A 57,671-nucleotide genomic window follows, 5' to 3' on the forward strand; every position below is an offset into this window, starting at 1 on the left:
CCGCCGTTAGCGTTGTCTTACCGTGATCTACGTGACCAATCGTACCAATATTCACATGCGGCTTGGTACGTTCAAATGTCTCTTTTGCCATGGTTTAAATATTTATGTATGGTTTTATTTACTTTAGAACGTTCGCCCTGAAGAGCCGATAGTCGGAATTGAACCGACGACCCCTTCCTTACCATGGAAGTGCTCTACCCCTGAGCTATATCGGCTGATTTCAGTGAGCGGGCGACCAGAGTCGAACTGGCAACATTCACCTTGGAAGGGTGACGCTCTACCAATTGAGCTACGCCCGCAGTTGTTGTGGGGGGAGGAGGATTCGAACCTCCGAAGTCTCACGACAACAGATTTACAGTCTGCCCCAGTTGGCCACTTTGGTATCCCCCCTCACTATCCAATTAAAAATAATTAGTTAGAGAGAGCCAGTGACCGGATTTGAACCGATGACCGGCGGTTTACAAAACCGCTGCTCTACCACTGAGCTACACTGGCGATGTCCATAATTTCAAAAAACTCTTAGAGCAGAAGCAGACAAGCAAAACTTATCCCTCCGCCCGATTCTCAAATTAGCTTGAAGGCATAATTTTCCCGCAAGCGAAAGACCTGAAGTATAAGAACATCTCCAGCATTAGTCAACAAAATTGATCACTTTTTTTACTTAATTGTTCTTCTTTTTCTGGAATCTTTTATAAAAAACCCGAGCCACAACCAGAATGGCGATCATAATTAATACAATCCAGCCATATACGTTTAAATAATGCCCAATAATCTGCCAGTTCTCATGAACAATCCAACCGAATATTAACAATATGAAATTCCACAATAATGAACTTATAAACGAATTTATGATCGTAGCATAAACTTTTGTCTTGGTCATACCGCTTGTCAGTGAAATTGCAGAGCGAGTACCGGCTAAAAATCGGTTAGCGAGAATGACTCCCTGCCCCCACTTGTTCATCCATCGGTTAATTTTATCGAAATACTTTACATCTATAAATCTCATCAACCAAAATCGGTTTCTCTCCTGCTCAATCCTGTCTCCAAAATATAATCCAATGGCATACATACTCATAAAGCCAAAAACAGAGGCAACAGTCGTTAGCATCAGCACAGGTACAAAATTTATAATCTGCTCAGCGGCAAGATATCCGCCAAACGCCACAAGAACATCACCCGGAATTGGGGGTACAATATTTTCAAGATAGGCTACAAGTGTAAAGATCACATAAATATAGAGAGGTGACAGGGTTTGTATCCACTCAACAGCTTGTTGAACGTACGCCTCCATCACTACCCTCTTTTTAAAAGTACAACTGCGTGAACAGCGATTCCTTCTTCACGACCTACAAAACCCATTTTCTCATTTGTGGTGGCTTTCACAGAAATCTGCTCCACATCGCAATTTAAAGTTTCGCCAATATGGCTTTGTATCTTGGGAATGAATTTACTGAGCTTAGGCTTCTCTGCCACAACTGTTGAGTCTATGTTAGTTATACTAAAGCCTTTTTCTTGAACCAGTTTGTAACTATCCTTTAACAGTTGTGTACTGTCGGCGTTTTTAAAAGCAGGATCAGTATCCGGGAAATGACGACCAATATCTCCCAAAGATGCCGCACCAAGAATCGCATCTGTTATGGCGTGCAGTAATACATCGGCATCAGAGTGTCCCTTCAGGCCTTTTTCGAATGGTATTTCTATACCCCCGAGGATCAGTTTTCGATTTTCCTCAAACGGGTGCACATCGTACCCCAGGCCGACCCGAAAACTCACTGTACTCCCTCCCCGATGAAATAGCGGGCCATATCTAAATCATTCGGATGGGTAATCTTGAAATTTTTACCGGATCCTTCTACAAGCACCACTTTTCCACCAATCTTCTCTACCAGAGATGAATCATCCGATCCCAAAAAATCGTGCTCAGCTGCGTATTGATAAGCCTCCCTGAGCAAGGCTGCCCAAAAAATTTGCGGGGTTTGTGCCTGCCATAATTTCTGGCGATTTGGAGTCGATTCAATTTCAAGATTAGGACGAGCTATCTTGATGGTGTCCCGGGCAGGAATTGCCAAAACGGCACCACCTGAACGAGAAGCTTCTTCGATACAGTTTTCAATATCTTCCTTGCTGACAAAAGGGCGAACAGCGTCGTGAACGGCAATGAGTCCGGTTTTATCAGAAATTTGCTCTAATGCATTTCTGATAGAATCCTGCCTTTCTTGCCCCCCCTCCACAACAGTGCAGTTTAAACCAGGAAAAACACGGGAAATAAGTTCCCGTGTTTCATCAATATACTGATCTGATGTTGAAACAATAACCTCACCTAAGCCAGAAACCTCTTTGAATTTCAGTAGAGTATATTCCAGAATTGATTTACCGGCAATTTTTATGTACGGTTTCGGGATTTCGGCACCGAGCCTTTCTCCTTTTCCGGCAGCCGGAATAATAAGTGCAAGTTGTTGTTTTGCCACAGTTTTATTGTATCAGCATTGCATCCCCGAATGAGAAAAACCGATAATCCTCAGCAACAGCTTCTTTGTAGGCTTTTTTAATGAATTCGAAACCGCCAAACGCTGCGGCCAGCATCAGTAAGGTCGATTCGGGTCTGTGAAAGTTTGTAATAATTCCTTCAGTAATTTTAAACTCGTAATCGGGATAAATGAATTTATCAGTCCAACCTGTTCCGGGCTTAGACATGCCACTTGCCATAACACTCGTCTCAATCACTCTTACAGCAGAGGTTCCACAAGCATACACTTTATTTTTCTTACTGGAAAGTGCCTCGTTAATTCTGTCTGAAGTTTCTTTGGAGATATAGTAGTTTTCAGAATCCATACGATGCTTAGTCAGGTCCTCCACTTCAACAGGCCGAAATGTTCCCCAACCTATATGAAGAGTTACAGGCAGAAACTCTACGCCCTTCTTCTCAAGCTTTTCAACCAATTCCGGTGTAAAGTGCATACCTGCCGTTGGTGCCGCAACAGCTCCCCGCTCCTTAGCAAAGATTGTTTGATACCTTTCTTTATCACTCTCTTTTGGCTCTCTGTCTATATAGGGAGGAAGCGGCATATCACCAATCTCATCCAATCGGTCATAAAGATCTTCGTTGGGACCTTCATAGAGAAAACGAATCGTTCTCCCGCGTGAAGTTGTGTTGTCAATTACTTCGGCCATTAAATCTTCACCAAAGTAGAGTTTGTTGCCAATGCGTATTTTACGAGCCGGCTCAACCAATACATCCCAGAGCATATTCTCGGGCATAAGCTCTCTCAAAAGAAATACTTCAATATCTGCATCGGTTTTTTCTTTTTTCCCTTTTAACTTGGCAGGAAAAACTTTTGTGTTATTGTAGACAATAACATCCCCCTTGTTGAAATATTTATGAATATCTTTAAATGTTTCATGCTTTATAGATTCATCCTCTCGATTCAAGACCATGAGCCTTGATTCATCTCTTGGATCTTTTGGTTCTTCTGGCACATTAAAATCATCGATTTCAAATTTGAAATCTGTCAATTTCATTTTCAAAACAGTAGGGATTATGTATTTGAGTTTTCAACTTTAAGGAAGCCAAAAAATATAGCGGTTTTTTAATCTTCTTACAAGGGTAATATATTTGTTCCCGGGAATTGTGGTACAATTTTAGCCGTTTTTAAAATGGACAACAAAACAAACAATATCTATTTACTTACTTCGTACAATTATGTATAATTATTTATAATGATAGATCGTTTGATAAGAAAGTTATAACTATGAAGAAAATTTTAAGCGCACTTACGATTATTTTCTTAATAACCGCAGTTACGGCAAATGCCCAATTGCGTGAGGATCTTTCCTATCAACCGGAAACCTATACAACTACTCTCTCAAGCTCACAACACACGGGTGGTCCCGGTAATTGGATGAACATGCTGAATATGACGATGAGTCATTCTTATTCCATGTCTTTCAGCAGCATTGGCGGACAGATGCAAAATATTAATGCTTACACAAATCACATGTTTTTTGATGTAAGTGACCGTTTAAATGCACAGCTTGATATTTCTCTTCTCCACTCTCCGTTTGGTAACAGTTTTATGACGAACAACAGTAATAGTCTTGGCGCACAAATTATTGTCGATCAAGCTCGAATCGATTACCAACTAACTGACAACGCCAGTATCTCTTTTCAATTCTCACAACGTCCCGGATACTATGGTAACGGAGCTTATTCTCCATTCAATAGAATGATGAGACCTTGGTATTAAGCTGATAGATGGGCAACGTTTCAAAGGAAGAATCAACGAATCACCTCTTTCTGAATTCGGTTATTGGTTTTCTTGGTGTTCTGCTGGTAATATTACTTGTTGCCCTGTTTTCTCGTATTTTGTTTCCGAGAATTGCAACCGATCGCGTCCAAAAAGATCCGGCTCTCATTAGTGAAGTTATTCAACTTGAAGTTTTAAACGGTTGCGGAATTAATGGGATAGCAACACGGTTTACAGATAGACTGAGAGAGTACGGTTTTGACGTAGTTGAAACTGGAAATTACGATCATTTTGATGTTTCTAATACCTTTGTCATCTCACGAAACGGGCAGATGGAAAATGCATATCGTGTTGCAGATGCTTTGGGTATTTCACGACAACAGGTACTCAGGGAACAAGCCTCTGAATTTTACCTTGATGTAACTCTGATCATCGGATTAGACTATGAATCCTTAAATATTAATTAACCGCCTATGACAAATAAAATGGATATTGCCGAATCACAATTTCACACTGATTCACCAAGCAAAACAGCAGATTCTCAACTTTTACTAGATACCATAACAGAGGGTTTACTTGAAAAGAAAGCGAGAGATATTAAAATTCTGGACGTTAGTTCCCTTACAACATTAACAGATTATTTTGTTGTCTGCCACGGGAACTCCGAGACACAAATCCGCGCCTTAGCAAATAGCGTCATTGAAAATGTAAAGGAAAAACTGGGAGAAAATGTTTGGAAAAAAGAAGGACTTGACGCCAGACGATGGATTATTCTGGACTATGTAAATGTTGTCGTTCACATTTTTAGTGAGGAAAAAAGAGAGTATTATGGTATTGAACGGATGTGGAACGATGCAGAGATTACCGAAGTAGAAGATTCTGAGTAGCTCAGGACTTTAGTTTTCAGACTGAGGTCGCACCTCATTTTTCCATATTAACTTTAAACTAAATGTTTACCGTTTGTCTTGGTTAGCCAAATATTCAACTGGCATTTCGCTTACCGTACTTGTAATTCTACTTGTTGCATATCGTTTTTTTGAGGCTTCCAACATCTCCGGTTCTTCCGACACTCGAGCAGACGTAGAACAAAAAATCGCGCAATCTCTCGACCAGGGAGTCACTTTTTTTTACGAGCTTTCTGAGGAATTTCAGTATAAGTCCGATCAAATCTACCGGGATGTCAACAATGCGATTCAAACAGAAACAGAGAAACTGGCTCTTCACACACGTTTGCAGCAATATGATGTTTGGGGAATAATTGTTCTCAATAACAACGAAAGATGGATTTGGACTGGCTTTGACGTAAGTACACCTTCTGATTTCAACAATTTTGACAGCCGGTCCGATACAACCGCTATAGTTAATTTTAGTAACGTAGTTGCGTTTCTTAATCAACGGACAATCAATTTTAATGAAGAAGAGTACACAGTTGTAACAGCTGATAAGTTATACCAAATATCAGACCTTCCATTTTCTGATAACCGCACTTCGCAGCTTTCAGGCGAATCTATCCTTGATAATCGATATCCAATATACTTTAACCTATTCGGAACCACCCCACCTGGTGCTACGCAAAGAGTACTACGCACTCAATTTAGTGACTCCGTGGGCACTATCTACGCAGATCCAAACCAGGGTTACAACATTCAAGATACCGATCATTCATCTATACAGGCATACAGGTTCAGTTTTCATCTTGCCATATTTTTTCTGTTTTTCTTCACCTTATTCTTGTGGGCGTATAGGAATAAAAACGGCGCCAAGTATGCACTCGCATTTATAATTGTGGCGCTGTCTTGGCTATTCATTATTTATGGAGGTTTTATAAGCCATTGGTCCTCTATAATATTTTCGATCACCTCCGGGATTGAATTACGATCCATTGAGGAACTCACATACTATGCTGTGAACAGCTTGTTTATTTTTCTCCTGTTCATCGCCCTTCACAACCTGCTGAGATTAACCCAACTTCCTGAATGGAGCAATAAATTAACCAGGTCGTTTTTATTGTCAATTCTTTTTGGTGTGATCCAGGTATTGCTCATTGTATTCTTTATTGAATCAACTCAAACACTTTTAACCAATAGCGAAATTCCCCTTCTTGACCTGGAGCTGGCTCCCAATGCACAGTCCTTTTTTTTCTACATCTTCTCTGCACTATTTTTTACGGGAATATCAGGTATTATAGTCACGTCAGGATATCACCTGGAATTAATTGAAAGCGGAAAAACTGGCTTAATATATGTTATCACGTCCTTCAGCTTTTTCTGCACCTTCTTTTTACTGGATCTTATTCTTACTGATTTTTCAATAATAGACTGGGTGCTAGTACTGGCCATTATTCTATTGTTCCTTCATCTAATTTGTATCCATTTCCTGCATACCTATCCCGGATTGGTGAAAGAAATGTCAGGTTTCCGTAAACTTTTGATCGGTGTATTTTTTGCTTCCTCTGTGATCTATGTTATCATCTGGAATGCTACAAATACAAGGTTAGATCAAACGCTTTTAACCCAAACTTCCAATTTTATCGAAGAGGAAAGCGTTCAAACGGAAGATGTATTATATGATCTTCTTTCCGAGATCGAGTATAATCTGTCCTCCATTTCAGAAGAGGATCTAAATCAACGTGTGGCAAACATTCAGATACAATTTCAGGAAGTAATCCAACAATCCATCCGCCCTGATTGGCAAAATTATTCATTTTATGTTAAGCTGATTACTCAACAAGACCGGGAGATAGCCAACTATTCCACTTCCGTAGAAACCCCAGCGTGGTCGACCTATTTTTCCAGCAGAGCCATAATGCTGCGAACTTATGAGGGAGAGCAGATTCGCTGGCACAACAACCGACCCGTTATCTGGAACAATCTCCCTATGAACTTATCAGACCGAATAGTCTCTCTTTCTCGTGGATGGATTCCACTATACGACAGTGAAAATCCGCGTGAAATCATTGCTTGGATAGCTGCCGACGTTTACCTGGAACGAGCCGATTATAATAAACCAATGCGTGCAGTTCTGTCTGAGACTCCATCCGACGCCTGGAAACACAGTTTTTACCTGGCAGAGTTTACCGAATCTCGTCTTACGAGAAATACTATGCTTGGATTATATAATCATCAACCGCAATATAATAGGCTCCCTGAAAGAGAACGTGAAATTGCCGAAAGTGATTCTATCAATTTTCTAACCAATTCCACATTGAATGGAACCTTCAGAGAAGTGCTTATTAACACTGATGAAAATATAATTGTAAAAGCCAGCACACCTTTTCCCGGAATGGAGCAACATCTGTTTTCCTATTTTAGACTGCAAATCGTGCTGGTATTTTTCGGGCTGTTCTGTTTTTCCATTTTGTCACTCTCTGGTTTTCAGCATTTTAGTCCATTTGGCCAAAGCAGGAGGTTCAGATCTCGGCTGATTGACGGACTTGCCTTCGCCACCATCATTTTTTTGATTGTTCTGACTTTTACTACTCAATACGCCGTTGGAATTCAGAATGAAGAAAAACTGGAGCGAGAATTGATCCAAAATTTGAATAATCTCTCTGAATCATTAAAGAACTTCCCGGTGTCTGATTCCAATGATGCACCGCCAATAACCCTGACAAATCTCACATCCACATTCAATGCAGATGTAATTTTATACCGCGGTACCAAAGTGGCTGAGTCTACAACTCCACAGGTTTTTCAACAAAATTTAATTCCGTCAATCCTCCCATATCCGGTTTACGATTTTATCTACAATCAGCAGCGAAGTCATTACATAACTACCACAAAAATCGGGAATGAAGAACTGCTCGTTGGCTACCAGTCTTTGCTGAATCAAAACGGGCAGCCCACAGGTGTAATTGCAATTCCTACATTCCTGCAATCTCCAATTTACAATGAACAGTTGCTCGAAACCACAAGCTATCTCTTTGTGGTATATCTTTTCATTTTTGCACTCTTCATTGCAGGATCAGTTGTCCTTTCCGGGCGATTAACAAAACCCCTGTCCATCATTCAAGCCGGTTTGAAGAAGATTTCGCGAGGAGATATGCGCACTAAAGTACCGGTCACCAGCCGGGATGAGATCGGCTCACTAGCTAACGCCTATAATAATATGGTTGAGAGGCTGGAAGAAGCCCAAAGGGAACTTGTTAAAGCTGAGCGAGAATCGGCCTGGAAAGAGATGGCCCAGCAGGTAGCTCACGAAATTAAGAATCCACTCACTCCGATGAAATTAAACCTTCAACACCTGCAACGACAGTTGGAAAGAAACCCTGAGAAAGCTTTTGATCTGAAACCCGTGATTGAGAAGACGGCCAACAACATCATCGGACAAATTGAGTCATTAAATAAAATTGCCTCCGATTTCTCAAAATTTGCACAACCCATTCAGGAGCCTAAAGAACGGGTCGACTTAAGCGAACTGCTTAAATCTATCTCGGATCTGTATAACAATGAATCGTCTGTTAAAGTAAACCTTCAACTGCCTGATAAAAATATTGAAATTCAAGCCGTAAAAGATGAATTGCGCCGGGTTCTTGTCAACCTGATGAAAAATTCAGTTGAAGCTTGCAATGAAGATCAAGCGATTGTAGAGATTTCATTGGAAAGAAATTCAAAAGATGTATTAATGAAAATTACTGACAACGGTAGTGGAATTGATGCAGAGGATCGGGAGAAAGTTTTTGTGCCAAAATTTTCGACGAAATCCAGTGGAACGGGACTCGGCCTTGCCATCTCCAAAAAAATTGTAGAAGCTCACGGGGGAGATATCTGGTTTGAGTCTAAAAAAGGGCAAGGCACTACCTTTTTTGTAAAACTGCCCATCAATTAATTAAAGAGGTTCCGGGAATTTCTCCGAGCTAAATTAGCCCTCACCTTTCTGCCTAAAAATTCGTACCATCCATGCCTTCAAATGGAAATGCCCGATCAGTCATACCGCCAGCTAATCCGGAAAGAAGTTTCAAGTTTAATGAACATCGGATTCCCGGTTATTATTGCTCAACTCCTGCAAATGAGTATGAGCTTTGTAGACACTATTATGGCCGGCCGGCTTTCCCCGGAAGACCTTGCTGCCGTTGCTGTTGGAACAAGTATTCTTATTCCTTTTGTTGTATTTTGTCTTGGCAGTATGATGGGGGTTACACCAATTGTGGCACAAAATGTAGGCGGACGAAAGCTATCTGTTATCGGTAAAAATGCACGTCAGGTTTTATGGCTCAGTCAAATTCTTGCAATACCCAGCTTTTTCCTTCTTCGTAATCTTGATATTCTGTTTGTATGGATTGGGGTAACTGAAGATGTAATCCCAATTGCTTCCGGGTATTTAAAAGCGATCTCCTGGGGAATCTTTCCGCTCTATGCTTATGGAAGTCTTCGAAATTTCAATGAGGGATTGAGTGTTACCAGGCCGGCCATGTTTGTAGCTTTGCTGGGAACATTAGTAAACATACCGGCTAACTATGTTTTGATGTTTGGAAAGCTCGGATTTCCTCAATTAGGCGCTGTGGGTACCGGGTATGCATCATCCATCGTATACGCCGTAATGTTCATCGCAATGTTTGCATTCACGTACAGTCACAAGCCCTATAAACGGTTCGATATTTTTTCAAAGTTTCGATTGCCGGAAAGGAAATATTTGTCTGAACTACTTCGAATCGGTGTTCCCATCGGCATCAGTTCAACTATGGAAGTTTCTATGTTTGCGGCTGTAAGTTTGATGATCAGTACACTAAGTGCCGTAGCCGTGGCCGGTCACCAGGTTGCAATCAATTTTGCGGCAATGATGTTTATGATCCCTTTTGGATTGTCTGTTGCCATCACCGCGCGTGTTGGCAACTCCATCGGCAAAAAACGACCGGGTGAAGCACGATTCCGCGGTTATGTTGGCGTAGGCGTTTGCTCTTTTGTGATGGTCTTCACGGCTATCTTTATCTTTCTTTTTCCTAATACTATCGCCTCCATCTACACCAACGAACCTGCAGTAAAATCTGTAGCCGTGGAACTGCTTTTTTTTGCAGCTGTTTTTCAGCTTTCTGATGGATTACAAGTAGCCGGTTTCGGCGCCTTGCGTGGACTCAAGGACACTAAAGTTCCAATGTTTGTAAATCTTTTCGCCTACTGGGTGATTGGTATTTCCGTGGCTTACTACCTTGGATTTGTTTCCGGGTATGGCGCCCCGGGTTTATGGATTGGTTTGATTACAGGACTTACCGTTGCCGGCATTTTGCATAATCTGCGATTTTATGCTCGAACTAGATCGATGGGGGCTTAATTACACTCCGGGCTGATCCGCTATGGATTATTTTTCGCATAAAGTGATACGTCAGAGTCATTTAACAAGTACATACACAAACTCAAGTGTTACTTAAGCCTTATTTCAAAATAAGCTGACGGGTATAAATCTGAACGAAGCAATCCCGTTTCATATTGATAGAATTAGTACATAGATTCATTCGTACGTCTTAATCCAATTGCATGAAAAAATCCACCTATATCCATCAAATAGAAACGGCTGTTCCTGAATACTCTTTCAAACAAAATGAACTCAGGGAGATAATGAAAGACATTGTAGGAACAACAGAACGGGAGAAACGGATCATTCATCATCTCTATGCCAAATCCGGAATAGATACCCGTTACTCCGTGATTGACGATTTCAGCAACAGAAATTCACCCGCTCTTTTTTTCAACGGACAGGGAACCACACCCGGCACTAAAAGCAGGAACGACCTGTACATCAAACAAGGACGAAAACTCTTTGTTGAAGTGGCTCAAAAACTATTGGAAAACTCTGAATTTGAGACAAAGGATATTACCCACCTGGTTACTGTTTCCTGCACTGGCTTTTATGCCCCCGGCCCCGATTTTGATATCATCGATTCACTTGGGCTAAATTCGTCTATTGAGCGCTATCACCTTGGTTTTATGGGGTGTTATGCATCAATTCCTGCTCTAAAAATGGCCCGGCAGTTTTGTGAATCAGACAAAGATGCAACGGTTCTTGTCGTTTCTGTAGAACTTTGTTCGATCCACTTCCAGGCTAATCCAAAAATGGATAACCTGCTTTCGTCCACCGTTTTTTCTGATGGCGGAGCCGGAGCGATTGTCAGTTCCAGAGCTCCGAAAAAATCTCATTTTAGAATTGATGGATTTGCTTCATCCATCAACAAAAAAGGAGCTGATGATATGGCCTGGTCGATTGGAGATAATGGTTTTAATATGATTTTATCGAGTTACATTCCTGATCTCCTCAAAGAGGGAATGGACGATTTCCTTCTCGATCTGATGAACCAGTTTCAAATCAAGCACGATGACATTGAACGTTGGGCGATACATCCGGGCGGTAAAGCCATTCTCGACAAACTTGAAGCCTCAACTTCCGTTCCCGATGGAACATTGAGAGCATCAAGAGATGTACTTTCCAATTTCGGAAATATGAGCAGTGCAACAATCCTGTTTGTTCTCAAAGAGTTGATGGATCAACCCTCCGAAAGTGATCAAGAGAAAACACTTGCCATGGCTTTTGGCCCCGGTTTAACTCTTGAATCGGCTCTTCTTTCCAAAAAGATTCCCTGACCTATGCCTCTTTTTCTAAAAGAACGGCAAGAGCATCTTACAGAAAAAATGGACCAGCCGGATTGTGATCAGGCTCTATTGTTTAATACATATCAACAATTCAGCACCATTAATCGCTTGATATCCGGTTGGCAGCGCATCTATAAAAAACTAATTCGTCCCGTCTTAAAGGATTCATCCTATCCCTATTCACTTTTAGACATCGGGTGCGGAGGCGGGGATATCATCAACCTGATTGATAGATTAGCAAAAAAAGATGGGATCAAACTTCAAATCACAGGAATTGAACCTGATGAGCGGGCAATCCGATTTCTATCTGAGCAAAAATGGCCTGAAAATATCTCATTCAAAAAATCAACTTCGGCTGATTTAGTTCAGGAAGGGCGCTTATTTGACATTGTTCTGTCAAACCATCTTATGCACCATCTGAAAAAACCTGAACTAAGCATCATTTGCAATGATGCTGAAAAACTCGCTACTCAAAAAATAATATTCAGTGACATTGAGCGAAGTGATATAGGATATATTTCCTTTAAAGTTGCAGCAACGCCTCTTTTTCGGAAAAGCTTTATTGTAGAAGACGGGCTGACATCCATCAAACGAAGCTTCAGGAAAGATGAACTTCAACAGGCTTTACCACGTGGATGGAAAGTTCAGCGGCAGTTTCCTTTCCGATTACTGGCAATTAACGAGGCATCTTGAATTATGATGAAATTCGACACAGAAATTGTCATAGTTGGCGGCGGTCCGGTTGGATTATATCTTGCAGGGCGCTTGATACAACATGGAATCACTTGCAAAGTTCTTGAAAAAAGAACAAATATCGATCAACATTCCAAATCCTTAGGAATACACCCGGTATCACTTGAACTGTTTGAGAAAGCCGGAATTGTTGAATCCTTTTTAAATCAGGGCCTGAAAATTCAAAAAGGAGTAGCATTTTGGAACTCCGATAAGCTTGGTGAAATCTCATTTGAAAATTGTCCCACACCCTTCAACTACATTTTAGCGATCCCTCAATGGAAAACTGAAACCATACTGGAATATTGGGTTCAAAAATTAGATGAGAAAGCGATTATACGTGGAGCTGAAGTCAATGAAATCACACAAACTAACGATAATGTTCAAGTACGTTACAAACAAAATGAAGGTAATAGCTTTTTGAGATCCCGTTATTTGTTAGGGTGCGATGGAAAAAACAGTCTCGTCCGAAAATCTTGCAATATTGAATTTAAAGGTGAGGCTTATCCCGATTGCTATATTATGGGTGATTTTGAGGATAATACCGATTTTGGTTCAGATGCTGCCGTCTATCTTCATAAAGACGGATTGATTGAATCATTCCCGCTTCCAAATGATCAGCGACGATGGGTCGTGAAAACTGATGGTTACATCGACGATCCTAAACCGTCTCAACTAAAATTTCTTATCAAAGAAAGAATTCAACATCATCTCGAAGAGGCTCAAAATTTTATGATTAGCAGTTTTGGGGTTCAGCAGTATTCGGCGAAATCTTATCACTCAAAAAACATATTATTAGCAGGAGACTCGGCCCATGTTGTAAGTCCCATTGGCGGACAGGGAATGAACCTCGGGTGGTTGGATGCCGAAGAAGCCGTTAATGTTATAATCGAAGCATTAAAAAATGGGTCTTCAAAAAGTAAACTATTTCAAGAGTACTCAAATAGAAGAAGAACTATCACCAAGCAAGTTGCAAAACGTGCAGAAATGAATATGCATCTGGGCAGAAAAGAGACATCGAACCTGTTTTATAAATCCATTCTGAGAATCGTTCTTAACACCTGGTTGAACCGGCTTTTAGCAAAGGTTTTTACAATGAGAGGATTAGGGAAATGGTGGGTTTGAGCTTTGAAACAATGTTATATAAGTCACTTTATTTATGTTTCTTATCCTTCCTCAGCTAAAGCAAACGGTAATTTATTGGCTCTTTAGCCACATCAACTCTAATTGTTAATTGCTAAAAACCTCTCGGACTCAATCAAAAACAATTGTTTTATCCTTAAAGATAAACACCCGATTTTCGAGAACTAATTTGAGTGATTTTGCCAATACATTTTTCTCAATATCACGGCCGGCCTGGGCCATTCCTTCAGCTGTGAATGTGTGATTAACCGGAATAACATCCTGAACGATAATGGGACCTTCATCAAGATTCTCAGTTACGAAATGTGAAGTACTCCCAATAATCTTCACCCCACGATCAAACGCCTGTTGATAAGGCGAAGCACCAATAAACGCCGGTAAGAAAGAGTGATGTATATTGATGATTCGGTGTGGATAATGTTTGACAAACTGTGGCGTAAAAATCCTCATATATTTTGCCAGTACGAGATAATCCGGCTCATATTGATCGAGGCAAGCTAAGATTTTCTGTTCATGCTCTTCACGCGAACGGTTTTCGGAAGAGATGTGATGATAGGGTATCTCGAATGATTCTGTAAGTTTCCGCAAATGATCGTGATTACTGATCACAGCTTTAATATCACAAGGGAGCTCATCATCAGCATTTCGAAGCAGCAGATCGCCAAGACAATGAGGTTCTTTTGTTGCCAGGATTACAATCGGTTTTTTCCTCAGGGCCGACAATCGAATATTGGCTTCACCAGGTAAAACCTCTGAAAGCTTTTCTCTGAATTGCTCTTCCGGATGACTCCCCTCCAACACAGTTCTCATAAAAAAATACCCTGAATTGGAATCAACATACTCATGGTTGCTAATGATGTTTAAGCCCAAATCATAAATCACTTTTGTGATATTATAAACAAGCCCTTTTGCATCCGGACAATCTATAAGAACAAGCTGTTTCGACATAAGATTGGTTTTAGATATGTGAGAAGGTCACTTTCTTTTTTGAAACCCGATAAATATGAATGCACAAAGAAATAGAATCAACCCGTAATAATTATGAGAGACAGCCTCCCAGGGAGAGATTACAAACGTAGCACTCAAGAGCAGAGCCTGATTTCCATAGGGGATAAAACTTTGTGCCGAACATGCAAAAATATCCAACAAGCTTGCACTCCTTTTGGGTGATATGTTATGCTTAAGTGCAATTGAGCGACTGATCTCACCTGTTACAACAATGGCGACGACATTATTTGCAATACAGATATCGGTGATAAATGCCAATGCTCCTATTGACAGTTGCTGCGCTCGGTTTCCGTTTCTTGAAGCCTTCTCGGCCATTCGATTAATTTTTCCGGCAATCCACTGGAGACCCCCTTGCTGCTTGATGAATTCTGCGAGTGAACCGACAAACATTGCCAGGATAAAAATTCCAAACATGCTGGCAAATCCGTTTGAGATATCGACTCCGAGTGAAGAGAATTCATAGCCGGTCATAATCACTCCCTGCAAAGCAGCAAGAACAATCCCGAGAATCAAAACCAGAAATACATTCATACCACTAACTGCCAGAACTAATATGGCTAAATATGGAACTGTTGCCAGCCACTGAACCTGCTCACTATCTACCGTAGCTGCATCTGTCGAAATGAGCAGAAAAACAATCACAGTAACGATTGCGGCCGGTAGTGCTACTTTGATATTTTCACGAAATTTATCCCTCATCTCCACACCTTGAGTTCGGGTTGCTGCGATTGTTGTGTCGGAGATAATAGATAAATTGTCTCCAAACATGGCGCCTCCAAAGAGTGCTCCAGCTATAAAGGTTGGATCCGTTCCTGTTTGATTGGCAAAACCGACAGCTACAGGGGCTAACGCACCAATCGTACCTACAGAGGTTCCCATAGAGAGTGATATTAATGCAGCTATTATAAATAACCCTGGCAGAACATAACCCGCAGGAATAATTTGAAGACCGGCATTCACGACCGCCTCCACCCCACCGGTTGCCTCCGCCACACTCGAAAAAGCACCGGCCAACAAAAAGATCATACACATTGTAATGATATTGTCGTTCCCGGCTCCTTTTACCAGAACAGCAATCGATTCTTTTAATGATTTTCGATGAAGAATTATAGCTAAGATAAGGGCTGGGATAATAGCCACATGTCCGGGGAGTTGCTGAAACGGATGATCAATTCCCTGAATTTGAAGAATAACCCCCGAACCCAGAAAAAGACCAATAAACATTAAAAATGGGAGAAGAGAGAGTTTGGCAGTACGAGTATTCAAGTGTTTAAATCCGTTTCGGGGTTAAATTGAATCGAAAGTAATGATGTTTGGTAATAAAGTCATTTGTTAAGAAAAGCTTTTCAATAGAACCTGATACAGTCCGAGGATTGCGAGGTCCTGACAGAGTTCGGATTTCTAAAGATGTAGCGCCATCAACTCTGACAGCCTCAACTGCTTGAAGCGTTCGTGCTCTGTCAGGTTGATTCATAAAAAAAAGCCCGACCTGTAATGGATCGGGCTTCCCTTAATTAAATATTATCGAATCAATAATTTAGCTCTTCTGCTTATCCTCTTCTACGTAATCTCGGAGAACTTTGTGCAGAATTCCACCATTTCGGTAGTATTCAACTTCAACCGGTGTATCAATACGGCAGTCAGTCATGAACTCAACAGTCGAGCCATCATCTTTGGTCGCAGTTACTTTTATGTCATCGCCAGCCTGAACGTCATCATCCACATGAATGTCGAATGTTTCAGTACCGTCAAGTCCGAGACTATCTGCGCTGTCCCCCTCTTTAAATTGAAGTGGAAGAACACCCATTTGGATCAGGTTGGAACGGTGAATACGCTCATAAGAAACAGCAATCACACATTTCACACCTAAAAGATCTGTTCCTTTTGCGGCCCAGTCACGAGATGAACCTGTACCGTACTGAGTACCGGCTAAGGCAACCAACGGCGTATCTGATTCTTTATACTTCAATGATGCATCAAAAATCGTTGTGATCTTTCCAGTGGGGTGATATTTCGTGAATCCACCCTCTTTTCCTGGAGCAAGCTGATTTTTGAATCGCACGTTGGCAAACGTTCCGCGAGTCATTACACGGTCATTACCACGACGTGATCCGTAAGAATTGAAATCTTTCTTTTTAACACCATTGGCCTTCAGATATTCGCCAGCGGGGGAATCTTCTTTTATATTCCCGGCCGGTGAAATATGGTCCGTTGTGATAGAATCACCTACTTTAACCAATACTTTTGCACCTTTGATTGGTTTAATTGGCTCAGGATCATCTCCCATTCCAATAAAGAAAGGTGGTTCCTGGATATATGTTGATTCATCACTCCACTCAAAAAGATCACCGCCTTTCACCGGAATTTTCTCCCAGGTTTCTGATTCAAAAATGTCACTATACATTTTCTCGAAGAGTTCCGGACGTATCGCATTGTCAAGATGCTCGGCGATCTCTTCAGTTGTGGGCCAGATCTCTTTCAGGTACACATCTTTACCATCTTTGTCTTTGCCTATCGGCTCATTTGCAAGATCAATGTCTACGGATCCCGCAAGTGCATAGGCAACAACCAATGGTGGTGAAGCCAGGTAATTTGCCTTCACATATGGGTGAATTCGTCCCTCAAAATTTCGATTTCCTGAGAGAACTCCCGCCACAATCAGATCGCCTTCTTTCACAGCTTTTTCAACGGGTTCAGGAAGCGGGCCTGAGTTTCCGATACAGGTCGTGCAGCCATAACCGACCAGGTTGAAGCCAAGATTGTCCATATATTCAGTCAGGCCGGCTTCTTTCAGATATTCGGTTACAACACGTGAACCGGGAGCAAGCGATGTTTTCACATATTCGGGCACTTTCAGTCCTCGTTCGTAAGCTTTCTTGGCAACGATGCCTGCTCCAAGCATCACACTTGGATTTGAGGTATTTGTACAGCTTGTAATTGCCGCAATCACCACATCACCGTGTTTCATCTCAATTTCCCGGCCGTTCTTGTAGATCCCTTTGTTCGCCAGTTTTTCCTGTGCGAGGCTGAAACCCATGGTTGGGTCATCACTGGTGAGTGAGTTTTTAAAGGTTTTCTTCATGTTGCTCAGAATAATTCGATCATGCGGAAGTTTTGGCCCCGCAAGTGATGTCTCAACAGTGCTCAAATCCAGCTCAAGCGTTGAAGAAAATTCTGGCTCAACAATATCATCCGTTCTGAAAAGACCCTGTGCTTTGGTGTAGTTCTCAACCAGGTCCACAAGCTCTTCGGATCGACCCGTTCGTTTCATATATCGCAACGACTCTTCATCAATCGGGAAAAAGCCCATCGTAGCTCCGTATTCAGGTGACATATTTGCAATCGTCGCCCGATCCGGCAAACTCATATTGCTGATTCCGTCTCCATAGAACTCTACAAACTTGCCAACCACGCCATGCTTACGGAGCATCTGTGTAACGGTCAGTGTCAAGTCAGTAGCGGTTACCCCTTCCCGCAGGGCTCCGGTCAATTTCATTCCAACAACTTCGGGTACCAGCATGGAGATCGGCTGTCCCAGCATGGCGGCTTCCGCTTCAATACCGCCAACACCCCAACCAAGAATTCCAAGTCCGTTAATCATCGTAGTATGAGAGTCGGTTCCAACAAGTGTGTCGGGATAGGCAACGGTTGATCCGTCCTCTTCTTCGCGAGTGAACACTCCTTTCGCCAGGTATTCGAGGTTCACCTGGTGTACAATTCCGCGTCCCGGAGGAACCACACGAAAATTATCAAAAGCCTCTTTCCCCCACTTCAGGAATTGGTAGCGTTCGTTGTTACGCTCCATCTCTTTTTCCACGTTAAACATCAGTGCGGCATCGCGGCCAAACATATCAACCTGAACAGAGTGGTCAATTACCAAGTCTACAGGAACCTGCGGGTTGATGGATGTTGGATTTCCACCCATTCTCTTCATGGCAGATCGCAGTGCGGCGAGATCTACTACGGCAGGCACACCGGTAAAATCCTGCAAAACAACCCGCGATGGCTTAAATGGAATCTCACCTTCCGGACTTTTTGCATTATAGTTAGCCAGCAGTTTGATATCATTTTCTGTGATGGCATAGCCGTCGAATTCTCTTAAAACGGCTTCCAACAAGATCTTAATAGTGAATGGCAGTTTGCTGATATTCCCATAGCCAAGCTCTTCCAGTTTTTTGAGACTATAAAGATGAGCCTCACCCGAACCAGTATTAAAAGCTATTTTGGTTTTCGAAAGGGAGTTAGTGGATGTCATAAATTCCTCAGTTGCTTTTCGAGAGGTTTAAAATTTGTTTTAAGTCTCTAAAAATAAGGGTTTTTTGATTTAGTTTCTTAATAAATAAGCTCTATAAAACGAATAATAAAAGCACAATTCGTATTCTTAAGATTCTATCATGAGATAAGATTGAATTTTAATGATCTAAAAACATTGCAATAAAAAAGAATTCCTTTTATCTTTATCGACTTTCCAAATTTGCAAAAATAAAGAGATTTATCGTGAACACGATCAGTAATAAAACATACAACGCAACACCGTCCACCATTGAAAAAGAGTGGGTATTGGTGGATGCTGAAGACAAACCACTTGGAAGAGTAAGCAGCGAGGTTGCTTCCATTTTACGTGGAAAGAATAAACCGGAATTTACTCCTCACATGGATACGGGTGACAACGTCATCGTAATCAATGCAGAAAAAGCTGTATTGACCGGAAATAAAATGACTGACAAAGTCTATTTCCGTCACACCGACTATCCCGGTGGAGAAAAGTTTACCACGGCTGATGAGATGTTGGAAAAAGATCCAACCAGCCTGGTTACCAATGCGGTTAAAGGAATGCTTCCTAAAAACAAACTCGGACGAAAGCTCTTAACGAATTTGCGAGTTTATGCCGGTCCGGTTCACCCGCACACTGCTCAGCAACCAGAAATCAAAGAAATTTAACAGTCCAACATGGCACAAGAAAATTACATTGGCCGAAGAAAGACGTCAACTGCACGCCTCTACATTAGCGATGGAAGCGGGGATTTTGTGATAAACGATAAGCCTATTGAAGATTACTTCAGTACAAAGGCTCGATATAATATCGCTAAATTTCCACTTGAACTCACCGAGATGGATGGCAAATATGATATTAAAGTAACCGTTCGCGGTGGCGGCGTAACCGGACAAGCCGGAGCCGTTTCCCTGGCCCTCGCACGTGCGATCGACGATCTTAATGAGGACAAACACGGAATTTTGAAAGAGAACGGACTTCTGACACGAGACGACAGAATGGTTGAACGTAAAAAATACGGCCAGCCTAAAGCTCGTAAGAAATTCCAGTTCTCAAAACGGTAATTTTTTGGTTTAAGGTTTCAAGTCTAAAGTTTAAGGTTATTTAAACTTTGAACATTGAACTTTAAACATTCAACACACTCAAAACACATATGCAGCGACCTGACGTCGGGTGTTCTGTTTCGAAAACTTCGGGCAGGATTGGCGAGCAGGGTTGACCTGTGTAGAGGACTAACTCAAACATACATACTTAAAAAATGCCTAAAGCTTCATCAGTACAAGAACTATTGAAATCAGGTGCCCACTTCGGACACCTTACCCGCCGGTGGAATCCAAAAATGAAAGAGTTCATCTTCATGGCTCGAAACGGAATCCACATCATCGATCTCAAGAAAACAGAAAAATACCTGCAGGAAGCTCTCGACGAGGTAACCAAACTTGCCCGATCCGGTAAAACAATTCTTTTTGCGGGTACAAAGAAACAAGCACAAGATATTATAAGAACAGAGGCAATTCGATGCGGAATGCCTTTTATAACTCATCGTTGGTTGGGAGGAATGCTTACCAACTTCAGTACTGTTCGTAAGAGTATCTCTCGAATGGAAGAGATCGAAAAAATGAAAACCGACGGTACGTTCGACGAACTCACTAAAAAAGAGGGGTTAATGCTCGAGCGTGAACGTGAAAAACTGGAGCAAACACTGGGCGGTATTGCAAATATGAATCGCCTTCCGGGTGCAATTTTTGTAGTTGATACCATCAAGGAAAGTATTGCGATGAATGAGGCTGTGAAGCTGAACATCCCGATTGTGGCCATGGTGGATACGAATAGCGATCCTGATATCCCGGATTATATTATTCCGGCTAATGATGATTCAGCACGAACTATTCAGCTCGTAACGTCACTCGTTGCTGATGCAATTATTGAAGGTAATGCCGAACGTGAAGCCATGAAAGAGGAAGAACTCATGGAAGAAGCAGCCAAAGAAGCGAAGAAAGACACCGGGTCAGACGATGATGATTCTGATGACGGGCCGGTTAAAGTAAGACGCAGAAAACGGCGCAGAAAGAAAACAAGTGATAAAGATTCTTCAAAGTCCGACTCTGACAAAGAAAAAGATGATGATGAGGACGATTCATCAGAAGAAGAGGAGTCAACTGAGGAATCAAAATCTGATGAAAAAGAATCAAAAGCCAAAAAAGAAGAGTCTTCCGAAGATGATACCAATGAGGAAGAAAAAGAAGACTCTGAAAAAAAATAATTCTGAAACTAAAATTGTAGAAACCTTTCAGTCATGAGTATTAGTGCAAAAGATGTAATGAAACTACGTGAGGCTACCGGTGCCGGTATGATGGATTGCAAAAAAGCCCTCACGGAAGCCGATGGAGATTTTGACAGAGCTGTTGAAATTCTTCGTAAAAAAGGACAACAAGTATCTGAAAAAAGAGCGGATCGTGAAGCCAACCAAGGCCTGATCCTCATCAACATAAGTGATGACCATTCCAAAGCAGCAGCAATCGAGGTCAATTGCGAGACAGACTTTGTAGCCAGAAATGATGATTTTCAGGCAAGTGCACAGTCATTCCTGGATGTGGCGTTTGAAAAAGAGATTGGGTCTATTGATGAATTGAAACAGCAAGAGATCGACGGGCTGACCATTGCTAAACATCTCGACGAGATGGTTGGTAAGATTGGTGAGAAGATCAAAATCGGACGAGTTCTATTCATAGAATCTTCCGGTGACCTTGTAAAATACATTCATCCCGGAAACCAGTTGGGTGTTATTGTTGAATTTGAAAGTTCAATCGATGATGCCGATGTAGCCAAAGACGTAGCGATGCAGATTGCAGCGATGAATCCACTTGCCGTTACAAGAGATGGTGTGGATACATCTATCGTGGAAAAAGAACTGGAAATTGCCAAAGAGCAACTGCTCAATGAAGGTAAACCTGCCGAAATCGCGGAGAAAGCATCACAAGGTAAACTTCGTCGTTTCTATGAAGAGCGAGTTCTCCTGGAACAAAAATTTGTAAAAGATAACGGTATATCCGTTAAAGAGTACCTTGAGCAAAACGATGCTCCGCTCGTCAGGTCCTATCACAGGTTACAGCTTGGCGAAGCTTAATTTTCTTGTTTAAAAAAGCTACCTTCCCGGTAGCTTTTTTTTTGTCTTATATTTATGTCATTCGCCTTCTTCAAAAGGGAGGGGGACTTTTCAAATATCAAAACATCAAAATCAAAAGATCTTGGCTACACCATACAAACGCATTCTATTAAAATTAAGCGGCGAAGCACTTTTAGGGGAACAGGGACACGGTATCGACGCAGACATCCTCTCTGCCTATGCCGATGAAATTAAAGCGGTAAAAGAAGCGGGCTTTGAAGTTTCCGTTGTTATTGGCGGAGGGAATATTTTCAGGGGAGTGAAAGGAGCAACCGAAGGAATGGATCGAGTTCAGGGCGATTACATGGGGATGCTTGCCACTATGATCAACAGTATGGCCCTGCAGGATGCCCTTGAGCGTAAAGGAGTTCATACTCGTTTAATGAGTGCCATTCGCATGGAAGAGATAGCCGAACCTTATATTCGTCGGCGTGCAATACGTCACCTCGAAAAAGGCCGGGTAATTATCTTCGGAGCCGGCACAGGAAATCCCTATTTCACCACAGATACAGCCGCCTCATTGCGGGCTATAGAAATAGAAGCAGATGTGATTTTGAAAGGTACCCGTGTAGATGGTATTTACGATTCCGATCCCGAGAAGAATGCAGAAGCCAAAATGTTTGACACCATAACCGGTGAGGAAGTACTCAACCGACGTCTGGATGTGATGGATTTGACTGCTTTCACCCTGTGTCGTGAAAATAAAACGCCTATCATTGTTTTCAACATGAATACGCCAAACAACCTGCTGAAAGTTGTGACGCAAAGTGAACAAGTTGGCTCAACAGTTGTTTGGGATAAATCGTAGTTTTTTTAAATTGGTTGGTTGTCATTCGCTATTTTATCTTGAATGAATAAATTATACCGATTTCTTAATTCAAGAAACAGGAACCGGTATTTGGAGCTAAATTGATGAGAAGTAAAAGTCCTCATCAGATTTAAACCTCAGACTAACGATCAAATCTCTGAATTATGATACCTGAAGAACTGAAACTGATTATTGAGACTGCCGACGAAAGCATGGACGAAGCTGTTAAATTCTGCAAGAAAGAGTTTTCTCACATTCGAGCCGGCAAGGCAACACCAAGCCTGCTTGATGGCGTTAAAGTTGATTATTACGGATCTATGACACCTTTAAATCAATTAGCCAACGTCTCAGCTCCCGAAGCCCGCCTGCTTACAGTTCAGCCATACGACAAGTCGGCGATGGAAGATATTGAGAAGGCCATTATGTCCGCCGGACTTGGCCTGAACCCCAACAACGATGGCACAATCATACGAATCCCTTTGCCAATGCTCTCTGAAGAGCGCCGCACTGAACTTGTAAAACATGCCGGAGAAGTAGCTGAAAATGCCCGAATCAGCATCCGGAATATTCGAAGAAATGCCAACGATGAGATTAAGAACACTGTAAAAGAGGAATCTCTCCCTGAAGACAGTAAATTTGAAGCTGAGGAAGAGATCCAGTCCATTACCGACGCTCATACAAAAAAGGTGGATGAGATGCTGGAGACGAAAGAAAAAGAAATTATGACGGTATAAGAGTTTCAGGTTTCGAGTTACAGGTTCCAGGTTCAATCTCATAACAGAATTACGAATCAAAATTGTATCTTTGGATTGAATTCTATTTGATTTCTAAAACATCTCTACAATTATTACAACCAATTATGATAAAATGGGGGCATGTTCAATATTTCATCTCTGAACCCTTAAAACCTTTAACTTTGAACCTGGAACTTCCAACCTGTATCCTGTAACCTGCCATGTATATATCCGAATTAGAATTACAGGGTTTCAAAAGTTTTGCCCACAAGACACACGTAAAATTTGATAACGGGATAACTGCTATCGTCGGGCCAAACGGGTGTGGTAAATCAAACATTGTGGATGCCCTCCGCTGGGTGCTTGGCGAACAGCGACCTACCCTCCTGCGATCAAGTTCCATGAGCAATGTGATTTTTAACGGAACGGCCAAAAAGAAAGCGTTGGGTATGGCGGATGTCTCTCTCACTTTTGTAAATAATAAGGGAATTCTACCGGTTGAATACAGTGAACTGACTATTACGCGAAGACTTTACCGTTCTGGTGACAGTGAATACCTGATTAATAATACAGCCTGCCGACTCAAAGATATCATGGAGCTATTTATGGATACGGGCATGAGTTCCGATGCCTATTCCGTAATTGAGCTTAAAATGGTTGAAGAAATTCTAAACGATCGGAATAATGATCGACGCCGTCTATTTGAAGAAGCGGCTGGTGTGACTCGTTACAAGGAAAAGCGAAAACAAACCCTGCGTAAACTGGATGATACACTTAAAGATCTCACCCGGCTCGAAGATATTTTAATTGAGATCCGAAAGAAAGCAAGGTCTCTTGAAAGACAGGCTGAAAAAGCAGCAAAAGCAAAAAAGCTTAAAAAAGAGCTCGTACATCTCGACAAAGCTTACACCCTTCACGAGTACAAATCTATCCAGGACGAACTTGATCCGCTTCAAACCAAAATTGAAAATGCGGAAAAAGAAAAAAGTAAAATTGCGGAACGTCTGCAGGAACTTGAGTCAGATGAGGAACGAGCCCGGACCAAGCTCCTGGAGAAAGAACGAAATGAGTCGGAGGCAAAGCGTAGAGTCAGCCAGTTAAGCTCAACCATTCGTGAATTACAAACCAATCTACAGATCACGAATGAAAAAATCAGCAATGAAGAGGGAGTCATTGAGCAATATGAATCTGATATTGAGCAGAGCCAGGTTGATATCAAGGAGCTTACCGAGCTGAAAGAGCGTAACAATAGTAAGCTTGAAAAGCTGTCTGAGGAAAAGGAAAAATCAGAAAAATCTCTTGCTGAATCGAAGGAAAAATTCTCAGACGTTCAGCAAAAGTACACAAAAGTTCGGCATGAATTGTACGAACTTGAAATTGAGATTAGTGACGTCAACCAAAAACTGACCAATCTTCAGTCAAACCGGATTAAGCTTGAATCCAGATTGGAAAACAGTGAGGATGATCAGGATCGGATCGACCAGGATATCAAGAATATTGAATCGGAAATTGATGCTGCTAAAGAAAAACTTGAACAGGCACGAAAGCAGTCTGAGAAAATAAACCACCAGGTTGATGATAAGGAGCAGGAGCTTTTAGAATCGTCCCGGGAGAAAGATAATTTAGAAGAACAGAGAGAATCCCTGCGCGAGGAAATTCGATCTCTGAAAAGTAAAAAGGAAGCCGTCTCATCAGAAATTTCCTTGTTGCAGGGAATTGCCGAATCCAACGAAGCGATGCCTGCTTCCGTCAGCTATTTGATTGAAAATCACAATGAGGAGTTTAATCTCTTGAAACCGGTCGGTGAACTGCTGCAAACCGCTGAAGAGTATGCACCGGCACTCGATACAGCTTTGGGTGATGCTGTTAACTTTATCGTAACAGAATCACTGGATGACGCCATTCGAGCTTCCGAATTCCTAAAAGAAAATGACAAAGGCCGGGCAACATTTATTCCACTCGCTGAATTGAATGACTCTTACTCTACAGAAGCCGGCTCCATTGTTGAACATGTTTGGTTTGATGATGAGTATAAACCCGTGGCTCAGCTTCTTCTGGGTTCCATATTCATAACCGACTCAATACAGGAAGGATCAACTCTGCTTAAAGATTCCGGAACATCGGCGGTTACTCCGAATGGTGATTTGATTACATCAAATAAGATTCTAAAAAGCGGAAGCAAGAATAAACAGGCCGGAATTCGACTGGGCCTTGAAGACAAGTTGAATAAACTGAATAAAAAAGAGTACGAGCTTGAAGGTAAGCTCGTGTCTAAAGAGGACGCTCTTGATGAGATCAACCGAGAATTAGAGCGAATTGATCTTGATTCTATCCGAAAGACTATTCGTGAGTTTCAGAAGACCAATCGGGAACTGGACCAACAGGTGAGCAGCTACCAATCAAGCATCCAGGTGTATCAGAAAAATATCAATGACCTGGAAAAGCGGAAGGATAAACTGGCTGGTAATCGAGATATGGCCATTGAAGAGCTTGAAAATCTTCAGCCAAAACAGAAAGAGCTCCAGAAGAAAATCACGGAGTTGGATAAACAGCAAAAAGAGAAGAAAGAAACACTTCAAAATCTTGAAGAAGAACGAGCGATTGCTCAAAACCGGTACAACGACGCCCAACTGAAGCACCAGGACCTCTCAAATAAAACGGATAACCTGGAGAAAGATATTGAGCGAGCTGAGTCTGGTATCGAAAATATGAGGAGCCGCCAAGAGAGCCGAACAGAGTTGTTGGAGCAAAGCAAAGAGAAGATTGCCGAGTACCGTAAAAAGATTAGGGAAAGCGGTGAACAGCTTGAAAAAGCAAGAGCTCAAAAAAAAGAGGCGGACGAAAAACTTTCATTTGCTGAAGAAGCCAGTAGCAAACAACGCGGTAAAATCAATGAAGTTGAAAAGGAATTAAAAGAACTTCGAAAACGAAAAGAGGTGAATCTTGAATTGGTACATCATTTAACGATGGCCAAAGAGAAGTTTGAAATGAAAGCAGAGGGTCTGTCTGACCACATTTGGGAAACATATGAGATATTGATGGACCAACTCTCAGAAGAGCTTCCTGAAGATATGGAACCCGATGAAGCCAAATCAAGAGTCAGTACTTTGCGTCAGAAGCTGAACCGAATTGGTGATGTGAACCCGCTGGCCATTGAGGAGTTTCGTGAAGAAAAAGAGCGGCTGGAATTCCATGAAGAGCAAATAAAAGATCTCCGGGATGCAGAAGCGGAGATGCGGGAAACAATTGCCGAGATTAATGAAACAGCTACGGAAAGGTTCAGTGAAACGTTTGAGAAGATTCGAAACAATTTTAAGAATGTATTCAGTACACTTTTTAATGAGGATGATTTCTGCGATTTAGTAATCGATGAAGAAGCAGAAGATCCGTTGGAGGCCAAAATTGAGATCCGGGCAAATCCACGTGGTAAACGTCCTTCAAGTATTAATCAGCTATCCGGTGGTGAAAAAACACTTACAGCCATTGCCCTCCTCTTTGCAATCTATCTCGTAAAACCTTCTCCATTCTGTGTGCTTGACGAGGTAGACGCTCCGTTGGACGATGCCAACATCGAGCGATTCTCACAAATGATTAAGAAGTTCAGTGAGGATACTCAGTTTATTATCATCACCCATAACAAAAAGACAATGTCTAAAGCTGAAATGATGTACGGCGTGACGATGCCGGAGACCGGAGTCAGCCGGTTGGTTGGCGTAAAGTTGGATGAGGTGGAGACGGTATAGGTAAGAAGGGAAGTCATCCGATGAGTATTTGAGATCAAATATTTATTCTTACCAGATCCACTCATTGGATGACTTAGAGTATTAATAATTATAACTAAGCACATCTACAGAAACACCATTCACGTAGTTTTGAACCATATCGATTTCTGTAGCCAGATCTGATCCTTCAAAACCCTGAATATCTTCATTCGTGAGGTGCCGATTATAGTACATTAAGAATTGGGACGCGAGCGGCATATAGGACCAATGCCATTTTTCTTCGTTATACCCGGTTCGGCCGTTGAGGCTTTTTTCGGTATAGGTCTGATAAAAGCCGAAATCGTTAGCATTTGCCTTTAACCACTCATACTCCTCTTTTCCCTGACCCTCTTCAAAATAGCTGTTGTTAAGGTTGTTGAGATCGATATCAGTTCCCCAGTGATGGCGAGAGGTCATCGGCATGGAGCTGTACTCAAGGATACCTAACGCTTTTTCCAGATCTGTTTCTGCTGTGGATTCATTCCATTTTCGATCCCATATCGCTTTTTGGTATTCAAAATTTCGTGTACCTGATACAATAATCAGAGATATTCCATCTTGTTTAGCGCTATCCGACATCGCCTGGAAAGCTTCGTAAGTCTTTTTATGGAGATATACTTCTTTGTTGGCATCTTCCGGATCAACCTCTACAAAATCTTCATGGGTTTTAAAATTAAACTGACCCGTCACAAACTCCTCTGAAATATCGACTCTCAATGAATCATTTACCTCAGTTTGTGTTTCCTCGGAAGTTGAGTTCTGCATATCGTTGGATGGAGATTTTTCTCCGCTGCAACTGATCAATAAAATTGAAAACAAAAAAATAAATGGTCTCATAAATTAAAAAAGTGATTAGTTGTTGGTTGTCAGTAGTTGATGGCTTGTTGATTTTTTCAAATGAATGAATGTACAAAAGTCTGGCCTGTGTCTTCACAAAAGCAGGGTATCCTGAACAGTCGAAACGCCATTCATAACATAATGAACAACGAACAACCAACCATTGACAAAAATTATAATTCTTCGATAAACTTCCCGTAAATCCAGCCTGTGATATTATCCCGTGTAGTAATTTCATACCATCTTTCGCCGCTCATTGGCTCTATATTCTCTTTACTGATGGTGGCTTCAATCGTACCATATTCAGCAGTAGAGACAGAAACCCGGACAGAATCAATTTGATCAGACAAAATGGTTACAGCTTTACCAGTCGTAAGATTAATTTGTTGACCATTTTGAACAAATGTCGCATCTCTACTGAGAATGGCCTCCTTACTATTTCCCGAGTTGTAGAAATCAAGAATTTCAACAATTGTGCCTTCTCGAGCGACAACGCCCACGGAGGTAGATTCTGTAGTATGATCACTGCGAATTATTACGTTCGATCCGGTTACACGCCCTTCTGTTGCAAGGTTTGCACGTGCAATTTGATCGATCTTTTCCTCAGCTTCGGATTGAAATTGTCCGTTCGGAAATCGGTTTAAGTATGTTTGAAAAACCGCAGCACTAGAATCATCTCTTATAGACTCCCAGTAACGAAGTTCTAAAAGTTGTTGAGCATCCTCAACAAATTCACCTTCGGGATTTTCTTCAACATATGTCTTGTAAGCTTCATAGGTATCCTCTTGCTGGGCTTCTTGCCAGGTATAAGAATTGCAACCGTACAAAAGAAATAGCGGGAATAGTAAAATAAGCAAAAAATATTTATTCATAGGGATACAGCCTTTAAAATCTAATTGATAAGATAAGAAATTTGGCACCATATACTCACAACTGCTTTTCCGTATAATCGCCTGCTTTTTTTATTAGAATAAAACTGAATAGTTCCTGCAGATAATTCATTATCCACAAAAGTTTCATCATTACCCATTAGGGTAGACGGATCTTTAAATATGGGCTCTCAACAATTTAGATAGGCATTGGAGATAAATGATGAAGATTAGGTTATTGAGTCACCCGAAGCAAAAAACTTATACTATATTCTTTCGATTATTCATTCTCAATTGCTTCAATCCATCTTCTTAAAGCTTCCGTGTCAACATCATCAATGGATTGATTTCTTTCAAATTGGTTGAAATCTATAAGCGGCTCTTGGTTGAATTCAGGACCGATACCGCCTCCTTGTCCGTGACACGTTGGACAATTAGATCCCGAGCCCTGTTGTACATTTCCCTGAGCTTGTTCACGAACGATATTATCATATCCCGTATATGGCCTGTCTAATATATTTTCAAAATCACTTCTTGTAGTACTTCCTGTTGTTTCCAAACTAGTATAATGGACAGCAGAAATAGCGCTTGTTCCTACAGCCTGTTCATGTCTGCTTACAGCCGCATCCCGGTAAAATGGCGAAATCCAGGCCATAAATGTCGGACTGCCGGTTGCCATAAAATAACGGCCTTCACCCGTCAATGCGAGTGCTCTCCAGCTTGCTCCTTCAATCCAACGAAGTTTATTGGTTCCATACCTTTGATCCGTTTGTTCACCAATCGGCTTAATCTGTTGCTGGTACTCATTGTATTTCTCCTGGAACCAATGATTCCAGACGTCTCTGTCCAGCCTACCCAGTGCAAGCCAATAGTCATGCAGTTGAACTAAATCAGTATCCGGAAGAGCACCACTATCGTATTTAACCTCTAATAAATGTTGGCGTTTTATTCTTGCAGACTCTTCAAGGCCATTTGCAATTTCAATAAAAAGCTGATTCTGTTCTGTACTCTGAAATGCTTCATTAATTTCATTCTCTCCTGCAATTTTAGCAGCTTCACCAATTACACCACCAATACGATCCGCAACACTTGTTGTTAGCGTAATTCCAACTCGAGTTGCAAAACTGCTAATTACTCCCCCGAATCCAGGAACAATAATAGCCATACTGATGCTAAATAAGGCCTTTGCTAAATCGGCATTTGCCTGGGCCGCAGCTGAAATGGCACGATCTGCATCTTGCGCACCGTTATTATAATCAGTGTGTGTTGTACCCATCTCGGCAATAATATTAGTAACATAATTATCCCGTTGGGTATCGCTCAGTGGTTCTCTTTGAATACGTTTTTTTGCTTTTCCCTGCTGTACAACATGAGTCAATTCATGAGCCAGCAAATGTTTTCCTTCGTGGGTTGATGGATTGTACTCTCCTGAATTAAAATAGATGTCATTGCCATGAGTAAAAGCACGGGCTCCAATTGAAGTACTCATTTGCGATGCATCTGAATCGGTATGAATATTCACACCATTAAAATTGGCCCCGATTTTTTGACTCATTTCTGATTGGACTGAACGAGGAAGCTGATTCCCTTTTCCACTTTTTGCCTGGAGCTGAGTACTTACACCCTGACTTACCATATATCCGGATTGTGCAGAATTGTTTGATTTCCTTTGAATATTTTCTTCCTCTTTACACTCCTCGCACTTCCGCTGAAGAATCGGTTCACGCTTCATTTGCAGTTCTTCCTCTTCTTCCATCTCTTGGCGCTGAACAGGTTGTGGTGCATCCGGCATTTGGACTACTGCATCCGCTACCCAATCGGCCTGCCTCTCATAAGGATCATCCGGTTCACCAATTTCAAGTTTCGGTTGTAAGACAGCGGGACCAAAAAAAGGTTGATCATCACTTTTCACGGACTTAAAAAAGGATGAACTCTTGCTGCCAACATTCTTCGATGGTGATTTGGTTTGATCTGTATGGGCCGTGCTTTTCATTGTGATTGATTAAATATTTTATCTTTTGGAATCTATTCTCATAAGCGAATACCGTAATCTTCCTCGAGGTTATAATGCATTCCATGCACGGTACCTTCCCCCCTGGCAATCGTTAATTTTCGGTTTCGAACATCTTCAACCCATCGGGGATTTGATGCCTCCGCCCTTCTATTGGCTACGATTATAAGGCGTTCCTCTTCACCCGCATCATCAGAAAGCTGGTCAAAATCCCGCAGTATCTGTTCTCGCACATACGAATAGATACTTCCATTCTGCACTTTGATGTCAAACATTAAAGCCACAGCCCTTTCCGATTTAAGATCATATTCATCAGCCAAATCCTGAGCAGCATCATACAACCTTTCGGCAGCTTCCACCTGTATTTGCTGAAACTCTTTATTTCGCCCTAAACTTTTAAACAATCCACGCCAGGGTTCTCTTAATACCAATCGAATGGGATCCTGAATAGACCTCCCCCACTCCATCTGCTGCTCATGGGGGGATTGCAAAATTTCCCGAAACTCACTGCAATGATCAGCAAAAATCTCTTCAACAATCTCAGGATTTTCTTCATCCATTTTTAAAAGGAGTGGCTGCAGACTACCCTGACCGATATTCCACTGGAGTGCACCAAAACTGATCGCCTGGCCGTCAAAATCACCGGTTATTCCTGCAAAACAATCCGGAGGCGGCTGGCTCGTTTCAAAGGCTCCGGTTAAAGCTAAGGACCGATATGAAAGGTCTTCATTGAGAATAGATGGAGGCTGGACTTCATCTTCATCAAATAACTCCTTCCATGTTTCAGGACCAACAATTCCATCTATCGTTAAATTTTCAAACCGTTGAAAGGCCTTCACTGCACTTTCAGTTCCCCCACCAAAAATACCATCGATGGGTCCATGGTAGTGATTTTTATCCTGAAGCTCACGCTGTATCTGCTTCACTTCATCGCCGGTTGATCCTCTTCTGTAAAGTGCCATTTTTAATATTATTTATTGATTTTTTTAATTATGGAATTCCCTGTAAGGGGGGTAATGGATCTGTGGGAGGTACACAGCAGCTATCGTAATCTGATGGAGTTGCTGTTCCTGCCAGTTCACCTGCAAACATATCAAAACAAACGGTATTATTCCTATTATGTGCCTCACCACAATCACCCAACCAGCCAAAGCCAAAATGGAACCATTCATGCAGGATTGTTTCTGCACGATCGTCTGCAGAAGCGGTCCAGAATGACTCACACAGTTCAGTTGTATTGATACCATTGGCTGTCCATGCCATACCTACTCCCGGTTGATCTGTACATTCACCGGGCGGTTCATTACCCGGTCCCGCACAAACATATCGATGATCCAAATTGCTGATCCATTGAGCTACCAGGTCATAACGTCGTGCTAACAGTGGAAGATGCGTCTCCCGAACTGTTTCATCGTTGTAGTCAAAGTGAAATCGTCTCCATAATGCATCCCGAAAATCATGAAGAGACTGAGATTCACCACCAATACTGATCAGGGGATGTAAAATTAGATGAGTCCAAATTTCACCGGAAGCTCTCCGGGCTAGTCTGACAGCTTCCTGCTCAGCTGTTCGAAGAGTACCCACAGCACCCGCTCTTGTATTCCTGCAGGGCACATGGCCATCATCATCAACCACATTTCTTTGTATTTGGTTAACAGTCTTTAATTTGTTTTGCTGAACCACATGCGTCAATTCATGAGCCAAAAGATGTTTCCCATCACTCGATTGAGGACGATATTCTCCCGAATTAAAATAAATATCGTTGCCTTGTGTAAAAGCACGAGCCCCCAGCGACTGACTCATCTGCACTGCTTCCGAATCGGTATGAATATTCACACTACTGAAGTCAGCTCCTATTTTTTGGCTCATTTCTGATTCAATGGGTACTGGTAAGCGGTTGCCGGATCCACTCTTTGATTCTAATTGATCACTTATTTGCTCACTTGTTGTGTTGCCGGTGCCACCTGACTCGGTTGCTTTTTTTTGAAGGCTTTCCTCTGCACAGGCCTTACACTTTCGTTGAGGAATCGGCTCTCGTTGCATTTGTAACTCATCTTCTTCCAAAGACTGTGCCTGAACCATCTCTTCTTCTTCCATTGCTTGTCGCTGTATGGTTTCCGCAGAGTGAGGCATTTGAACGACAGCATCCGCTACCCGATCAGCCTGTTTCTCATATTTATCATTCGGTTCACCAATCTGCAGTTTTGGTTGTATGGTTGCAGGAGCAAAAAAAGAATTTGGACGTTGATGATTGGCATGAAAAAAAACTTCGTTCATTGAGTTCGGAGACCATGAATGTGTACTTACAGCTTGTGATTTTGGCTCTGCAGTTTTCATTTTTGACCTATTTAGTTCCGTTTGGTTTCACGCCATTATTCAACAAATTGTTGAATATTTTGCCCTCCTTTTCTACTTCGCGTTTGATTCCGTGAAGCAGATTTCGAAGAGTGATGATTTCTGATTTATCCCCCAACGTTTTCAAAGAAGCAAGATGAACTGCATTGATAATATTCCCGCCGGTCAGCTTATATCGTACTGCAATTTCCTCGATATCCACATCCGGATCAATTTTAGCACGGTTCGGCAGCGATTTTTCCCAAATACTCTTGCGAAGTTTTGCGTCCGGAAATGGAAACTTGATGATGGCATTAAATCGACGTAAAAATGCATCATCAATGTTCGTTTTGAAATTGGTAGAAAGGATCACGAGGCCATTGAAATTTTCAACACGCTGCAAGAGATAACTCACTTCCTGGTTGGCATATCGGTCGTGGGAATCGTTTACGTCCGTGCGTTTTCCAAACAAGGAATCGGCTTCATCAAAAAAGAGAATCCAATCTTTGTTATCTGCTTTAGAGAAGAGTTTTTCAAGATTTTTCTCCGTCTCTCCAATATATTTTGAAACGATTGTTGATAGATTTACACGAAAAACATCCCTGCCGGTATATTTGCCCAAGAGACTCGCAGTCAATGTTTTACCGGTCCCCGATGGACCATGAAACAACACCCGATATCCGGGTTTCAATTTCTTCGACATCTCCCACTCCTTCATCAGGCGTTTGTTATACTGAATCCAGGTTTTCAGTTCATCGATCTGTTCTTCAAGTTCTTCCGTAAGAACGAGATCGTCCCAGTTTCGCTCTGTATCAATTTTTTGTGCTGGAAAATCGGGACCAAATGATGGCGTAGACATTTCGCCTGTCAAAAATAGATCTACATACTCCCTTGCAAATACCAATTTACCGCTCATCTCCGGTTCACCGTCCGGAACGTGTTCAATTGAAATAATTCCCGATTTGATTAAATCAGAGGTCCGTAACAATCTAAAAATTTTCAAACGAGTTAATGTATCTGTTCCCCCCAAAATAAATTGAGCCGTTTCTCCTGTGGGAATAATTCCCCTTGCATTTTTTGCTTTGGCCGCACCAAATATGGGCAGATCTCCGCCTTGCGGTAAAAAATGTTGAATCAGATTGGTGTAAAGTTCAGGCCTCAGGTGGGGAATCAAAGTCAAACTAAGAACCAATTGCTCTTCATTACTTAGATTTTTCTCTTTAACAAAATCAGTAAATGGATGTCCCTTCTTTTCTTTCACTTGAAACTCATTTACTCCAGGCAAGTCTTCTCTCTTCTGAAAATAATGTTCCAGTCTGTGGAATATAAAATTCCGGAGCGATGATATGAGTTCTTCGTAGACCATCCTTAATGCCAATGTACAGTTAACATTTCATCCATCCATTTTAATTTTATAATGGACAGGTTCCACGGCAGCTTATCTAACAGTATATCTATGGTTTTTTCTTCTATATACAAAGACCATCCGAACTCTTCCCGTCTTAAAATTCCTTCACGTTTGAGGAAGTTTCCCCGCAACCCTTCGATTCCAGTATTTTTTAAAGCTGCCCAGTGTGCAAGAGAACTGGATAAAACCGAATTACATTCTGTTCTCTCCGTTTCTGAGAGTTGCAGATACCGATTTATGGGTAGCCCCGTTGGCCATCTGCATAAAAACTTTGGGAGTTGTAACTCGTACTCCGGAAATTTTTCCTCACCGGTCGCTAAATAGTGAACCAGGCAGACGGCACGTTCCCTTGCGGCTTGATTCAAAAATTCACCATCTTCAACATAGCCAAGATTTTTGAAGAGGGAGTCCAAAAATGGATGAAGAATAACGACTCCGGCATTAGTAACTGAAATCTCATTCCTATGATCAATAAATTCAGGCTCAATATCTATTTCGGACTCCTTTGGAAAATCGCCTTCAATCAATAACTCATCGTTGCGATCTTCGATCCAGTTGTCGCTACTCGACAGATCCTCCAACTGCTCAACCCAATATTCTCTCTCCTGTTGTTCGGAACGGTTCAACCACAGTCTCAAATCTGTAACAATTTTTTTAGAACCTCCTGTTTGAGCTTCTCTACTTATCATTTTTTTGATGGCTGAGATAAAAAGATGCTCCACTAGTTTTTCCTGAGCGACACCAGCGATTCTCCCTTTTATAATTCCGGATATAAAATCTCTTTCTATTTCATGAATGAAAGCAGTTGATAGATTCTGATTTTGTAAAAATCTCAGTATCTCATCCTGAAGATTAAGCAGTTGGCCACTTCCCGGATGGCCTTCAACTGTTTTTCGAACCAGCTCTTGGACCACAACGGGAGAAAAATGCCTCACCAACCGGTTAACAACGTAGATGTGGTTTTGAACAAGTGACTTTATCAGGGATATCCATTCATCTGCACTCAGATTCAACAACCACTTCTCAGCTTCATCCAGTGCCGATTTTTCAGCCCACCATGGGATCTCTCCAGTTTTCAAAAAAGAGCTAACTATTTCACGATAGCTATTTTCTTCGGAAAGTTTTTGAACCGTCTCTTTCGAAACTAACTCAGGCGACTCCTCCTGAGATTTAAATAGCTTCTCGATTTTATCTCTCACTGCATCTGCGATCTTTTTGTCGAGCTGAGCAAAATCAGCCGTTGAGAGATCGATCTCCACAGATAATGAGTCAATTTTGAAGTGAGATTCACCAGCCAAATCATCCAAAATAGGCGAGAGGCTCCGCATAGCATCCTGAATAGCTCTTTTCAGCTTCTCCGACTTTTCGGAGTGTTTTTCATCAGAATGCAATGTGAGTTCTGCCTGAATTTTTTGGATGATATGTGGTCTATCTTCCATCTGCCAATCGTCTCAAAATGCTTATGATTTTTCCAATGATGGTTCTCATGTCTCGATCAAACCTGTCTCCCATTCGATCCTGAACTGCATCAAGTTTATTGTGAATCTTATCAGTCTCAAGAACACTCTTTAGTGCTTCACGGAAGCTCTCAAATACCTGTTCGGTCACAGTCAGCCAGTTTAGCCGGTCATTATGCATGGCAATATCACTTCCAATCCTGTTATCTCTGCAGGAATGTATGTAGAAGTAGAGCAGTGCCATTTCATAGTAAACCATCAGCATAAACTCGAGCCCGTTTACTCTTCGCTGATTCATGATATTCTCAAGTACCATTTTCTGAGTTTCCTGGATCATCGGAATCACACTATTATCCAACTCACCATTTAAGGCAGATTCGGGATCATCAAGAATCTTTTCATATACACGTCTAATTTTTCGCATGTAGAAAAGTTGGAATCGTCGATCGATCTCGTTGTTATCATTTTGAGCTTCTCGGTCCATCACACTGAATGAAGCTTTAATCGCCTGGGCACTGATTTCCACACAATTTCTCTCGGGTTGATCAGGGTCATCGGGCTGATCCGGATTATCTGGATCGTCGGGCCGATTGGGATCATCCGGAATCTCCAGTTCAGGAACATCCACATTTACACTTTCCGAAAATGTTGCGCGGCATGGACCATTAAATGCGGTTAATTTCACTTCAAAGTCGAAATTTCCACCCGGCCTTACTTTAAAGAAATGCGTGAATTCCAGGGCATTTTCATTCTGGACTATATCACCATCGAAATCCCATTCAAAGGTGAGTTCATCAAATGGAGTTGATCGGTTCTGGAATTTCACAACGGCTAGCGTATTTTCTTCTCTGAATGAAATTTCTTCCCCAATTGTAAACCTCGCGTTCGGTTTTCGATACACCTCAAGTATCGGTTCAACCGGCTGACCGTTCACCTCAAACCGGATTACATTTCCATACTCTTGTGGGCTTACATTATTCGGATCGAAGAATGTACCATTTTCTTCCACTCGAATTACATTTTCAAGCTCCCGCTTCTGGATAAATGCTTTCACATCGCCGCCCGCCGGTGTTACACTTAACGGGATTGGATCGGTATTGCCATTCTCATCCACACAAACATGATCTACAGGAATTCGCAAGGTGGCGAGTTGTTCCGGAAATACAAAGTTTGTGGATGGCGTTTCTGAGCAGCAAATGTATGGTAAACTGAGATCACCTATAACAGTGCCGTGCGGAATATTTTCCCTCGCAGGGATACTCGTTCTTGCACGAATTCCAGGAAGGTTAGAGAAACCTTCCTCAGCTGCGCGTCGTAGAGCCTCTGACTCATCAAAAGTTCCACGGAAATGAGTCATATCGCCGAACTCTCTGCTGATTGGAATTTCATGAGCGGGTTGTTCAAACCTTTCCCGACTCATCATCAATGATGAAAATCTCTTCTCTGTTATTTCTGATGATTCTCCGGGTTTACGGTTCTTTGAGTAGTAGAGCAGAACAAATGTGCCCCCCTTCTCCACTCCGGCTTTGTGCTCGGCGCCGGGATGATCCTGGATAAATTGATCGAGAACGAACTTGTCTAAAACCTCTCTCTTTCGTTCAATGATTTTTTCATACAACACTTTCACTTTTTCCATGATACAGCAAGATGAAGAGATCCGGTTCAGAACATACTGGTAATTTTCCACCCACTCTTTTGACCGCAGTACACTATCATCTTTGTTGATTAAGCCCTGCAATCTCTTCTTAGATTCCGAAGTTTTTCTGCATTGGGCTTCGAGCGATTCCAGGTATTTTTTGAGATTCTCTTCTGTAAAATCCTCAATATCCGTCAGTTTATAGTCTTCAGTCTCCTTCAGGTAGCCCACAAGTTGACCCGGAATGTTGATTGTGGCTTCAACAATATCAGGATTCCAATTGCTGATAATATTCCCGACAGCATTGTTTGTTTTCACCCAAAAATCATTCCTGTTATCTGTAATTTTCACGACATCCTTCATAGCAAAACCAAGAGTATCTTTTTCAGATGCGATACTTTTCATTACCTGGTTTTCTTTGGGCTTTTTGGTTTTACCCGTCACACTCGTTCCGTATAGATAATGTGTGGGTATTTTCGCCATGGGCTGATCCATTTCGATGATACCGGAATGAATGTTTGAATCAGTATTTACATCCTGTTCGGGCACCTTATATGCGATATGCCTTCCGGGTTCTTTTGTGCTGAATTTTGTAAGAAAGTCACTGGCCGTTTTCATGAGACATTGCTGCTCTTCATTCCAAGCCTGTAAAACTACCTGCAGATCTTCGAAATAGACTCGATATTTATCGTAATCGATTGTCGATTCTTCGGGATAATCGCCGATTGCAACCTGCTGGATATCAAAAGGCAGTGATTTATTTTTCTGAATCTCTTTAATTCTCTTATGAGCATCCTGAATATGCTTACCTGTATGACCTTCAATTCTGTAAAAATCGTGATCGTCCAAATGAACATTCAGAGGCTTGAATTCTCCGGAGGGATAACCGGCACCATAATAATTCGGGACCAGTTCAACATCCTTATCTCTCCATTTCTGCAAAAACGTTGAAGCCACGGATGCTTTCTGAAGATTGTAGTAAAACGGTACGGCTCTCTTGCCCTGGGAAAAATCATCATCTCTCGATGGGGTAATTCGAATCTCATTCTTTTCCTCTGCCCGAAAATTTTTAATCATTTGAAGCAGCCGCTCAAATACGTTATTCATCTGGCCCAGTGCTGATTCTACATGGGTTGGTGAGGGATAAAATGGATGGCGCCAATTCTCTGAGCTTTCATTAAGCGTACCAAGAAGCACATGTTTGGGAAATGCTCCCGGGTCGGGGCAGCAAATGGCATAATTCTTTTTCAAGAGATCTCTTAATTCATTGTAAGCATCAGCAAGATCTTTATAAAAATCATAGACATACTGGAAGTTTGTAGCAGAAGACGGAACCTTGTGAAGCTCGCTTGTGGGGTCGACTCCTAGCCGATTGAATACATTACTGAATACTGAAATGGAACCAAGTTTGTTAATCTGATTTGCCAGCGTTTGAAATGAAATATCATATGCTTTTTTGAATGAATTGTAGTCTCCGGTATTCGTCTCATTCAGGAGTACTCGCGGGACATACTCCTTATAAAGTTCATCAACAATAAAATCACTTCCTCCCTGCAGCAGGTTCGAAAAGATAGAATCCTGTTCAGCAATTTTCTGCGCATTCTCCGTAGAGATTAACAAAACCCGCAACTGATTGACGACCGGTTGTCCCTGGGTATCGCAATCTACAGGTGAGCAATCTTCCTCTTCACCGAGATAATCTTCAAGATAGAGTATGGCAATGGCTTTCTTGAAATCAATATCTGTCGTTGACTCAAATTGGCTGAGGGGACGAACATCCGACGGCGACGTATCGGTTTCCAACTCCCAAAGCTCCATTGTAGCACCTTCATCGTCCGTAAAAAACGGGTATTTAACATTTGCGTCGCTGAATCTCTTGAATCCCGCATATTTTTTTGTACCGAGTTTCAGCAGGTCTCCCGCCGTTGTAACGGCCACTCCATCCGTCAAATGGATCTCTCTGTTCGATTCATCTATGGAGATCTGCAAACCGCATACCACACCAACTCCATGCAGAAGCATCCTGGAAAGCCGATCCTGGTGATTCAGATAATCCAGCACCGAATTTAGATGATCATCGGTGAGCACCTGGTTATCAACAAATTTATGGTAGTGCGGGGTTGGTTGAGTTAAGAGATTATTCGTCGCCATTGTCTTCCTGTTTTAATTCGCCAATTGTTGATTTCCCCAACACAATTGAGGATTCGGTATCTGCATCACCGGATTCACAGTCATACAGTTTTCCCTGCGGATAGATCGTTTCCAGATCGTGTAACAGATCTACCAGGGGTTTTAAAAATTCATTGTTCTGTTGATTCCCGGAACTTTGCATTTTCTTGGTCAGCCATTTTTTGTACAGATCTTGTAGTTTCTGCATCGGCCCGTCTTCTGTACTCAACTCTCCGTCTTCCGTTTCAACAGTATTCCCGATCCAGCAAATTCTGCAAAGGATGTGCGCAGGTACCTCTCGCCGAATCAATTTTTCGGCATATTCCCTGAAATACATGTTTGAAAATCGACGTGTCCATCCGGGAAAAACAAATGTTAGCCGCAATGAATAGGGATCTGATGGCTTACACTGTTTACATTCATTGTCCATACAGATATGCATAAATTTTTCACCGGCATCTTCATCATTACGGTCCGGCCTGAACAGAATATGTTCAAAAACGAAGAATCCCTCATCAGTCACCCTGTTGTACATATACTCCGTGATGGCGGGAATCGCTTCAATCCCTTCATCTCTAGAATCGAACAATTTCTTACACATGGCTGCATTCTCCTTGTTTTCATCCAGAATATGAAAGGTGAATTTCCCCCCGCCTGTTTCGTGAAGTGCATAGTTTTTCTGATTCCAGGCCAGCGAAACAGCGTACCATAATGATCGTTCTGCTTTTGATTCATCATCGTATGACCCTATGCTTTCAAACAAGGGTTGATCGGATTTATCAAATACTACCCACGTCCAGTCACCAGAATTCTCGTTGATCTCAAATTTGGTGGATGTCAAATCACGCCGGGAATAGTCCCTGATACCCAACAGCCGCGCCAGCCGATGTTTCAAACCGGCCACATCAAACGTATTCCATGGATCGGTTTCACCACTATAATAATCAATGGATTGTACCCGGTTAGAGCTCAGATCAGCATACTCTTTCAACAAGATTGATTTGTGCCATAGCGTAGCGCGTGTTAAATCCTCTCCAAACCCATCCATCATCGCAAAGGCATAGTCATTCATATTCTCAGCAAACCGTGCCAAAAGATGATCCATAAATTCATTTTTTCGAATCTCAGCGTCATCATAATCTGAGAGTATTCGTTTAACGTCCGTCTCATATGAATCGTAATTCTTGATCAATTCCGATTCATTCATTACATCCTTAACCTCCGCATAGAAATAACTTTCGGCCCCAACATCTGCCGAGAGAAGGTCCCCTATATTTCGAAGGTGACCGAAATAGGTCGCTAAAATCTGATCGAAAAACAGCAGATAGCTTTTCAGTTGTTTGGCTTTTGCATGGCGTTCCGGTGGAAGTGAAGGCGAAAGGCCATATTCACTCGTTCCATAGATCTGTGGCAACTCATTTTGAACGGACCTGTAGTACTCCGTATCGACAAACTGACCATTTTCTGGTGTAAGATCATCGTAGCTGAGGGAAAGTGATGCCTGGTGTTCATCAATCCGAATATTTAAATGATTCACTACGCTCTTTACATCCTTCGGCATCGGGATAACATCCTTGAACAGGTTTGTATTTTTGATGCTTGGTTTAATACACAGACGCGGCAAAATCACAGAGTCCTTCGGCAGGCAGATGGTCCATTTTTGCTTCGTTTTATCTCGGACTTCATCCGGAATTTCACTACCGTTACAGGCGCCCATTTTTAGTTTCCGAATGCTTTTTACACCTTCCGTCTCACTGATAATCTGAACCAGGTCGGAGAGATGAATCTCTTTCCTGATTGCTGCCTTTTCTAACTCTTCATCTGTAATAAATCCATTTTCAAGAACCGGGCCATTGTAAATGGATTCTACGGGAAGACCCTCATCCAACAGATCATCGAGTGATTTGCGCTTCACGGAGGGAGAAAAATATTCCTGAACTCCAAAAAGGATCTCAGCCATTACATCCGTGGTACCGGCCGTTCGTTCAATTTCAATATCACCGCAGACAATGAGATCGAGGTAGCTGACCTCTTTTACCCTGATAAGATCTTCGCAGACATTTCGATTTGCATGATAGCGGCTCTTAATCTCAGCTTCTATCTCATCAATAATTTTTTTTCTCTGTTCGCTGTCTTTCTCAAGTATCTTGATGTCATGATCCGGTTCAAAGTAGATATCATACAAACCCTTCACAGACATAGATTGAAGATGTTCATAATCAGGCGAAAGATCTTTCTCGTAACTCAGTTTCCCCTGCGGATCTTCCTCAGTCGGTTCATCTTTTTTGAGACAATGCTTGTGTATGACGTGGTCGGTATTGACATGTATAAATGCATTCTTAACTCCCTTCACATCAATGAAAAGTTTACGGTAGTCCTTTTCAGTGATCGGTTTCGTTGTCAGAACCCGCTTGGCCGTGGGAAAACTACCTTTAATTGCCCCTTTTGCATCTTTCGTTTTTGTAAGCAGATCCGGTATCGGCAGTTGTATTCGGTTGCCCAGATCGGTAATGGCATAGCACAGCGCCTCCAACATGGTAATTCCCGGATCATGGCTGTTGTAATCAGTCCAAAGTTTGCGGCTCAGTTCCTCAATATGCTCCATACCCGTCCGGTGCAGGAATTCAAAATCCCGGTCGTCGTTTGTAGCTGTATGTTTTGGTATAGTTACAGGATCCATCTCATTCACATTTTTCTGCTTGTGTGATATCGTTATTTTCGGACGGCACCAAAATGGCCATAGAATTTGATGGCTCTACCATGGTTTTCCGCGTAAAATCTCCGCCAAAGGGTTGATGAAACAACGCGAAATCGGAGATATAGTCGACATATTCCAGGTTCTCCAGGTAGTTTACGACCTGGTATTCCGAAAACGACCCTCCAAACTCGATTGCCGCATCCAGGTCAAACACCCAGGGGGCTAACAGGCGTTTCAGATCTTCACGGGTTTGATTTTGATAGTAGTTGAAATCCAGACCCGTGTGAAATTGAATCTTAAACTCAAACCGAACTAACTCATAGATAGCATCGGCTGCTTTGATACTTGCGTGCATTGAATTTTTCTGTCGAACATATTCCTCTACCTGGTCTTTAAAATCCTGGCTTACTTTCGGTTTCAGGCGATGCTCTGTATTTCCTTCCGTGATTTTTGGAATTAGAACCAGTGTTACATCGCCGGGACTCATCTCATTCAAACAGGTTTCATCCAGTCGGGTGTGATTCAGGCATTTTACTTTGTAAAGAGATGGAAATTCCTGGAGAACCAGGTGCTCATAGTCCCAAATACTCACGGCTCTTTCTTTATGACGAAGTCGTTCACTTACACGCCTATAGTATGAATCATCTGATTCTTCCGGTTTCCCGCCAAAACTGGCATATGGCTGGGCAACGGACTTAATTTGAGCCCTGGGGTTTACAAGCTGACCGATTGTTTTGGACGGCAGGCCATCATCCAGGTGATCTGTAGAATTTTCCTGGTCGTAGAAAATGGCTTCACTAGCCTGGGCATGCACATTGATGAACCGGCTGACAGCATCCTCCTCTTTTTTGAGGCGAACTCTCAACCAGTACAATCCGGTATCCAACAGTGTATTCTCTTTGGTAGCTGATTTTGAAATCGGCAACTCAGCAATACCCGATCGCAGAAAATTGTTGGTTTGATTTCTTGCAAAATCAGAAGGCTTAACTTCCTGCCATCTATTCTGCGAAAGCTCCCACCAGTCAATATCTCCCTCTTCGAAAGTACTGTGAGCGGGATTTTCACTTCCCTCCGCCACCTGGAACAACAAACTGATATTACTTCCGGCAGATTGGTTTTCGAGCCCGATATACAGTTCATTATTCTTGTAGGTAGGTACCAATGTCTGTTCATTTTTATCCACTTTTTTGATACCAAATGGATGCCGATGAAACATAATGGTTGAGGATTCACTTTCCTCCTGATGACCAAATACAACAGACTCTTTTGCTGTGTATGTAAGTGTAAGCTTATCCAGAAGTGGTGTGTAAGGCTCATTAGGCAGATCTACCGATGGCTCTTCTGATCCATTCCCATTTCCGTTACCATTTCCACCTCCGCTTGAAGAGTCGGAATTCTGAGCCTTTAAAACTGCATTTACATAGATCTCGGAATACAAGTCGTGATAGAATGATTCTGTTAGAATCATATCAATCTCTCCATTCGATACCTTAACCGGATTTTCGGAGATATTAATTTCTACCTGTGGTGGCTCACTAAAAAGTTGACCTCTGTATGGATCATCACCGGAAGGATCCGGGTTGTACGGAGACTCAATTTTTACTTTAAAGTCATCTTTCATCGTATCCGGCGGTACTTCATCACCCCCTCCAGTTCCCGAAGAACCGTTCATGATCACGAATTGTGGAAGAAGCCAAACATAAGTATACGACGCGATCATTTCAGAGTAATCGGAATAGAGTGCCTTCTGCTTCTGAATAGCATCCTGGTAGTGTTCGTAATGCTGGCTAAAACTGGCTGGGGTATTCAACCATTGCATATTCAGGTCAAATTTTGAAATCGGTTTGTTATACATTTCGGGTGAAACGATCTCGAGCTTTGACCCCACTTTTGGCCGGGAACCAAACGGCATAAATGGTTTTGACGGATCTACATTACCAAGTTCATTTTGCAATTGAAGGGATTCCGTAAGTTCGGCCTGTACTTCCAGCTCCATTTTTTCAATGGATATATCCTTTACAAAGTTATAATCAACCGGTTCCGTTAATTCTTCGGTCGTCTTTTTTTCAAACATAATTTTAAGAACAGGTTCTTTTACCGGTAAACCTTCACTATGAACCTCCTCATCGTATGTAACAATTGGATCCAGGTCCGACGGAATCTCAATTTTTAGGATCATATCGAAATCCGAATTGGTGGTTTCAATATCCACGACGGGTACACTCAACCACTCCTTTTCTGTTGTAACGAATGCCTTATAATTTGCATCCTGGATGCCCGGAAGTTCCGACAGGTTGAATTTCAAGTTTATAAAGCGCCGCCCCTCTGCCATCAGCAGCAGTTTTGAGCAGATATAAAAACCAAGATCTGCTCTCGGCCATTTGCTGTTCCCAAACGCCATCCAGCTCTCTCCATCATCCAGTTCTTCTTCAATTCCATCTTTGGAGTTGGCCATAGGGGCATACCTTAAAATCTCAGTTCCCTCATCTTCCTTATCAACAAAAACAGATTTTAATGATGCAACTTTTCCCTGGTTCACAACGAGGGAATTGAGAGTTTTGTACTGCCGAGGATTTCCTTCACTATCCTTGCCTGCTTTCAGTAAAACATCAATATCAACCAGTTCATCTTTAGCGTTTTTTGCCAGTTCAAATAAAACATGAACTTGATCCGGCTGAAACGGCTTTTTCTCGAGCTGTAGCACCTCGTTGTAATAAAAATCCAGGTGCCGTTTGGGAATTTCATTCAAGCTCTCTTGCGGATAGGAAAGCAACTTTAAAAAGCTCATGAACAGCGCCATATGCGGCTCAACATCTCCCTCACCATATCGATTTATTAATGATGAAACATCATCACTCGACTCGAAAAAAGTTTGCCAGTCTCCTTTTGTACTCGTTGGGTCATCTGAGGGATAATAGTTAACCAGTTGCGCATAATCATACGCGAACTTCAGCCAATCCTCCTCAGTCAACCCATGCAGTTCCACATTCTCCGGCAGCAATGCACTCAGAAGACGGTCACCTTGAGAACTTCCCTGGTGTTTCAGCGGGTTTTTATGTTGACAGTTATCACTCATGAGCGGGATTGAATTTCAGTGCCCTCTTCGAGGTAGAACGGGTACACCATGTTAAAGCGTGAATTAGTGGCCCGGATCATATAGTCGATCTCAATCATCAGGCGGCCTTCATAGATAAATGAATCATCAATATTGATCTCAAGCGGTTCAATGCGCGGTTCGTGGTATAAGATTGCCGTTTCCACCATATCAGCCAGGTAGGTTTTCATCGAGAGATTGAACGACTCAAATACCATCTCATCAAGGTTGCAACCGTAATCAGGACGCATCACACGTTCTCCTTTGCGTGTGCCGAGCAGTATTTCGAGACTTCTCTCAATATCTTCTTGGCTGTTGGTCATCTCCGCTTTTCGTTCGGCCTTATCAAACGACGGTGGGAATCCCCACCCCCGTCCCAAAAACTCTTTTCCTTCCTGGTTATTCATCTTCTCAACCTCCTATCATCACTGTTGGACTTCCTGCTACTATCTGTCCGCCGTGGGAAGTCATGTCTCCCATTCTGGCAGCCGGCATACCTTCGATCATTACAGTTCCAGATCCCTGTATAATGGTGTCCGGCGGGCCGGAACAGGTTGCCATATCTCCCATTCGGGCTGCTGGTACACCTTCTATCATCACAGTCGGCGCTCCCGGTGGCAGAACGGGGCCGCCCACATGAGGCGCTCCTCCCGGATTCACCATCGGGCAAATGTGCATATCGTTAATTCTGGCTGCTAATGGCATGTTACAATAAAGTGTTGGGTTGGATTTCTATATGGATGGCACAAGCGAAACACTCGCGAAATTTTATGATCTCCCCTTGAGGGGAGTCCGCCTTAAGGCGGGAGGGGTGTCGTCCCCCTGCTCGCTCCGCTCACTTCCCCCTTCAAAGGGGGATTTTTCATGCGTAATTGAGAACCTGACAGAGTCCGTAGCGGAGCGAAAGTCCTGTCAGAGTTTGAAATCAAAGGCATTGTACTGTTAAAGTTAACTTCACCACACTGCACGACTCTGGCAGGAACTCTCTGTCGTTCGTGCTCTGCCAGGTCGTTAAAAATTGAAACAAAATCTTTCATCTTACTTCTACATTTTAGTTTATCTACACGATTCAAAATGAATAGCTTGAGCAGCCTTCCCCGGGCCGTCGGGGTCTCGCTCGTGCCATATCATTTTTATCTCTCCTCGAGGGGAGTGTCCCGACTCTTCGGGACGAGGGGTGTACATCCCCCGAGTTCTCACGACATTCGTCGTGATCACATTCCCCCTTCAAAGGGGGACTTTTGAAGAATTCAAATGAACCAAAATCTATCATCTTATCTGCACATCTTAATTTATCTGGACAATGCTTCCTTTAACCGTTGTGGAACCCGTTGAGCTTATTTCTGCGGAAGCCGAACCCTCGGCTTTGAACCCGGCATTGGCTTTTAAGTTGATATTGGTTGCTTCGATATTCAGGTCACCGGTGGCATTCAAAGTAATGTCTTTCGGGCTATCTAAGCTTATTCCATCACTGTTTATGAGTACCTTATTCCCGTTTTCGTCTTCCAATAAAATCTCTCCGTCGGCATCGTTGACGGATACCTTTTTGCCGGAAGGCATCTCAAGGAGCAATGACGGATCATCATCATTCAAAATAATCTTCACCTCACCACGGCTCACCAGTCCTTTTTCATGATTATCATCACTCCCTTCTATCGGTGCCGGCCTTGCAGAACTGTGAAGTGAACCGAGGATTATCGGTTGGTTTGGATCGCCGTGTATAAATCCAACAATTACTTCATCACCGATTTCCGGGCGAAATACATATCCTCTGTTATCACCAGCTCCAACTGTTGCTATTCGCGCCCAAACACCCTGCTCCTCTGTATCAATCATGGGTAACCGGACTAGGATCCGTTCATCTCCATCCGGATCATCCTGAATTTGTGTGACCAGTCCAATTTGCAAACCACTGACAGAAGGAAGCATGCCGGCTGCCGGAATCTCCGAAATCTTGTACTCTTCACTGAACCACTTCGGCGAGAGGCCAAACTGTACATCCATCAGCCATTCACCTTTGTAAAGTTGATGTTTCACACCACTTACAAAAGCATTTCCGTTGAATCGATCTCCAACTCCATCAAGTACGATAATCGTACCCGGTTTCACGCCATTCAATCCGCGAATTTTGGCCCGGCCGCGCACCTTGGCAAGCTCGTGTTTCATCAGTTTGGAATCGGCCCATTTTTGCAGAACTTCACTTGAAATCTTTGAACCGGCTCTCAAAGCCCACTCGCTGTTTTCCAAAGAGCTGGACAGGTCACCTGAAGTAAGATTGCCGGGAGTTACCGGCGATTTCGATGCCCCGTCAACTTCGGTCGTTTCAGACAATGAATAATCCCATGAAAAACTTTTGACAGCCCCAAACTGATTCGTCCCGTCAATCTCTGCATCGATCTCTAAGAGATTGTTTCCATACTTCACTGCAGCAACGGGTTCTTGTCCGAAATCAGGGGATTGAATAGCGATTGTACCACCATCGGCAATGCAAAACATCCCATTTATATCCGTCCTCGAAAGGATAAAATCCCAATCGGTAGACTGAAATTGAAGGAGCTCTTTATGCACATATGAAGTTGATTCGATCTCCGGAGACAGTCCGCTGTATTCTGAGATAATTCTTTCAAAAGCGTCACTCTCCGAGACATCATAGAAATAGCGACTTTTCGGATTGGTGGCCAATTTGACTGCGGGATCTGCACACTCGACCATCAAAAGACTATTTCCGTTTGAGCGTACTTTAATCGATTGCCCGGTTACTATTCCTTTAAAAACGGTACTCTCGTCAGCCTGATATCCAATCTGAACTTCAATCTCATTTCCGGGTACAAACCACTCATCCTCACTGACACTGAATGTCTCTTCGGCAGCATTTCCATCAAGGATGGCAAGTTTGGCCCTGGGTATTCGATTCAGTTCGTGCCAGATATCAACCGAATAGACCTGAACAGTTGATGGTATCTCCTCACCATTTACGATGACGGTAAGCGTTACCACTCCTTGAGATTGTAAACCGTTTAAAAGTGAATCTGTGGGTAAAACGGGCATATCACTTCACCTTCTCTATTGGAGGAAATACGAGTTCGCTTCCCGGTTCCAGTTTTCGGAAATTTGTTATTCCGTTGATACGAGCAATCTCCAGGTAATACCTCGAGTCGCCATAAATTCGCTGTGTCATCAGTGGTAGAGTGTCACCTTCTTTAACCGTTCGGACATGTGTTAAATCCGGTGAACTTTTATTCTCTTTAATCGTTCTTTTTGTCTCTTCGATGTACTCTTTAAAAGAGGCCTTTAATACCGCTCGAAGTGGAAGCCCCTGGGGACTAAACATTTTATGTTCGATATCAAGACTCTGAAGCTGGCAGTCGAATAACAGTGTTCCCCATATCAGTTTCAGATATCTTGGGCGGTGAATTTCACCTTCAAAATCTAACGTCAGTTGTTTAAAGTGAATGATATCGGGAATTACACCGACAGGTCCGGTTGCCAAATTCCCAAGCGCTCCTGTCCGGTCCAACAAAAATTCAAATTGAAGAACCTCCGGTTCGGTATGACTGTGCTTGCTTGCGGCACCACTGGTACCGGAAGCCTGCATGTCAGAAAAGTTCACAAATACCGATTGGGTATAACTTTCCGGATTCACATGAGCTTTGAATGGTGGAATAAGCGCCGGTGTGGTAAACGTTGAATCGTTAAAAGCAACGATCAGCATTTTCAGTGTTTCATCAATCATGAGGTTATTACCTGCGGTTTTCCTGCTTCATAATTTCAACGACTTTTTCCACACACGCATCAATCAATGCGTCGCTGTCGATACGATTGGGACGAGAGCCCGTTCGCTGAGAACGATCCTTTTTCTCCTCCTCCACATTTACCTTTACATGTAATTCTCTGATAACAACAGGCATAGAACTCCTTCGTTATGAATTGATTGAAAATGTGCGATAGTGCAGTTCCAGCGTTTCGATGGCAATAGAACTCTTTTCGGCATCAAAATCTGATACACTCCACTTTTTCGGCCAGGCATGCACAACATTCCAGCTTACCAGCGGTTCTCCCTCTTCATTCAGCAAAAGGATATCGAGTGTAACCGGCTGCACCTGCATGGTATCGAATGTATCGGTAAACCATTTGATCAGGTCCGAATCCTTTACGAGGCCTCGTTTGAGTGTAAGATTGGAATAGCTGGATCTCACCGGTAGAATGTGCTCGAATCGATTCTCCCCACCCTCTTTATAGGTTTCTGTCGTCACTTCAGCTGAGAGACCTGAAACGGACTGAAATCGCGTATCGATAGTCTTATCCCCAACGCCGTTGAACGACACCAGGTAGTAAAAACTGACAGGTGGATAGAGATCAGGCATATTTTATACGTATTCGATCGTTAAGCCTTCATGGGCCAATTCCAGTGTCTCAATCGCCACCTCATTTCCATCGGATTTCAGATCTGTTGACTGAACCTTGAGAGGCCATGCATTTTTCACCTTCCACACAATCAGCGGCTCATGCTCCTCATTCAGCAGGGATATAGTTACATCACGCCGGTCTATGGTGTTTAATTTCACGGTATTCCACCATTCGAAGTACTCATTGTCACTTTGGAAGGATCCGCGCTTTAGCGTGATATTGCTGTATTTTTGCATACCCGGCATTTTGATTTTCGAAAATTCCGGACTTGCTCCATCCCTGTATTCAATGAGTTCGGTTTCGACGTCTAAACCCGAAACTTCCGTGAATCCGATTTTGGTTCCGCCCCACTCTACATTGAAATGAAATTTTACTAATGGATAATTACTCATAGTTCTTAGGTTTTAGTTTTGAGAATTAAGATTCAAGCATTTTGTGTGAGAATCGCAGGATGATGAATTCAGCCGGTCGTACCGCAGCCATACCGATCTCTACAATCATTCTTCCGTTTAGTACATCGTCCTGGGTCATGGTTTCACCGAGACCCACTTTTACAAAGAACGCTTCATCCGGCTTGGCTCCCATCAGAGCACCTGCTCTCCATTGAAGGGTCAGGAAGTTTTCGATCATCGCTTTTACTTTCACCCAGGTGTTAGCATCATTGGGTTCAAATACAAAAGGTTCGCTCGCTTTTTTCACCGATTCCTCCACCATATTGAAGAAGCGCCGAACCGATACATATCTCCACTCATTGCTGTTGCCGTCCAGCGTTCTGGCGCCCCAAACAAGCGTACCTTTACCTGTAAACGTGCGAATTACATTGATCGACTTGCCTGATGAATGGACATTGAAATCATCATTCTCATCCATCGTAATTTTTACCGCGGGACCCGAAACATTATTTACACTCACATTTGCAGGGGATTTCCAAACACCGCGATCTTCATCCACTTTGGCATAAATTCCTGCAATAGTTGAGGAAGGTGGAAGAGTCAGACGCTGCTGGTTCAGCAGGTTGTTCATGGCGGACGTAAACTCACTCGTAAAATAGGTTTCAATGTTACTATTATGAGAGGCTGCTATACCTGTCTGGTTTGTATTGATCTCAGTGAGGATATTATTCATCGCCGTTTCTAAATCCCCGACGGCAGAATCCAATTCATTTAAAACCGTGTCGAGTTCTGAATTGCTATTCGAGGTATTGAACGTCGTATCTTTATGGCTGTCGTAGGTGCCATTTGCCGAATCAAATTCTGTTGAGCTGAATGATTCATCTTCAACCATCTCCAGCGCATTCGAGACGAGATCGATAGCTTTCGAGGTATTCCTAAGTGCGATTGGAATCTGCCGGAGCTTGTCATCTTTCACCGCACCCGAAGCCGTGGCTGTCGAAACAGCATCATTAACAGCTTGTTTTGCGGAATCAAACTGATCCTGTAAACTCAGGAGATCTGCCAGGATTTTAACATTCTCCAGTGATAGTCCATTGAAAGCATCCGTCGCAGTGTGAGAAAAAGTGATGCCACTGTCTGCCGTAGCGTGTCGAATGGAAGTCTTCAAATGCGGGTAGTATGCAGCACCATAACTCAAAAAACTGGTTCCGATACCTGTTCGGAAATCACTGCCATCCGTGTCCTCACTCCGAAGATCAAATATACCAAACCGATCTTTCAGGTCTCCACACTGCATCAGCACTTGTTTGTAGAGATCATACTGCTCGTTCGCCCCCAAACGGATCGCCTCCGGAATCACAATCAGTGTCACTTCATCAATCTTCCGAATTTTTTTGAGCCCATCTTCCAGCTCAGTGTAATCCGAGACTTCATCAAGGCTGGGTGTCGTGGTAGAATCATCATAATCACCTACCGAAACGATATAGCACGGGCCACCGCCGTTGGCAAAAAACATCTGCATAATGGGATGCATCAGGTAGGGTGATTCACCTCCGCTTGCTGCAACTGATTGAGGCAGAAATGGAGCGTTGTCATCCAGCGTAACTTCAAATGATTGTGTCCTGGGGCCACCAAACAGGTTATCGTATTCCAGCATTGATGAAATTTTCGTAGGATCGGTGGGACCTTTTTCCGTGTAGCCAATAAATGCTGGAATAGCCGTTTCAACTTGGGCCACTGAGGGAGGCAATAATGACACCTCCTCAATATAAACACCCGGCGTTTTATAACTCATAATAGTAGGATTTAAAATTGCAGTTAGGATTCAATCATTTTGTGTGAAAAGCGGAGAATAATGAATTCAGCCGGACGAACAGCCGCCATGCCGATTTCAACGATCATTCGCCCGTTCAGTACATCATCCTGGGTCATGGTTTCACCAAGACCAACTTTCACAAAGAAAGCATCTTCAGCTTTGGCTCCCATCAATGCCCCGGCTCGCCACTGCAGGGTCAGGAAGTTTTCGATCATCGCTTTTACCTTCACCCAGGTGTTGGCATCATTGGGCTCAAATACAAATCTTGATGAGGCCTTCTTCACCGATTCCTCCACCATGTTAAAGAATCTTCGAACAGAGACATATCTCCATTCATTACTGTTGCCGTCAAGTGTTCGGGCACCCCAGATCAATACTCCTTTTCCGCTGAATTTTCGAATAGCATTGATCGATTTGCCGGTATCACTCACATTGAGGCCATCCTGCTCGGACGTTTCCATGGAAACAGTGGGAGCACTCACACGATTGAGAGAAACATTAGCGGGCGACTTCCATACCCCCCGGTTACTGTCAACCAGTGCATATGCACCCGCAACAGCTCCGCTTGGCGGCAGGATCAGTTTCACATCTTCAATCATTTTTCGGATATCGTAATATTTGCTTCGATCTGCCCCGTTGTTGGCATGAAAAAGGGATTCAGCCTCTTTAGAAGAATCCTCGGCAAGCGTCACATCACTGTGGCGAAGTACCATCGAAGTCCCATTATTGTCGATGGTGAGCTCATCTTCGTTATACTGATGGACAAGACTTGTTTTGAGGTTCGGATAGTAAGCGGCTCCGTACATCAGGTTATTTGTTCCAATGTTATCACGGAATGTTTGTGCGGCATCTCCCACTGGATCGGTACTTGATGAGTCCGCAGGTTGTACATCGCAGATGGTAAAACGATCGCCAAGGTTTGCACATTGGATCATTGCATCTACATAGAGGCCGTGGTAATCAGTTGGATCACTAATGCTCTGCGCATCGGGGAACAGAATAAGTGTTGGTTCATCTTCCTTTTTCAAAAGACTCAAAGCCCCGGAAAGTTCAGAGGGTGTAACTGCAGGTGAGGATTGATACCCCCCAACAGACAGGATATAGCAAGGGCCGCCGCCATTGGAGAAATAGATCTCCAGCATATAATACATTTTATAAACCGGGGTGGTTGGAATTGATGCATCGGCAGTGATATTTCCCGAACCATCAATTGTAAAATCCGGCAGTTCTTTGGATGGCCCTCCAAAAATGGTCCTGTAATCTACCATTGATTTAATTTTGGTCGGCTCCGTCGGGCCTTCTTCAGTGTAACCGATGAAGGCGGGGATTGCCGTTTCTACCTGTGCCACCGAGGGCGGGAACAGTGAAATTTCTTCTACGTAAACGCCGGGAGTTTTATAGTTTGCCATATTTCCAGTTATTTAGGCTTAAAGGTTATTTGATATTTTTGTCCCGTTTCGGGATTGGCAATGCTGTTCTGTGCAGTTTCCCAATAGATATCGATGACACCCTGGGCTGATTTTTGCCCGAGCTCGTCATTGAGATAAACATTCCTGTGAGGTGGAGTGGGATCGGTATCGGCCTCCAACAGGTATGGCCCGGATTCACCAATGTAATTCTCTTCCAGGTCCACCGAGTTAATCGTCGTAATAATGGTATCGGATCCGCTGCCCGAATTCACCGTTACGGTTTGCTGTACTGTTGATTCGTATAGATGACTCAGTAGATAGCTCGCCGGTACAGTTTCTGCAGTGGAGTCATACACTTTGAATGTCCGGCTGTGAACACGATACGTATCCGCTGCAGTAACCCTCTGATCTATTCCTGAGCCGGAAGCTACAATCGATGCCGGGCTTGCAGTTGTGATGGTTCCATCGGATTGCAGATTATCAAAGAAAAGCCCGGGTTGATAGACCGAAGTATCAGTCTCGTCCCCTTTAACTAATCCATACTTTTTAAAAATGCCGGCATCGGGAAGTTCGAAGCCAAATGTGAAACGGACTCTTTCGTTGATTGAGATCAGAGGTGACTCAGAATAGAAAACCTCAAACCCGAATGGACGCGGTTTAAAAACCAGGTTGAAGTTCTGAAGTTTCTGCCGGCAATCATATGTTGGAAAAACCCGGAATCCATCAATAGGCTCATCACTCCCCTCTTCCTCAAAGGAGACGCTAAAAAAACGATTGTATTTAATGATGAATCCCATACTTTTTTGATTACATGAGTCCTGAATCCAGCTGAATAGAATCGATCTCCGGTCCTTCGACCTCGTCCTGCGGCTGTATTTTCACAAGCCGAACTTTGTATAGCAGCGAGGGGAATTGCGAACCACCGGAGATACTCCAAATATGATTCATCTGCTCGAAGCTTAAATGCTGGAGGTCCAGGATCAATTTATGAACACCGTTAGGAAACGGATTGTCATCTCGAGCATTTTCTGAGGTGAACCACCGCTTTCCCTGGAGAAAATCCACGGTTTCACTAAGTCGCTGCAAGCTGGTTCCATAGTCCACAAATTCAAACGCCATTAGGATATTCAAATTCAGAAAAACAGGAGGCTCTTTGTACAGAAGCTGGTTATTTTTTCGAATGAAGTGCGGGGAATTTTTGAGAGTACTCTCCTCCTCCACATTTAGTAGAGAAATGATTAATCCCTGTGCATTCTCCTCCTGGAATTTTTTGAGATTATCCAGGTTTACGTCTGCAATATCCAGTCCTAATCCAAATGCAAGTTCTTCTGTCAGGTATTCCAATGTTTGTTTGATCATCTATTCCCTCGGTCGAATGATCTGTTTCTTGCCTCGATGCTGAGGCATTATTTTTAGTTGGAGCTACTTATCTCGGAATTCTCTTTCCTACTCTCTGAGAAATTTGAATCACGCATCAAAAAAAGATGTGCTTACCGGATGATAACTTTGCTGCCACACTGATTAAATGTTTTTAATAATCAGGAGAAGTTCACTACCTAACTTTACTACCGAACTTTACTACCGAATTTTTCAAGCTTTTCCTCAATTTGTGCCTGTTTCATCATCTTTAACTCGGTAGGTGAGCATTTCAAGTGGTAGTTGATATACTTGTTGAGCGCTATCTCATCAACAACTCCAAATTTGCGTGCAACTTCAAAATTCGAATAGCTGCGTTTCCGAAGTTCTTCAGAGATATACTTCAGGCGAAGATATTTGAGGTACCTGTTTGGCCGTACCTCATAGTAGCGCTGAAATTTGCGTGCAAACAATTTGGGACACTCATACCCCATCAGATTTGCCCACTGCTGAACAGATGCAGTCTCATAGAGATTGGCTTTTAACTTATCTACAGCTTCAGATATTTTTTTCTGATCTCCCATCATCATCCCTTTTTTTGTGTTAGTTGTCCTAGTCGTACAGAGTTTAATGTTTCTCTATACTATGAGGATGAACAAAAGATCCTTTTGCAACGAAATTTTTTAAAAAAAATATGTCAAAGTGAATTTATAATTTTCCCTCAATCCTCATTCGTAGGATTGCCGCGAGAATATTGGGAAGGCCATCGAACTCTGTGAATACTTGTCGGACTCCCGCAGGTTCACCAATTAATTAAAAAGCGAGTTGATTTCCGGTTATTATTCCCCGATAAGTCGAGCCAACTCAGCCTCCGAAGCAATATACCCAAACGCAGGCCATTCATCCGTTTGATAGATATTTTCCCAGATTGAAATTGCCCGCTCTTCGCGGCCATTAATGTAATGCCAGTTCCCGATTCCGTATCCCAAAGTGGCATTTTCAAGAGCATCCTCCGATGTTTCCATCAAACGGCTTGAATCAAAAACCCCTTTAAAAACCAGCAGCAAATTTAGGTAAGCGTCGTTCTCAATCAACTCAATATCTGAAGTAACCGGTTCAATGATCTCTCCCGCTTTAAGGTCATTTCCGGATCGTTTCAATGCCATATAGTACCAATACAGTAGCGCAATTTGCATATCTTCGGTAAGATCCAGTTGAAGCGATGCTTCATATTCGGCAATCGCCAAATCAAACTCGCCTTTCAAATAGTGAGCCAAACCCTTGTGGTAGAACACATTCGATTTCAGTGTGCTTGTAGGTTGATTCAGCTCGTTTGGCAACCCATCCGGTTCAACCTGGTCCGGCATCGACCTCATCAGCTGTTTAGCTTGTACAAAATCTTCAATTGCCAAATCAAACTGACGAAGGGTAATGTACCGATGCCCCCGGTGCCGGTACACTCTCGGATCTTCGGGAAATTTATAAACGCCTTCCGTAAAAATTCGAACTGCTTCCCTGTACTGACCCAGGTAAGCCGTACGCCTTCCCAGCCAGATAACCGCTTCCGCATTCTCCGGATCTGTTCTGTATGCCGTTACCGCCTCAACCAATTTCTGATTCTGCTCATCGAACATTTCCGGTGTAATTTCCGGTGTTTCAAGTGTGTCTCCTAACAGCGAATATCCCTGGATACCTTCAGGAACGGGAGGGAGTTCATTTCGCTCACTACAGGAAATGAATACTATGAAAGGAAATAATAACAGGTGTAATAATCTCAGGTGCTTCATTGATACTTGTTTTATGTTTTTAAAAAATTCATTGTGAGTTACAAGGCGCTACTCCTCCAAAAGGAAGTTTTAAAACGATGCTTCCAGTTCCATCTCTTTTTCATTTCGAAGAATAGAGATGGAGACATTATCCCCTCTTTCAACTTCATTCAAAGCTTCCATATAATCGTAAATATCATTGATCTCTTTTCCATCCATTCCAATGATAATATCTCCATCCTGAAATCCGGCAGTTTCTGCGGTTCCATCCGGTTGTACTTCATCGATCCGGAAACCTCCACCAGAAAAGGTATAATCGGGCATCACACCGAGTGTTGCACCATTCCTCATTCGAGTCATAGTTCTCTGGTCGGTTGACTCCAGGAAATCCATTTCTGAAGGTGACATCGAATCCACACTTCTGGCTACATCTTCAACGTGATTTAAAACTCTCCTCATCCCGGTGTAATTGATCAGATCTGCCGTATCCGTTTCCCGGTGATACTGATCATGAGTTCCTGTATAATAGTGCAATACAGGTATATCCGCCCGGTAAAATGAAG

General features: G+C 42.6%; 47 protein-coding genes and 4 tRNA genes (1 of these 51 running past the window's edge). 15 read left to right on the top strand and 36 right to left on the bottom strand.

All coding sequences use genetic code 11. From position 1 onward, the window contains the following. The 9 genes from L6773_RS15035 to queA all read right to left on the bottom strand — a co-directional run. Nucleotides 1-91: GTP-binding protein (locus L6773_RS15035; protein WP_237854281.1), on the bottom strand; the 91-nt coding region annotated here is incomplete at its 3' end. Nucleotides 92-143: 52 nt separating this feature from the next. Then, a tRNA-Thr gene (locus L6773_RS15040) sits at nt 144-215 on the bottom strand. Between the two features lie 11 nt (nt 216-226). Continuing rightward, nucleotides 227-299, bottom strand: a tRNA-Gly gene (locus L6773_RS15045). A gap of 8 nt (nt 300-307) precedes the next feature. Continuing rightward, a tRNA-Tyr gene (locus tag L6773_RS15050) sits at nt 308-390 on the bottom strand. 33 nt (nt 391-423) lie between these two features. Next, a tRNA-Thr gene (locus L6773_RS15055) sits at nt 424-495 on the bottom strand. A gap of 166 nt (nt 496-661) precedes the next feature. Next, the gene (locus L6773_RS15060; RefSeq protein WP_237855267.1) at nt 662-1,291 is read right to left on the bottom strand and encodes a DedA family protein; all 630 of its coding nucleotides are present in this window, start codon (nt 1,289-1,291) and stop codon (nt 662-664) included. Nucleotides 1,292-1,293: 2 nt separating this feature from the next. Continuing rightward, nucleotides 1,294-1,773, bottom strand: a complete 480-nt coding sequence (gene ispF, locus L6773_RS15065; RefSeq protein ID WP_237855268.1) for a 2-C-methyl-D-erythritol 2,4-cyclodiphosphate synthase — start codon at nt 1,771-1,773, stop codon at nt 1,294-1,296. After that, entirely contained in the window at nt 1,770-2,468 is a 699-nt protein-coding gene (gene ispD / locus L6773_RS15070; protein ID WP_237855269.1) for a 2-C-methyl-D-erythritol 4-phosphate cytidylyltransferase, read from the bottom strand. Before ispD ends, ispF begins: the two co-directional genes overlap by 4 nt. Before the next feature lie 4 nt (nt 2,469-2,472). Beyond that, nucleotides 2,473-3,519 (bottom strand): tRNA preQ1(34) S-adenosylmethionine ribosyltransferase-isomerase QueA, encoded by a 1,047-nt coding sequence (gene queA, locus L6773_RS15075; protein ID WP_237855270.1) that lies wholly within the window; start codon nt 3,517-3,519, stop codon nt 2,473-2,475. A gap of 230 nt (nt 3,520-3,749) precedes the next feature. Here queA and L6773_RS15080 point away from each other — a divergent pair, with 230 nt between their 5' ends. From L6773_RS15080 to L6773_RS15115, 8 genes are all read left to right on the top strand, one after another. Then, nucleotides 3,750-4,244: a hypothetical protein gene (locus tag L6773_RS15080; RefSeq protein ID WP_237855271.1), complete on the top strand. Its 495-nt coding sequence runs from the start codon at nt 3,750-3,752 to the stop codon at nt 4,242-4,244. A gap of 8 nt (nt 4,245-4,252) precedes the next feature. Continuing rightward, nucleotides 4,253-4,711, top strand: a complete 459-nt coding sequence (locus L6773_RS15085) for a LytR C-terminal domain-containing protein (RefSeq protein WP_237855272.1) — start codon at nt 4,253-4,255, stop codon at nt 4,709-4,711. A 6-nt stretch (nt 4,712-4,717) separates the two neighbouring features. Beyond that, a complete protein-coding gene (gene rsfS, locus L6773_RS15090; protein ID WP_237855273.1) occupies nt 4,718-5,131 on the top strand; it encodes a ribosome silencing factor in 414 nt (137 codons plus the stop codon). Between the two features lie 73 nt (nt 5,132-5,204). Continuing rightward, nucleotides 5,205-9,071: a sensor histidine kinase gene (locus L6773_RS15095; RefSeq protein WP_237855274.1), complete on the top strand. Its 3,867-nt coding sequence runs from the start codon at nt 5,205-5,207 to the stop codon at nt 9,069-9,071. Between the two features lie 87 nt (nt 9,072-9,158). Next, complete coding sequence (locus L6773_RS15100; protein WP_237855275.1) at nt 9,159-10,511, top strand: MATE family efflux transporter; 1,353 nt, start codon at nt 9,159-9,161, stop codon at nt 10,509-10,511. A gap of 203 nt (nt 10,512-10,714) precedes the next feature. Next, entirely contained in the window at nt 10,715-11,815 is a 1,101-nt protein-coding gene (locus L6773_RS15105; RefSeq protein WP_237855276.1) for a type III polyketide synthase, read from the top strand. 3 nt (nt 11,816-11,818) lie between these two features. After that, nucleotides 11,819-12,517 carry a class I SAM-dependent methyltransferase gene (locus L6773_RS15110; protein WP_237855277.1) on the top strand — a complete coding sequence of 233 codons (699 nt, stop codon included), beginning with the start codon at nt 11,819-11,821 and terminating at the stop codon, nt 12,515-12,517. 3 nt (nt 12,518-12,520) lie between these two features. Next, nucleotides 12,521-13,681: an FAD-dependent monooxygenase gene (locus tag L6773_RS15115; RefSeq protein WP_237855278.1), complete on the top strand. Its 1,161-nt coding sequence runs from the start codon at nt 12,521-12,523 to the stop codon at nt 13,679-13,681. 129 nt (nt 13,682-13,810) lie between these two features. Here L6773_RS15115 and purU read toward each other — a convergent pair whose 3' ends face one another. The 3 genes from purU to acnA all read right to left on the bottom strand — a co-directional run bounded on the left by purU (nt 13,811) and on the right by acnA (nt 18,962). Further along, nucleotides 13,811-14,647 carry a formyltetrahydrofolate deformylase gene (gene purU / locus L6773_RS15120; RefSeq protein ID WP_237855279.1) on the bottom strand — a complete coding sequence of 279 codons (837 nt, stop codon included), beginning with the start codon at nt 14,645-14,647 and terminating at the stop codon, nt 13,811-13,813. A 27-nt stretch (nt 14,648-14,674) separates the two neighbouring features. Further along, the gene (locus L6773_RS15125; protein ID WP_237855280.1) at nt 14,675-15,973 is read right to left on the bottom strand and encodes a Na+/H+ antiporter NhaC family protein; all 1,299 of its coding nucleotides are present in this window, start codon (nt 15,971-15,973) and stop codon (nt 14,675-14,677) included. Nucleotides 15,974-16,244: 271 nt separating this feature from the next. Continuing rightward, nucleotides 16,245-18,962 (bottom strand): aconitate hydratase AcnA, encoded by a 2,718-nt coding sequence (gene acnA, locus L6773_RS15130; RefSeq protein ID WP_237855281.1) that lies wholly within the window; start codon nt 18,960-18,962, stop codon nt 16,245-16,247. Nucleotides 18,963-19,204: 242 nt separating this feature from the next. Here acnA and rplM point away from each other — a divergent pair, with 242 nt between their 5' ends. The 7 genes from rplM to smc all read left to right on the top strand — a co-directional run bounded on the left by rplM (nt 19,205) and on the right by smc (nt 27,431). Further along, the gene (rplM, locus tag L6773_RS15135) at nt 19,205-19,648 is read left to right on the top strand and encodes a 50S ribosomal protein L13 (RefSeq protein ID WP_237855282.1); all 444 of its coding nucleotides are present in this window, start codon (nt 19,205-19,207) and stop codon (nt 19,646-19,648) included. Nucleotides 19,649-19,657: 9 nt separating this feature from the next. Further along, the gene (gene rpsI / locus L6773_RS15140) at nt 19,658-20,044 is read left to right on the top strand and encodes a 30S ribosomal protein S9 (RefSeq protein ID WP_237855283.1); all 387 of its coding nucleotides are present in this window, start codon (nt 19,658-19,660) and stop codon (nt 20,042-20,044) included. Between the two features lie 194 nt (nt 20,045-20,238). Continuing rightward, nucleotides 20,239-21,243: a 30S ribosomal protein S2 gene (rpsB, locus tag L6773_RS15145; RefSeq protein ID WP_369431584.1), complete on the top strand. Its 1,005-nt coding sequence runs from the start codon at nt 20,239-20,241 to the stop codon at nt 21,241-21,243. A 33-nt stretch (nt 21,244-21,276) separates the two neighbouring features. Continuing rightward, nucleotides 21,277-22,107 (top strand): translation elongation factor Ts, encoded by an 831-nt coding sequence (gene tsf / locus L6773_RS15150; RefSeq protein ID WP_237855284.1) that lies wholly within the window; start codon nt 21,277-21,279, stop codon nt 22,105-22,107. Nucleotides 22,108-22,228: 121 nt separating this feature from the next. Further along, the gene (gene pyrH / locus L6773_RS15155) at nt 22,229-22,954 is read left to right on the top strand and encodes a UMP kinase (RefSeq protein ID WP_237855285.1); all 726 of its coding nucleotides are present in this window, start codon (nt 22,229-22,231) and stop codon (nt 22,952-22,954) included. 164 nt (nt 22,955-23,118) lie between these two features. Further along, nucleotides 23,119-23,688 carry a ribosome recycling factor gene (frr, locus tag L6773_RS15160; RefSeq protein ID WP_237855286.1) on the top strand — a complete coding sequence of 190 codons (570 nt, stop codon included), beginning with the start codon at nt 23,119-23,121 and terminating at the stop codon, nt 23,686-23,688. Nucleotides 23,689-23,909: 221 nt separating this feature from the next. Beyond that, nucleotides 23,910-27,431, top strand: coding sequence for a chromosome segregation protein SMC (smc, locus tag L6773_RS15165; RefSeq protein WP_237855287.1), 3,522 nt, complete (start codon nt 23,910-23,912; stop codon nt 27,429-27,431). An 81-nt stretch (nt 27,432-27,512) separates the two neighbouring features. Here the strand turns inward: smc and L6773_RS15170 are convergent, their stop codons facing one another. The 24 genes from L6773_RS15170 to L6773_RS15285 form a co-directional block, all read right to left on the bottom strand. Beyond that, the gene (locus tag L6773_RS15170; protein ID WP_237855288.1) at nt 27,513-28,286 is read right to left on the bottom strand and encodes a M15 family metallopeptidase; all 774 of its coding nucleotides are present in this window, start codon (nt 28,284-28,286) and stop codon (nt 27,513-27,515) included. Between the two features lie 173 nt (nt 28,287-28,459). Next, nucleotides 28,460-29,158: an outer membrane protein assembly factor BamD gene (locus L6773_RS15175; RefSeq protein ID WP_237855289.1), complete on the bottom strand. Its 699-nt coding sequence runs from the start codon at nt 29,156-29,158 to the stop codon at nt 28,460-28,462. Between the two features lie 277 nt (nt 29,159-29,435). Continuing rightward, nucleotides 29,436-31,148, bottom strand: coding sequence for an eCIS core domain-containing protein (locus tag L6773_RS15180; RefSeq protein ID WP_237855290.1), 1,713 nt, complete (start codon nt 31,146-31,148; stop codon nt 29,436-29,438). A 38-nt stretch (nt 31,149-31,186) separates the two neighbouring features. Beyond that, a complete protein-coding gene (locus tag L6773_RS15185; protein WP_237855291.1) occupies nt 31,187-32,128 on the bottom strand; it encodes a peptidoglycan-binding domain-containing protein in 942 nt (313 codons plus the stop codon). Between the two features lie 28 nt (nt 32,129-32,156). Continuing rightward, nucleotides 32,157-33,503, bottom strand: a complete 1,347-nt coding sequence (locus L6773_RS15190) for an eCIS core domain-containing M35 family metalloendopeptidase (RefSeq protein ID WP_237855292.1) — start codon at nt 33,501-33,503, stop codon at nt 32,157-32,159. Nucleotides 33,504-33,510: 7 nt separating this feature from the next. Beyond that, nucleotides 33,511-34,761, bottom strand: a complete 1,251-nt coding sequence (locus L6773_RS21780) for an ATP-binding protein (RefSeq protein ID WP_237855293.1) — start codon at nt 34,759-34,761, stop codon at nt 33,511-33,513. A 107-nt stretch (nt 34,762-34,868) separates the two neighbouring features. Continuing rightward, entirely contained in the window at nt 34,869-36,347 is a 1,479-nt protein-coding gene (locus L6773_RS15200; protein WP_237855294.1) for a contractile injection system tape measure protein, read from the bottom strand. Next, a complete protein-coding gene (locus L6773_RS15205) occupies nt 36,337-40,152 on the bottom strand; it encodes a hypothetical protein (protein WP_237855295.1) in 3,816 nt (1,271 codons plus the stop codon). Before L6773_RS15205 ends, L6773_RS15200 begins: the two co-directional genes overlap by 11 nt. Next, complete coding sequence (locus L6773_RS15210; RefSeq protein ID WP_237855296.1) at nt 40,139-42,850, bottom strand: baseplate wedge protein; 2,712 nt, start codon at nt 42,848-42,850, stop codon at nt 40,139-40,141. Before L6773_RS15210 ends, L6773_RS15205 begins: the two co-directional genes overlap by 14 nt. Before the next feature lies 1 nt (nt 42,851). After that, a complete protein-coding gene (locus L6773_RS15215; protein WP_237855297.1) occupies nt 42,852-45,944 on the bottom strand; it encodes a baseplate J/gp47 family protein in 3,093 nt (1,030 codons plus the stop codon). Then, nucleotides 45,941-46,369 (bottom strand): GPW/gp25 family protein, encoded by a 429-nt coding sequence (locus L6773_RS15220; protein ID WP_237855298.1) that lies wholly within the window; start codon nt 46,367-46,369, stop codon nt 45,941-45,943. The genes L6773_RS15215 and L6773_RS15220 overlap by 4 nt, the downstream gene beginning before the upstream one ends. Before the next feature lie 4 nt (nt 46,370-46,373). After that, nucleotides 46,374-46,667: a PAAR domain-containing protein gene (locus tag L6773_RS15225; protein WP_237855299.1), complete on the bottom strand. Its 294-nt coding sequence runs from the start codon at nt 46,665-46,667 to the stop codon at nt 46,374-46,376. Nucleotides 46,668-47,249: 582 nt separating this feature from the next. After that, on the bottom strand, nt 47,250-49,010 hold the full coding sequence (gene vgrG / locus L6773_RS15230; protein WP_237855300.1) for a type VI secretion system tip protein VgrG: 1,761 nt from the start codon (nt 49,008-49,010) through the stop codon (nt 47,250-47,252). 1 nt (nt 49,011) lies between these two features. Then, nucleotides 49,012-49,695 (bottom strand): CIS tube protein, encoded by a 684-nt coding sequence (locus tag L6773_RS15235; RefSeq protein ID WP_237855301.1) that lies wholly within the window; start codon nt 49,693-49,695, stop codon nt 49,012-49,014. Nucleotides 49,696-49,702: 7 nt separating this feature from the next. After that, a complete protein-coding gene (locus tag L6773_RS15240; protein ID WP_237855302.1) occupies nt 49,703-49,870 on the bottom strand; it encodes a DUF5908 family protein in 168 nt (55 codons plus the stop codon). Between the two features lie 12 nt (nt 49,871-49,882). After that, on the bottom strand, nt 49,883-50,326 hold the full coding sequence (locus tag L6773_RS15245; protein ID WP_237855303.1) for a phage tail protein: 444 nt from the start codon (nt 50,324-50,326) through the stop codon (nt 49,883-49,885). A 3-nt stretch (nt 50,327-50,329) separates the two neighbouring features. Then, a complete protein-coding gene (locus L6773_RS15250) occupies nt 50,330-50,761 on the bottom strand; it encodes a phage tail protein (protein WP_237855304.1) in 432 nt (143 codons plus the stop codon). Between the two features lie 25 nt (nt 50,762-50,786). Continuing rightward, nucleotides 50,787-52,556, bottom strand: coding sequence for a phage tail sheath family protein (locus L6773_RS15255; RefSeq protein WP_237855305.1), 1,770 nt, complete (start codon nt 52,554-52,556; stop codon nt 50,787-50,789). A gap of 23 nt (nt 52,557-52,579) precedes the next feature. Further along, a complete protein-coding gene (locus tag L6773_RS15260) occupies nt 52,580-53,986 on the bottom strand; it encodes a phage tail sheath family protein (protein ID WP_237855306.1) in 1,407 nt (468 codons plus the stop codon). Between the two features lie 8 nt (nt 53,987-53,994). Beyond that, entirely contained in the window at nt 53,995-54,783 is a 789-nt protein-coding gene (locus L6773_RS15265) for a hypothetical protein (protein ID WP_237855307.1), read from the bottom strand. Nucleotides 54,784-54,793: 10 nt separating this feature from the next. Then, nucleotides 54,794-55,345 (bottom strand): Pvc16 family protein, encoded by a 552-nt coding sequence (locus L6773_RS15270; RefSeq protein WP_237855308.1) that lies wholly within the window; start codon nt 55,343-55,345, stop codon nt 54,794-54,796. Between the two features lie 206 nt (nt 55,346-55,551). Next, entirely contained in the window at nt 55,552-55,926 is a 375-nt protein-coding gene (locus L6773_RS15275; protein WP_237855309.1) for a helix-turn-helix domain-containing protein, read from the bottom strand. A 255-nt stretch (nt 55,927-56,181) separates the two neighbouring features. After that, nucleotides 56,182-57,129, bottom strand: coding sequence for a tetratricopeptide repeat protein (locus L6773_RS15280; RefSeq protein WP_237855310.1), 948 nt, complete (start codon nt 57,127-57,129; stop codon nt 56,182-56,184). A 69-nt stretch (nt 57,130-57,198) separates the two neighbouring features. Continuing rightward, on the bottom strand, nt 57,199-57,671 hold the 3' end of the coding sequence (locus tag L6773_RS15285) for a M28 family peptidase (protein WP_237855311.1). Its footprint extends 772 nt past the window's final position; only the last 473 of its 1,245 coding nucleotides appear in the window; its start codon lies off the right edge, out of view; the stop codon is at nt 57,199-57,201.

Origin of the sequence: Rhodohalobacter sulfatireducens, from assembly GCF_022012475.1 — a bacterium.
GTDB classification, from domain to species: domain Bacteria; phylum Bacteroidota; class Rhodothermia; order Balneolales; family Balneolaceae; genus Rhodohalobacter; species Rhodohalobacter sulfatireducens.

What these genes read in the sequence shown, in the direction of transcription:
- L6773_RS15060 (WP_237855267.1), bottom strand. Translation starts at nt 1,291, where the DNA reads ATGGAGGCGTACGTTCAACAAGCTGTTGAGTGGATACAAACCCTGTCA.
- queA (WP_237855270.1), bottom strand. Translation starts at nt 3,519, where the DNA reads ATGAAATTGACAGATTTCAAATTTGAAATCGATGATTTTAATGTGCCA.
- L6773_RS15080 (WP_237855271.1), top strand. Translation starts at nt 3,750, where the DNA reads ATGAAGAAAATTTTAAGCGCACTTACGATTATTTTCTTAATAACCGCA.
- L6773_RS15085 (WP_237855272.1), top strand. Translation starts at nt 4,253, where the DNA reads ATGGGCAACGTTTCAAAGGAAGAATCAACGAATCACCTCTTTCTGAAT.
- rsfS (WP_237855273.1), top strand. Translation starts at nt 4,718, where the DNA reads ATGACAAATAAAATGGATATTGCCGAATCACAATTTCACACTGATTCA.
- L6773_RS15100 (WP_237855275.1), top strand. Translation starts at nt 9,159, where the DNA reads ATGCCCGATCAGTCATACCGCCAGCTAATCCGGAAAGAAGTTTCAAGT.
- L6773_RS15105 (WP_237855276.1), top strand. Translation starts at nt 10,715, where the DNA reads ATGAAAAAATCCACCTATATCCATCAAATAGAAACGGCTGTTCCTGAA.
- L6773_RS15110 (WP_237855277.1), top strand. Translation starts at nt 11,819, where the DNA reads ATGCCTCTTTTTCTAAAAGAACGGCAAGAGCATCTTACAGAAAAAATG.
- L6773_RS15115 (WP_237855278.1), top strand. Translation starts at nt 12,521, where the DNA reads ATGATGAAATTCGACACAGAAATTGTCATAGTTGGCGGCGGTCCGGTT.
- purU (WP_237855279.1), bottom strand. Translation starts at nt 14,647, where the DNA reads ATGTCGAAACAGCTTGTTCTTATAGATTGTCCGGATGCAAAAGGGCTT.
- acnA (WP_237855281.1), bottom strand. Translation starts at nt 18,962, where the DNA reads ATGACATCCACTAACTCCCTTTCGAAAACCAAAATAGCTTTTAATACT.
- rpsI (WP_237855283.1), top strand. Translation starts at nt 19,658, where the DNA reads ATGGCACAAGAAAATTACATTGGCCGAAGAAAGACGTCAACTGCACGC.
- rpsB (WP_369431584.1), top strand. Translation starts at nt 20,239, where the DNA reads ATGCCTAAAGCTTCATCAGTACAAGAACTATTGAAATCAGGTGCCCAC.
- tsf (WP_237855284.1), top strand. Translation starts at nt 21,277, where the DNA reads ATGAGTATTAGTGCAAAAGATGTAATGAAACTACGTGAGGCTACCGGT.
- frr (WP_237855286.1), top strand. Translation starts at nt 23,119, where the DNA reads ATGATACCTGAAGAACTGAAACTGATTATTGAGACTGCCGACGAAAGC.
- smc (WP_237855287.1), top strand. Translation starts at nt 23,910, where the DNA reads ATGTATATATCCGAATTAGAATTACAGGGTTTCAAAAGTTTTGCCCAC.
- L6773_RS15170 (WP_237855288.1), bottom strand. Translation starts at nt 28,286, where the DNA reads ATGAGACCATTTATTTTTTTGTTTTCAATTTTATTGATCAGTTGCAGC.
- L6773_RS15175 (WP_237855289.1), bottom strand. Translation starts at nt 29,158, where the DNA reads ATGAATAAATATTTTTTGCTTATTTTACTATTCCCGCTATTTCTTTTG.
- L6773_RS15180 (WP_237855290.1), bottom strand. Translation starts at nt 31,148, where the DNA reads ATGAAAAGCACGGCCCATACAGATCAAACCAAATCACCATCGAAGAAT.
- L6773_RS15185 (WP_237855291.1), bottom strand. Translation starts at nt 32,128, where the DNA reads ATGGCACTTTACAGAAGAGGATCAACCGGCGATGAAGTGAAGCAGATA.
- L6773_RS15190 (WP_237855292.1), bottom strand. Translation starts at nt 33,503, where the DNA reads ATGAAAACTGCAGAGCCAAAATCACAAGCTGTAAGTACACATTCATGG.
- L6773_RS15200 (WP_237855294.1), bottom strand. Translation starts at nt 36,347, where the DNA reads ATGGAAGATAGACCACATATCATCCAAAAAATTCAGGCAGAACTCACA.
- L6773_RS15205 (WP_237855295.1), bottom strand. Translation starts at nt 40,152, where the DNA reads ATGGCGACGAATAATCTCTTAACTCAACCAACCCCGCACTACCATAAA.
- L6773_RS15210 (WP_237855296.1), bottom strand. Translation starts at nt 42,850, where the DNA reads ATGGATCCTGTAACTATACCAAAACATACAGCTACAAACGACGACCGG.
- L6773_RS15215 (WP_237855297.1), bottom strand. Translation starts at nt 45,944, where the DNA reads ATGAGTGATAACTGTCAACATAAAAACCCGCTGAAACACCAGGGAAGT.
- L6773_RS15220 (WP_237855298.1), bottom strand. Translation starts at nt 46,369, where the DNA reads ATGAATAACCAGGAAGGAAAAGAGTTTTTGGGACGGGGGTGGGGATTC.
- L6773_RS15225 (WP_237855299.1), bottom strand. Translation starts at nt 46,667, where the DNA reads ATGCCATTAGCAGCCAGAATTAACGATATGCACATTTGCCCGATGGTG.
- vgrG (WP_237855300.1), bottom strand. Translation starts at nt 49,010, where the DNA reads ATGCCCGTTTTACCCACAGATTCACTTTTAAACGGTTTACAATCTCAA.
- L6773_RS15235 (WP_237855301.1), bottom strand. Translation starts at nt 49,695, where the DNA reads ATGATTGATGAAACACTGAAAATGCTGATCGTTGCTTTTAACGATTCA.
- L6773_RS15240 (WP_237855302.1), bottom strand. Translation starts at nt 49,870, where the DNA reads ATGCCTGTTGTTATCAGAGAATTACATGTAAAGGTAAATGTGGAGGAG.
- L6773_RS15245 (WP_237855303.1), bottom strand. Translation starts at nt 50,326, where the DNA reads ATGCCTGATCTCTATCCACCTGTCAGTTTTTACTACCTGGTGTCGTTC.
- L6773_RS15250 (WP_237855304.1), bottom strand. Translation starts at nt 50,761, where the DNA reads ATGAGTAATTATCCATTAGTAAAATTTCATTTCAATGTAGAGTGGGGC.
- L6773_RS15255 (WP_237855305.1), bottom strand. Translation starts at nt 52,556, where the DNA reads ATGAGTTATAAAACGCCGGGTGTTTATATTGAGGAGGTGTCATTATTG.
- L6773_RS15260 (WP_237855306.1), bottom strand. Translation starts at nt 53,986, where the DNA reads ATGGCAAACTATAAAACTCCCGGCGTTTACGTAGAAGAAATTTCACTG.
- L6773_RS15265 (WP_237855307.1), bottom strand. Translation starts at nt 54,783, where the DNA reads ATGGGATTCATCATTAAATACAATCGTTTTTTTAGCGTCTCCTTTGAG.
- L6773_RS15270 (WP_237855308.1), bottom strand. Translation starts at nt 55,345, where the DNA reads ATGATCAAACAAACATTGGAATACCTGACAGAAGAACTTGCATTTGGA.
- L6773_RS15275 (WP_237855309.1), bottom strand. Translation starts at nt 55,926, where the DNA reads ATGGGAGATCAGAAAAAAATATCTGAAGCTGTAGATAAGTTAAAAGCC.
- L6773_RS15280 (WP_237855310.1), bottom strand. Translation starts at nt 57,129, where the DNA reads ATGAAGCACCTGAGATTATTACACCTGTTATTATTTCCTTTCATAGTA.